General features: G+C 70.2%; 51 protein-coding genes and 1 pseudogene (2 of these 52 running past the window's edge). 24 read left to right on the top strand and 28 right to left on the bottom strand.

Annotation, left to right across the window (positions count from 1 at the left end):
- Positions 1-520 carry the 3' portion of a S8 family serine peptidase gene (locus tag WH85_RS15490; protein WP_157411013.1) on the top strand. It extends 1,445 nt beyond the left edge of the window, so the window shows 520 of its 1,965 coding nt (coding positions 1,446-1,965); its start codon lies beyond the left edge, outside the window; it ends in the stop codon at positions 518-520.
- 6 nt (positions 521-526) lie between these two features.
- Here WH85_RS15490 and WH85_RS15495 read toward each other — a convergent pair whose 3' ends face one another.
- A complete protein-coding gene (locus WH85_RS15495) occupies positions 527-1,045 on the bottom strand; it encodes a SixA phosphatase family protein (protein WP_045742561.1) in 519 nt (172 codons plus the stop codon).
- Positions 1,046-1,170: 125 nt separating this feature from the next.
- Here WH85_RS15495 and WH85_RS15500 point away from each other — a divergent pair, with 125 nt between their 5' ends.
- Positions 1,171-1,452, top strand: a complete 282-nt coding sequence (locus WH85_RS15500) for a DUF6458 family protein (RefSeq protein WP_045742562.1) — start codon at positions 1,171-1,173, stop codon at positions 1,450-1,452.
- Positions 1,453-1,520: 68 nt separating this feature from the next.
- Here WH85_RS15500 and trhA read toward each other — a convergent pair whose 3' ends face one another.
- Positions 1,521-2,198 (bottom strand): PAQR family membrane homeostasis protein TrhA, encoded by a 678-nt coding sequence (gene trhA / locus WH85_RS15505; RefSeq protein ID WP_045742563.1) that lies wholly within the window; start codon positions 2,196-2,198, stop codon positions 1,521-1,523.
- Between the two features lie 451 nt (positions 2,199-2,649).
- Here trhA and WH85_RS15510 point away from each other — a divergent pair, with 451 nt between their 5' ends.
- A complete protein-coding gene (locus tag WH85_RS15510; protein WP_045742630.1) occupies positions 2,650-3,411 on the top strand; it encodes a LamB/YcsF family protein in 762 nt (253 codons plus the stop codon).
- Between the two features lie 237 nt (positions 3,412-3,648).
- Here the strand turns inward: WH85_RS15510 and WH85_RS15515 are convergent, their stop codons facing one another.
- The 6 genes from WH85_RS15515 to pdhA form a co-directional block, all read right to left on the bottom strand.
- Entirely contained in the window at positions 3,649-5,439 is a 1,791-nt protein-coding gene (locus tag WH85_RS15515) for an NHL domain-containing thioredoxin family protein (protein WP_045742564.1), read from the bottom strand.
- Between the two features lie 383 nt (positions 5,440-5,822).
- Complete coding sequence (locus WH85_RS15520; RefSeq protein WP_045742565.1) at positions 5,823-8,894, bottom strand: LppU/SCO3897 family protein; 3,072 nt, start codon at positions 8,892-8,894, stop codon at positions 5,823-5,825.
- 557 nt (positions 8,895-9,451) lie between these two features.
- On the bottom strand, positions 9,452-9,592 hold the full coding sequence (locus WH85_RS51595) for a hypothetical protein (protein WP_169792446.1): 141 nt from the start codon (positions 9,590-9,592) through the stop codon (positions 9,452-9,454).
- Between the two features lie 205 nt (positions 9,593-9,797).
- Positions 9,798-11,246, bottom strand: a complete 1,449-nt coding sequence (locus tag WH85_RS15525) for a dihydrolipoamide acetyltransferase family protein (RefSeq protein WP_045742631.1) — start codon at positions 11,244-11,246, stop codon at positions 9,798-9,800.
- A gap of 5 nt (positions 11,247-11,251) precedes the next feature.
- Positions 11,252-12,241, bottom strand: a complete 990-nt coding sequence (locus WH85_RS15530) for an alpha-ketoacid dehydrogenase subunit beta (protein WP_045742632.1) — start codon at positions 12,239-12,241, stop codon at positions 11,252-11,254.
- On the bottom strand, positions 12,238-13,377 hold the full coding sequence (gene pdhA, locus WH85_RS15535) for a pyruvate dehydrogenase (acetyl-transferring) E1 component subunit alpha (RefSeq protein WP_045742566.1): 1,140 nt from the start codon (positions 13,375-13,377) through the stop codon (positions 12,238-12,240). Before pdhA ends, WH85_RS15530 begins: the two co-directional genes overlap by 4 nt.
- 1,146 nt (positions 13,378-14,523) lie before the next feature.
- Between pdhA and WH85_RS15545 the strand changes: the two genes are divergently transcribed.
- On the top strand, positions 14,524-14,778 hold the full coding sequence (locus tag WH85_RS15545; RefSeq protein ID WP_045742568.1) for a hypothetical protein: 255 nt from the start codon (positions 14,524-14,526) through the stop codon (positions 14,776-14,778).
- Between the two features lie 4 nt (positions 14,779-14,782).
- Here WH85_RS15545 and WH85_RS15550 read toward each other — a convergent pair whose 3' ends face one another.
- Genes WH85_RS15550 through WH85_RS15560 form a run of 3 tightly spaced genes read right to left on the bottom strand, consistent with a single transcriptional unit; the run spans position 14,783 to position 19,557 of the window.
- Positions 14,783-15,979 (bottom strand): hypothetical protein, encoded by a 1,197-nt coding sequence (locus WH85_RS15550; protein WP_045742569.1) that lies wholly within the window; start codon positions 15,977-15,979, stop codon positions 14,783-14,785.
- 33 nt (positions 15,980-16,012) lie between these two features.
- Positions 16,013-17,677, bottom strand: coding sequence for a GTPase (locus WH85_RS15555; RefSeq protein WP_045742570.1), 1,665 nt, complete (start codon positions 17,675-17,677; stop codon positions 16,013-16,015).
- Positions 17,674-19,557, bottom strand: coding sequence for an ABC transporter (locus WH85_RS15560; protein ID WP_425394647.1), 1,884 nt, complete (start codon positions 19,555-19,557; stop codon positions 17,674-17,676). The genes WH85_RS15555 and WH85_RS15560 overlap by 4 nt, the downstream gene beginning before the upstream one ends.
- Positions 19,558-19,790: 233 nt before the next feature.
- On the opposite strand from WH85_RS15560, the gene dnaK reads away from it, so the two are divergent.
- The 4 genes from dnaK to WH85_RS15580 all read left to right on the top strand — a co-directional run bounded on the left by dnaK (position 19,791) and on the right by WH85_RS15580 (position 24,008).
- The gene (dnaK, locus tag WH85_RS15565) at positions 19,791-21,653 is read left to right on the top strand and encodes a molecular chaperone DnaK (RefSeq protein WP_045742571.1); all 1,863 of its coding nucleotides are present in this window, start codon (positions 19,791-19,793) and stop codon (positions 21,651-21,653) included.
- Positions 21,650-22,273, top strand: a complete 624-nt coding sequence (gene grpE / locus WH85_RS15570) for a nucleotide exchange factor GrpE (protein ID WP_045742572.1) — start codon at positions 21,650-21,652, stop codon at positions 22,271-22,273. Before dnaK ends, grpE begins: the two co-directional genes overlap by 4 nt.
- A 70-nt stretch (positions 22,274-22,343) precedes the next feature.
- Positions 22,344-23,543, top strand: a complete 1,200-nt coding sequence (dnaJ, locus tag WH85_RS15575) for a molecular chaperone DnaJ (RefSeq protein ID WP_045742573.1) — start codon at positions 22,344-22,346, stop codon at positions 23,541-23,543.
- Between the two features lie 21 nt (positions 23,544-23,564).
- Positions 23,565-24,008 carry a heat shock protein transcriptional repressor HspR gene (locus WH85_RS15580; protein WP_045742574.1) on the top strand — a complete coding sequence of 148 codons (444 nt, stop codon included), beginning with the start codon at positions 23,565-23,567 and terminating at the stop codon, positions 24,006-24,008.
- Between the two features lie 81 nt (positions 24,009-24,089).
- Here WH85_RS15580 and WH85_RS15585 read toward each other — a convergent pair whose 3' ends face one another.
- The 4 genes from WH85_RS15585 to WH85_RS15600 form a co-directional block, all read right to left on the bottom strand.
- The gene (locus WH85_RS15585) at positions 24,090-24,536 is read right to left on the bottom strand and encodes a hypothetical protein (protein WP_045742575.1); all 447 of its coding nucleotides are present in this window, start codon (positions 24,534-24,536) and stop codon (positions 24,090-24,092) included.
- A gap of 180 nt (positions 24,537-24,716) precedes the next feature.
- Positions 24,717-25,868, bottom strand: a complete 1,152-nt coding sequence (locus WH85_RS15590) for a cation:proton antiporter (protein ID WP_045742634.1) — start codon at positions 25,866-25,868, stop codon at positions 24,717-24,719.
- Between the two features lie 65 nt (positions 25,869-25,933).
- Entirely contained in the window at positions 25,934-26,431 is a 498-nt protein-coding gene (locus WH85_RS15595; protein WP_045742635.1) for a cation:proton antiporter regulatory subunit, read from the bottom strand.
- A gap of 10 nt (positions 26,432-26,441) precedes the next feature.
- Positions 26,442-27,653, bottom strand: a complete 1,212-nt coding sequence (locus tag WH85_RS15600) for a sugar efflux transporter (RefSeq protein ID WP_245673949.1) — start codon at positions 27,651-27,653, stop codon at positions 26,442-26,444.
- 144 nt (positions 27,654-27,797) lie between these two features.
- Here WH85_RS15600 and clpB point away from each other — a divergent pair, with 144 nt between their 5' ends.
- The gene (clpB, locus tag WH85_RS15605; protein ID WP_045742576.1) at positions 27,798-30,383 is read left to right on the top strand and encodes an ATP-dependent chaperone ClpB; all 2,586 of its coding nucleotides are present in this window, start codon (positions 27,798-27,800) and stop codon (positions 30,381-30,383) included.
- Between the two features lie 55 nt (positions 30,384-30,438).
- Here clpB and WH85_RS15610 read toward each other — a convergent pair whose 3' ends face one another.
- Complete coding sequence (locus tag WH85_RS15610) at positions 30,439-30,621, bottom strand: hypothetical protein (RefSeq protein ID WP_045742577.1); 183 nt, start codon at positions 30,619-30,621, stop codon at positions 30,439-30,441.
- A gap of 359 nt (positions 30,622-30,980) precedes the next feature.
- Between WH85_RS15610 and WH85_RS52260 the strand changes: the two genes are divergently transcribed.
- The 5 genes from WH85_RS52260 (at position 30,981) to WH85_RS15635 (ending at position 34,930) form a co-directional block, all read left to right on the top strand.
- Positions 30,981-32,087 (top strand): hypothetical protein, encoded by a 1,107-nt coding sequence (locus tag WH85_RS52260; protein ID WP_211275367.1) that lies wholly within the window; start codon positions 30,981-30,983, stop codon positions 32,085-32,087.
- Positions 32,088-32,200: 113 nt separating this feature from the next.
- Positions 32,201-32,929, top strand: coding sequence for a hypothetical protein (locus WH85_RS15620; protein WP_045742578.1), 729 nt, complete (start codon positions 32,201-32,203; stop codon positions 32,927-32,929).
- 395 nt (positions 32,930-33,324) lie between these two features.
- Positions 33,325-33,729: a hypothetical protein gene (locus tag WH85_RS50390; RefSeq protein WP_157411014.1), complete on the top strand. Its 405-nt coding sequence runs from the start codon at positions 33,325-33,327 to the stop codon at positions 33,727-33,729.
- Between the two features lie 55 nt (positions 33,730-33,784).
- The gene (locus WH85_RS15630; RefSeq protein ID WP_014440216.1) at positions 33,785-34,162 is read left to right on the top strand and encodes an ArsR/SmtB family transcription factor; all 378 of its coding nucleotides are present in this window, start codon (positions 33,785-33,787) and stop codon (positions 34,160-34,162) included.
- A gap of 93 nt (positions 34,163-34,255) precedes the next feature.
- On the top strand, positions 34,256-34,930 hold the full coding sequence (locus tag WH85_RS15635; RefSeq protein WP_045742580.1) for a class II aldolase/adducin family protein: 675 nt from the start codon (positions 34,256-34,258) through the stop codon (positions 34,928-34,930).
- A gap of 73 nt (positions 34,931-35,003) precedes the next feature.
- Here the strand turns inward: WH85_RS15635 and WH85_RS15640 are convergent, their stop codons facing one another.
- The 5 genes from WH85_RS15640 to WH85_RS15660 form a co-directional block, all read right to left on the bottom strand.
- Positions 35,004-36,059: a DedA family protein gene (locus WH85_RS15640; protein ID WP_342669794.1), complete on the bottom strand. Its 1,056-nt coding sequence runs from the start codon at positions 36,057-36,059 to the stop codon at positions 35,004-35,006.
- Positions 36,060-36,169: 110 nt separating this feature from the next.
- Positions 36,170-38,665, bottom strand: a complete 2,496-nt coding sequence (locus WH85_RS15645; RefSeq protein WP_045742581.1) for a polynucleotide kinase-phosphatase — start codon at positions 38,663-38,665, stop codon at positions 36,170-36,172.
- The gene (locus WH85_RS15650; RefSeq protein WP_045742582.1) at positions 38,662-40,065 is read right to left on the bottom strand and encodes a 3' terminal RNA ribose 2'-O-methyltransferase Hen1; all 1,404 of its coding nucleotides are present in this window, start codon (positions 40,063-40,065) and stop codon (positions 38,662-38,664) included. The genes WH85_RS15645 and WH85_RS15650 overlap by 4 nt, the downstream gene beginning before the upstream one ends.
- 49 nt (positions 40,066-40,114) lie before the next feature.
- Positions 40,115-40,318 carry a hypothetical protein gene (locus tag WH85_RS15655; protein ID WP_045742583.1) on the bottom strand — a complete coding sequence of 68 codons (204 nt, stop codon included), beginning with the start codon at positions 40,316-40,318 and terminating at the stop codon, positions 40,115-40,117.
- A 76-nt stretch (positions 40,319-40,394) separates the two neighbouring features.
- On the bottom strand, positions 40,395-41,444 hold the full coding sequence (locus WH85_RS15660; protein WP_157411015.1) for a hypothetical protein: 1,050 nt from the start codon (positions 41,442-41,444) through the stop codon (positions 40,395-40,397).
- A 157-nt stretch (positions 41,445-41,601) separates the two neighbouring features.
- Here WH85_RS15660 and fbaA point away from each other — a divergent pair, with 157 nt between their 5' ends.
- Both fbaA and WH85_RS15670 read left to right on the top strand, forming a co-directional pair.
- Entirely contained in the window at positions 41,602-42,627 is a 1,026-nt protein-coding gene (gene fbaA / locus WH85_RS15665; RefSeq protein ID WP_045742585.1) for a class II fructose-bisphosphate aldolase, read from the top strand.
- A gap of 105 nt (positions 42,628-42,732) precedes the next feature.
- The gene (locus WH85_RS15670; RefSeq protein WP_045742639.1) at positions 42,733-43,254 is read left to right on the top strand and encodes a hypothetical protein; all 522 of its coding nucleotides are present in this window, start codon (positions 42,733-42,735) and stop codon (positions 43,252-43,254) included.
- Positions 43,255-43,352: 98 nt separating this feature from the next.
- On the opposite strand, the gene WH85_RS15675 is transcribed toward WH85_RS15670, so the two are convergent.
- The 3 genes from WH85_RS15675 to WH85_RS15685 all read right to left on the bottom strand — a co-directional run bounded on the left by WH85_RS15675 (position 43,353) and on the right by WH85_RS15685 (position 45,234).
- On the bottom strand, positions 43,353-43,613 hold the full coding sequence (locus WH85_RS15675) for a hypothetical protein (protein ID WP_045742586.1): 261 nt from the start codon (positions 43,611-43,613) through the stop codon (positions 43,353-43,355).
- An 80-nt stretch (positions 43,614-43,693) separates the two neighbouring features.
- On the bottom strand, positions 43,694-43,993 hold the full coding sequence (locus tag WH85_RS51600; RefSeq protein WP_045742587.1) for a hypothetical protein: 300 nt from the start codon (positions 43,991-43,993) through the stop codon (positions 43,694-43,696).
- Positions 43,994-44,046: 53 nt separating this feature from the next.
- Positions 44,047-45,234 (bottom strand): LOG family protein, encoded by a 1,188-nt coding sequence (locus WH85_RS15685; RefSeq protein WP_045742588.1) that lies wholly within the window; start codon positions 45,232-45,234, stop codon positions 44,047-44,049.
- Positions 45,235-45,310: 76 nt separating this feature from the next.
- Here WH85_RS15685 and WH85_RS15690 point away from each other — a divergent pair, with 76 nt between their 5' ends.
- Together WH85_RS15690 and WH85_RS15695 are read left to right on the top strand one after the other, a co-directional pair.
- Positions 45,311-46,300 (top strand): ADP-ribosylglycohydrolase family protein, encoded by a 990-nt coding sequence (locus WH85_RS15690; protein WP_045742589.1) that lies wholly within the window; start codon positions 45,311-45,313, stop codon positions 46,298-46,300.
- A 223-nt stretch (positions 46,301-46,523) separates the two neighbouring features.
- Positions 46,524-46,946: a DUF3151 domain-containing protein gene (locus WH85_RS15695; RefSeq protein ID WP_045742590.1), complete on the top strand. Its 423-nt coding sequence runs from the start codon at positions 46,524-46,526 to the stop codon at positions 46,944-46,946.
- Between the two features lie 390 nt (positions 46,947-47,336).
- Here the strand turns inward: WH85_RS15695 and WH85_RS15700 are convergent.
- The 3 genes and pseudogenes from WH85_RS15700 to WH85_RS15710 all read right to left on the bottom strand — a co-directional run.
- Positions 47,337-48,611: pseudogene (locus WH85_RS15700) on the bottom strand (MinD/ParA family ATP-binding protein); the annotation flags it as partial.
- Between the two features lie 457 nt (positions 48,612-49,068).
- Complete coding sequence (locus tag WH85_RS15705) at positions 49,069-50,025, bottom strand: diacylglycerol kinase family protein (protein WP_045742591.1); 957 nt, start codon at positions 50,023-50,025, stop codon at positions 49,069-49,071.
- Between the two features lie 2 nt (positions 50,026-50,027).
- Positions 50,028-51,320 (bottom strand): adenylosuccinate synthase, encoded by a 1,293-nt coding sequence (locus WH85_RS15710; protein WP_045742592.1) that lies wholly within the window; start codon positions 51,318-51,320, stop codon positions 50,028-50,030.
- Positions 51,321-51,442: 122 nt separating this feature from the next.
- On the opposite strand from WH85_RS15710, the gene purD reads away from it, so the two are divergent.
- The 3 genes from purD to WH85_RS15725 all read left to right on the top strand — a co-directional run bounded on the left by purD (position 51,443) and on the right by WH85_RS15725 (position 53,739).
- Positions 51,443-52,684 (top strand): phosphoribosylamine--glycine ligase, encoded by a 1,242-nt coding sequence (gene purD / locus WH85_RS15715; RefSeq protein WP_045742593.1) that lies wholly within the window; start codon positions 51,443-51,445, stop codon positions 52,682-52,684.
- 148 nt (positions 52,685-52,832) lie between these two features.
- Positions 52,833-53,039 (top strand): hypothetical protein, encoded by a 207-nt coding sequence (locus WH85_RS15720; protein ID WP_157411016.1) that lies wholly within the window; start codon positions 52,833-52,835, stop codon positions 53,037-53,039.
- Between the two features lie 199 nt (positions 53,040-53,238).
- Positions 53,239-53,739: a hypothetical protein gene (locus tag WH85_RS15725; RefSeq protein ID WP_052720477.1), complete on the top strand. Its 501-nt coding sequence runs from the start codon at positions 53,239-53,241 to the stop codon at positions 53,737-53,739.
- 70 nt (positions 53,740-53,809) lie between these two features.
- Here the strand turns inward: WH85_RS15725 and WH85_RS15730 are convergent, their stop codons facing one another.
- Positions 53,810-54,262, bottom strand: a complete 453-nt coding sequence (locus WH85_RS15730) for an SCP2 sterol-binding domain-containing protein (protein ID WP_045742595.1) — start codon at positions 54,260-54,262, stop codon at positions 53,810-53,812.
- Between the two features lie 131 nt (positions 54,263-54,393).
- Here WH85_RS15730 and WH85_RS15735 point away from each other — a divergent pair, with 131 nt between their 5' ends.
- The 3 genes in view from WH85_RS15735 to purB are tightly spaced (each overlapping or abutting the next) and all read left to right on the top strand, a layout consistent with a single transcriptional unit that may run on beyond the window.
- Positions 54,394-54,912 (top strand): ArsR/SmtB family transcription factor, encoded by a 519-nt coding sequence (locus tag WH85_RS15735; RefSeq protein ID WP_045742596.1) that lies wholly within the window; start codon positions 54,394-54,396, stop codon positions 54,910-54,912.
- Complete coding sequence (locus WH85_RS15740; RefSeq protein ID WP_045742597.1) at positions 54,909-56,165, top strand: MFS transporter; 1,257 nt, start codon at positions 54,909-54,911, stop codon at positions 56,163-56,165. Before WH85_RS15735 ends, WH85_RS15740 begins: the two co-directional genes overlap by 4 nt.
- A protein-coding gene (purB, locus tag WH85_RS15745; RefSeq protein WP_045742598.1) for an adenylosuccinate lyase crosses the window boundary here: on the top strand, positions 56,162-57,265 show its 5' portion. The gene runs 318 nt beyond the window's last position; 1,104 of the gene's 1,422 nt are visible here — the first part of the coding sequence; its start codon is at positions 56,162-56,164; its stop codon lies beyond the right edge, outside the window. The genes WH85_RS15740 and purB overlap by 4 nt, the downstream gene beginning before the upstream one ends.

Genomic DNA, 57,265 nt, shown 5'->3' on the forward strand with positions numbered 1-57,265 from the left:
CACGCCGGCGCAGAACACCCGGGTCCGCGGCACCTTCACCAGCGCCTTGTCCGGGGTCACCGACAAGGCCGGCGTGGCGAAGGCCGAACTGACGGCGAACGGCAAGGTCGTCGGCACCGACACCACGGCGCCGTACTCGCTCGCCGTGAAGACCGGAACCACCAGCGGAAACGTCAAGCTGGTCTGGAAGCTGACCGACCGGCTGGGCAACACCCGCAGCTACACCCGGACCGTGATCGCCGACAACACGGCACCGACCGTGTCGATCACCAAGGCCCCGAAGAACAAGGCCAAGGTCAAAGGCACCGTCAAGGTGTACGCGAAAGCCACCGACGCCAGCGGCATCGCGCGGGTCGAACTGCTCGTCGACGGCAAGGTCGTCGCCACGGACAGGACGACGGCGTACGTCCTGAGCGTCAATGTCGCCAAGCAGAAGAAGACGATGAAGGTGCAGGTCCGGGCGTACGACAAACTCGGCAACGTGAAGTCCACGTCCACCCGGACCTGGTACCGGAAGTAGGCCGGATCAGCCGCGGGCGGTGTGCTGCCGTGTCAGGCGCATCGCCCCCGGCTGGGTCTCCGACCAGGGGTTCTCGCCGGTGTGCACGGCGATGCCGGAGGTCTTCATCTCGGTCACCACGCCGGTGAACTGGTCGTCCGGCATCAGCAGTGCGGACACTTCGGACACGGTCGGGTTGTGGGCGACGACCAGGACCGTGCGTACCTCGTCGGATACCGTGCGCAGCGCGTCGAGGACCTCGGTCCGTCCGCACAGGTAGAGCTCGTCCAGGTAACGGACCTCCGGCGCGACCCCGCCCGGCGCGCCCTGGGACAGGGCGATGGCCGCTGCCTGCCAGGTCTGCCGGGTCCGCCGGGCCGAGGAGCAGAGCACCAGGTCGGGCCGCAGACGTTCGTTCGCCAGCCAGGCGCCGGCCGCGTCCGCATCGGATTCGCCGCGTTCGGTGAGTGAGCGGTCGTAGTCGTCGAGAGTGCCGGGTGTCTCCGCTTTGGCGTGCCGCAGCAGGATGAGCGTCCGCGAGATCATGGACAACAGCTTGCCTGATTGGAACTCGGCCCGTACGGGTATCGCTCGTTCGACGCATTCACCGCGATGAAGACGTATTCACCGCGATGAGACCGAAGAGCGGGCACCCACCGAAGGAGGGTCCGATGGGCATCGGCGCGAGCATCTTCCTACTGGCTCTGGGCGCGATCCTGGCGTTCGCCGTGGAGGCGGACATCAGTGGCCTGGACATCAACGTGATCGGCTGGATCCTGATGATCGCCGGACTGGCCGGCCTGGTCATCACACTCTGGTTCTGGAACAGCCGGCGCCGCACCGTGGTGACCCGGTCGACGCAGGCCCCGGTTGCCGGAGCCGGTTACACGTCGGAGTACCGCGAAGTGCGGCGCGACGACGTGCCGCCGCCCCCGCCCTCGGCGTACTCCTGAGTGGTCGGTGGCCCGGGCTTCGGCCCGGGCCACCGCTGTCAGGCGTTCAGGGTTCAGGCGTAGAGGGTTCAGGCGTAGAGGGCGAAGTACACCGCGATGTGGTGGCAGATCGCGGCGACCAGCGTGCAGGCGTGGAAGAACTCGTGGTGCCCGAAGACGGTCGGCCAGGGGTTCGGCCGCCGCATCGCGTAGAAGACCGCGCCGATCGTGTAGATGGCGCCACCCACGAGCAGCAGCACCAGGCAGGTCACGCCGCCGACCTGCAGGACGTCCGGGATGATCGCGACGGCCACCCAGCCGAGCGCGACGTAGAGCGGGGCGCCCACCCATCGCGGCAGGTGCGGCCAGATCATCTTGAGGGCGACACCGCCGAGCGCACCGCCCCAGACCAGGCTGAGCAGCACGACCTGCATGGTGTCCTGCAGCAGCAGCATGCAGAACGGGGTGTAGCTGCCGGCGATGAAGATGAAGATCATCGAATGGTCGGCCCGGCGCATGATCTGGTAGCCGCGTTCGCTCCAGACACGCCGGTGGTACAGCGCGCTGGTGCCGAAGAGGCCGCACACCGTGATGCTGTAGATCAGGCAGCTGACGAAGGGTGCGATCCCGGGCCGGGTGAGGGCGATCGAGCTGAGCACGATGCCGCAGACCAGGGCCACGAAGAACGCGTACTGATGCAACCGGCCGCGTAGTCGCGGCTTGCCGAGATCGGTCGGCTTCATCCGGAACGGGGCTGAGGTCGTCACGCGATCTAGGTTACGGCACCGTAGGTTACTGGGGGGTAGTGATGCCGGATACGGTTCCCTCCGGTGGATGATTTCCACGTGAAGGTTCGGCGAGGTCACGCTGGAAACAGCCGGTTCGGGGCCTGGCGCCGGGTGGGATTCGGGACGAAGGTCCCCTCTTGCGGATCCCGCAGGACTTCGGTCTGGCGAGTCCGGCGGCGATGGCCCAAAATCCACAAGATCACGCCCATTTCGGGTACGCCGTAAGCACTCGTCCCATTCGTTCCCGGGAACGCGTCGTGGTTACAGTGGACAAGATCACATCTGTGGCCGATTCTCAAGGTCAAACGAGTCATCGCCGCCTGACACGGAGTTGATCAAACAGCGGATATCCTCCAGAACGGTGTGTTGGACGACATCACGTCGCTCCAACCGGCCCGACCAGCGACTACGGTACGTTTCCGTGGACTCGATTGACCTGAACGCGGACCTCGGCGAGGGCTTCGGCATCTGGCAGCTCGGCGACGACGACGCGCTGCTCGGCGCCGTGACGTCAGCGAACGTGGCATGCGGCTTTCACGCCGGGGACCCCTCCACGATGCGACGGGTCTGCAAACAGGCCGCGGAGCGCAACGTCGCGGTCGGCGCCCAGGTCGGATACCGCGACCTGGCCGGCTTCGGCCGCCGCCGGATCGACTACGACCCCGACGACCTGCGCGACGACATCCTGTACCAGATCGGCGCCCTGGAAGCGTTCTGCAAAGCGGCCGGCACCCGCGTGCGATACGTGAAGCCGCACGGCGCCCTCTACAACACCGCCGCGATCGACGCCGTGCAGGCCTCCGCCGTGGTGGCCGCGGTGCTCTCCTACGACGCGTGGCTGCCGATCCTCTGCCAGCCGGGATCGGTGCTCGCCGAGATGGCCCAGCAGTCCGGCCTGACCGTGATCGCCGAGGGCTTCGCCGACCGCGGCTACCTGCCGAACGGCCGCCTGGTGCCGCGCAACGCCACCGGCGCCCTGGTGACGGACCGGGAACAGGTCGTCGAGCGGGCGGTCCGGATGGCCGCCGGCGGCGAGGTGATCGCCACCGACGGCTCCGTCGTGCCGATGCGGGTCCAGTCGATCTGCGTACACGGGGACACACCCGGCGCGGTCGAGCTGATCCGGGAGATCCGGAACGCGCTCGAATTCGCGTTGCAGGTGGTGCAGCCCTTCAACCTGAGCCGCGGCTAGACACCTGCCGCGGTCGGCATCCGCGTGGTGACTTGCGGCCCGCAGCACGGCCTCACGACGGGTGGTGATCTGGGGCGCTCAGCGCGCCCGAATTCACCACACCCACAACAGCGTGGTGATTTCGGGCGTCCAGCGCGCCCGAAGTCACCACACCGCCAGGGGTGTGGTGAATTGGGGCGTCCAGCGCGCCCGAAGTCACCACGCGGATGGGCTTCGCGCCCTGACCACGAAACGTGTCTAGCCGTCCAGGCCGCGCAGGACCAGGGGCAGCCGGTCCGGCCCGTTCGCGTCCACCACGATCGGCACACCCCAGTCCTGGCGGGTCAGGTGACAGGCACCGTACTCGGTGTCCGCGTCACAGGTCGCGGCCTGAGCCACCACCTGCAACACCCCCTCGGGTACGCCCGGATTGAGCACCAGGCGGCGGGACAGCTCGGTGCTCACCCCGTCGCCCTCCAGTAGCAGTTCGGCGGGCGACGCCGACACGGTCAGCCGCAGCGGCGAACCGAACTGGCTGTCCAGTTTCTGCCCCGGCGCCGGCGTGAAGATCACGTCGAGGGTGACCTCGCCCGGCGCCAGATGCGACGGCGGCCGCTCGGTCCTGTGCCGCTCCCCGGAGACGGTCCGCACCGCGCCCGGCGCCAACCGGACCAGCCGGTGCGCGGCCGACTCCACGACGAACACCTCACCGGCCGCGGTCACCAGCACGTCACTCGGCTCGGCGAGACCGGAATCCACCGTGGACACCTGGCCGGCCGCCGGGTCGAAACGGCGAACCGCACCGTTGTACGTGTCCGCGACCAGCACCGACCCGTCCGGCAGAGCGGCGACACCGAGCGGATGCTGGAACAGTGCCTCGGCGGCCGGACCATCCACGTGTCCGAAATCGAACAGGCCCTGACCGACCGCGGTGTGCAGCACGCCGTCCTCGACGTACCGCAGCGCGGACGTCTCGCTGTCGGCGATCCAGAGACGCCGGCCGTCGGCGCTCACCGACAGGCCGGACGGCTGAGCCATCCAGACGTCCGGCAGCGGCCCGTCCCGCAGCGCCTCGACGGTGGTGCCCGCGTACACGCCGACGGTCCGCTTGATCGGATCGAACCACCAGAGCTGGTGGATGCCGGCCATCGCGACGATGACCCGGCCGTCGAACCACGCCACGTCCCACGGCGAGGACAGGTCGGCGGCGAGCGCGTCGTGGGCGTGGTCGTCCACGGTGGAACGCCACGGCTTGCCCGAACCCGCGACCAGGGACAGTTCGCCGGTCGTCGTGTTCAACGCCCGCAGCTGGTGGTTGACCGTGTCGGCGATGACCACGTCGTACCCGGCCGTCTCGGCGACGTCGGCGGGAAGCAGGACCAGGCCCTGCGGCTCGTTGAACGGCTCCCGCCGGTCACCGCCGAATCGCCGGACCAGGGACTCGCCGTCCGCGGACAGTTCGGCCACCGAGTGCCGGGCGGAGTCGGTGACGAGCAGATTCCCGTTCGGCAGCTCGATCGCCTTGCCGGGATAGTTGAGCAGGCCCGCCGGTGCGGGCGGCGGAACGTACGGGCCGTCGCCGCGGTGCAGGGTGCCGTCCGCCTCGTGCTTGACGATCAGCTCGTCGATCAGCCGGGACAGGCCCTCGGCGTGCCCCTCGCCGGCCATCGAGGCGACCAGGTAACCGGTCGGGTCGACCACGGCCAGGGTCGGCCAGGCCTTCGCGGCGTACTGCTGCCACAGGTGCATGTCGCCGTCGTCGATGACCGGGTGGTGCACGCCGTACCGCTCGACGGCGGCGGCCAGCGCCTTGGGGTCGCGCTCGTGCTCGAACTTCGGAGAGTGCACGCCGATCACGACGAGCGCGTCACCGTACTTCTCCTCCAGCGGCCGCAGCTCGTCCAGGACGTGCAGACAGTTGATGCAGCAGAAGGTCCAGAAGTCCAAAACAAGGATCTTGCCGCGCAGATCGGCGAGCGTCAGATCCTTGCCGCCGGTGTTGAGCCACCCGCGGCCCCGCAACTCAGGGGCACGCACACGTCCAGTCATGCCGCCATGGTGCCTCACCGGCGGCGATCCGCCACCGCCACGCGGGCCGATCGTGCCAGGCGCCACCTCACCGGCCCGGCCCCAGCCCCGCCGGGTCGTTTCGGCCCCCTATGCGCCGTTGGGCTTTGTCGCGCCGTTACCGGGTATCTCGCGCCGAGTTCGGGTTGTTGTGCCGTGGAAACCCCTCGTCCCGGCGCAGAACCCTGTCCCGCGATCACGGGGTCCCTCATGCCCCGTCCGGGTTCCGTGGTGCCGCTCAGAGGGAGCGCGCCCGGGACCGATGCCCGGGACAGGTCGGAGAGCGCGAGAAACGACGAGGCCGCCCGGGGTGAGCCGGGCGGCCTTCATATCAGTGGAACCGTGGAACAGTGGCGGTCGGGTGATCAGGCGTTCGGCTGGAGGCAGAGCACCTGGGAACCCAGCTCGATGTACGGCTGAGTCGCGTCCGCGCACTTCTCCTTGCTGTCGGTCACCGAGACGACCTTGTAGACGTCGGCACCCTTCGTGCCGCAGTCGATCTGCACCGGGGAGTTGCCGGACCGCTTCACGCAGTCGCCCTGGGCCACGCTGAAGTCGTCGTCGCCGGAGATCAGGTAGACCAGGCCGAACACCAGGCCGAGCAGCAGCGTCGCGCCCAGGACCACCGCGAGGGTGACCGGGACGGTCCGCACGTTCGGCTTGGCGGGTGCCGGGGCGGGTGCCGGCTCCTCGGCCTTGAACTGGTCGAACTTGTCCTGCTCGTCCGGGCTGGGCCAGCTGGTGGTGTCCTCCGGGGTCGGCGGGGTCACCGTGGCACCCGACGTCAGCGGGTTGTTGTTGTAGAGGCCGGAGAACCGCGGGTCCGGGGCGTCCGGCATCGGCGGGGCACCGGGCGACGGCGCGAACGAGGTGTTGCCGCGACCGGAGACGTCGGTCGTGAACTCGTTGTACTGGTCGGAGCCGGGAGCCGCCGCACCGCGACCGGAGACGTCGGTGGTGAACTCCGAGAACGGCGCCTGTGACGGGTCACCGGGCGTGCTGGGCGAACCGTAGGCGGTGCCGCCGTTCGGGTACTGCGTGCCGCCTCCGGGCGGGGAGAACGGCGACGTCCCCGGTCCCGGGAACGGCGCCGTGCCGGGCGTCTGGAACGTCGAGGTGCCCGGAGCCGGGAAGGTCGACGTGCCGGGTGCCGGGAACGTGGAGGTGCCCGGAGCCTGGAACGTCGAGGTGCCCGGAGCCGGGAAGGTCGACGTGCCGGGTGCCGGGAACGTGGAGGTGCTGGGCGCCGGGAAGGGCGGCGTGCCCGGGGCGTCGGGCGTCGAGCCCGGCGACGGCGAGACCGGGGTCACCCGGGCGCTGGCCGAGGCGCGGGCGCTGGCCCGGGCCGGCGACTGCGGCGCGACGCCGGTGTCGCCACCGGGCTGCGGGAAACCGCCGAAGCCGCCACTGGGCTCCTCGTCCCGGCCGAACTGGTTGGCCGGGCCGAAGCTGCCACTGGGCTCCTCGTTGCGCTGCCCGAACGAGTTCGCCGGGGAGAAACCGCCACTGGGCTCCTCGCTGCGCTGCCCGAACTGGTTGGCCGGGCCGAAGCCGCCGCTGGGCTCCTCGTCACGCTGGCCGAACGGGTTCGGCGCGGAGGCCGGGAAACCACTGCCGGCGTCGTTGCCCGACTGGCCGAACGGGGTCCCCGCGGACTGGCCGAACGGGTTCGGGGCGAAACCGCCGCTGGGCTCCTCGGAACGGCCGAACGGGTCCGGCGCGGGGGAGAAGCCGCCGGACGGGGACTCGGCGGACTGGCCGGCCTCCGGCTCGTCGGGGGTCGACGCGGCGGGACGGCCGTAGACGCGGGCCTGCGGTGCGGCCGACGGCGGCGGGATCTCCTCGCCACCCGCCGGGGTGGCACGGATGCCGGTCACCGAGGCGCTGCCGGTCACCGGACGGGCCGAACCGGTCGGGCGGGGCTGCTCGTGGGGGTCGCGCTGCGGCGGGACGTTGCTCGCGGCGAGGTCCGGCGGCTGGATGCTGCCACCGGAGTTGAGTGCGGCGCCGGGCACCCGCTGCGGGTATCCCGGACCGCCCGAGGACGGCTGCTCCGGCTCGGAGGCGTAGGACGACTCGGAACCGTAGGAAGGCGACTCGGAGCCCGACGATCCGTAAGACGAATCGGAGCCCGCGGAGCCGTAGGGCGCGGAATCGGATCCCGGCGACCCGAAGGGCGCGGGCTCGGAGGCCGACGAACCGTAGGGCGACGACTCCGAGGTGGCCGAGCCGTAGGTGCCGGGCTCGGAAGCCGGGGAGCCGTAGGACGACGGCCCGGAGGCGGCCGCACCGAACGGCGACGAGTCGGACGACGGCGCGACCGATCCGTAGGTGCCCGAGGACGACGCGGATCCGTAGGACGAACCCGAGGCGGCGGGGGCGGCCGGGGCGGAACCGAACGGCGACCCGGGCGTCTGGGTGGCGCCGAAGGCCTCCGGACCGCCCTGCGTCGCACCGAAGGCACCCGAGTGGGGCTCGCCCTGGGACGGGAACGCCCCGGACGGCTGCTGGCTGCGGATCGGCAGGTCGAGGCCGGGGGTGGCACCGGACGGCTCGGCGTCGGCGGCTGGGCCGGCCGGGGCGCGCAGCGGGAAGCCGCTGCCGCCGCCGTCACCGCGCCGGGTCGGGAACCCGGGGGTCTCCGGGCGGGCCGACGCGTCGGCGGCGCTCTCCGTGGACCGGGCGGCGTTCTGCTGCTGGAGCCAGCTGTTCTGCGCCGGGCCGGCGGTGAAGCCGCTGGACGGCTGCGCGCCACCGGACGAGTCGGGCAGGTCGGACAGCGAGGCGCCGGGCACCCGGACCGGCTGGTCGCCGAAGGCCGAGAAGCTGCGGTTGGACTCCTCCAGCACGGAGGCGGTGGCGCCCGGGGTGCGGGTCGGCAGGCCGCTCGGCGTGCTCCCACCGGCCGCGGCGGCCGGCTCGGAACGCTGCTCGGGCCGCGGCTCTGGGCGCGCGAACGGGTTGTCGGCCGGCTCGGAACGCTGTTCGGGGCGTGCGAACGGGTTGTCCAGCGACTCCGGGCGTGCGAACGGGTTGTCGCCGGGCGCCGGGGACGGCGGGGCCGGCGGCACCGCGGCGGACGCCTGCGGCCGGCCGCCCGGCGAGAAGCCCGCCGGGCCGAACGGCGACGCGGGTGCGCCGGAGTCGATCGGGCCCGGCTCGGCGACCGGGGGCGCCCAGGAGGGCGCGCCGGGGTCGGCGGGTGCCGAACCGTACGTGGAGGGCGAGCCGGGCGCGGCGGGGCCGCCGAACGACTGCGCGGGGGTGCCGTAGGGCGGCGGCTGTGGTGTCCCGTAGGCGCCGGCCTGTTCGGGTGCGACCGAGCCGTAGGGCGATGCGGCGCGCTGGGGGAGCTCGCCACCCGCCTCGGGCTGCGGGACCCGGGCCGAACCGTAGGACGTGCCGGAGGCGCTGGGGCCGGATCCGAAGGTGGACACGGCAGGGACGACGAAGGGTGATCCGCCGTCGGGTGCGGCCTGCGGGGGCGGGCCGTACGAGGTGGGGAAGCTTTCGGCGGGGGAGGGTGCCGACGCACGACCGGCAACTCGCTGACCATCGGCGTCGAGCGGGTAACCGCCCGACGTGGGTCCGCCCGACGTGGCTTCGGCCGGCTGACCGGCGTGGTGCCCCTCGGACGTCATACGCGCCTCCTCATCGATGCGGCCGTGCCGGGTTTGCACGGTCGCGATCCCGGCGGTGACCTTCCGCCAAGGGTGGTGCCAGCTATCCGGACTGGCTGTGCCGGGACCGGGGGAAAGGCGGTGTCGCCTGCGGTCCCGGTCACCCGCGCCGGCCGGTCTCGCCGGTTCGGGGACCGTGCCCACGGTACCGGGCGTACGCGGCAGTCGGAATCCCGGTGTACGCCGTGGAGGTACGGATGCCCGATCTTCACGAGTGGTGTTTCACACGAACACGGAGTGGTATCCGACACGAAAACGGCCCGCCCGGGTGAACCGGACGGGCCGTTACGCGATGTGTTCGTGGCGCGAACAGATCAGAAGATCTGACGCCGCTGCGCGAAGATCGCGATCTCGTCGCGCATCGACTGGCTGGGCGCCGTGGCCCAGGCGCGGTTGATGGCGCGGTTCTCGCGGCTGGCAATCCGACGCTGACGAATGCGGTCGATCATGCTCATGGCAGTGCTCGTTTCCCCGGCAACGTTGCCGGCCTCGCTTATGACGTACTCACCCGATCCGCCGGTGGCGGTTTCCCCTCGGTTGGCCCCTGCCGGGGTTGTTTCCATTATGTAACCGGTAGGGGTGGACTGCCAACTGAATAGAGGGTGACGTCGGTCATCTGCCTAACAATCGAAGGTCCGCACCTCGTTGGGCCGAAGGACCTCAGGACCAGGCGAGCATCGCCTCCTCCGGGTCCGTGAGGAAGTCGCCGACGTCGCGCAGGAACCTCGAGCCCAGCTCGCCGTCGATGATCCGGTGATCGAAGGAGAGCCCGAGGGTGGTCACCTGCCGGATCTTGATCTTGCCGTGGTGCACCCACGGAGTCGGCCGGATCACACCCAGCGCGAGGATCGCCGACTCGCCCGGCGGCAGGATCGGCGTGCCGGTGTCGATGCCGAACACCCCGACGTTGGTGATCGAGAAGGTGCCGCCGGACATGTCGGAGGGTGAGGTCTTCCCCGACTTCGCGGTGCGGACCAGCGCGTGCAGGGACGCGGCCAGTTCGCACAGGGTGAGACGGCCGGCGTCCTTGACATTCGGCACGATCAGGCCGCGATCGGTGGCCGCCGCGATGCCGAGATTCACGTACTCCTTGACGACTATCTCGTTCGTCGCACCGGACCACGCCGCGTTGACCATCGGATGGCGCCGGATCGCGAGCAGCACGGCCTTGGCGACCAGGAGCAGCGGCGAGACCCGCAGTTCGGCGAACTCCGGGCGGAGCCGCAGGCGTTCCACCGTCTTGACCGTGCGGGTCACGTCGACGGTGAGGAACTCGGTGACGTGCGGCGCGGTGAACGCCGACGCCACCATGTTCTCCGCGGTCAGTTTCCGCACGCCCTTGACCGGGATCCGCTGCTCACGATCACCGGCCGGGCCGGGGCGGACCGCGGTGGCCGGGGTGGGTGCGTTCGCCGCCGGCTCGGTCCGGCCTTCGGCGATCCGGTGTACGTCGTCGCGTGTCACCGACCCCAGCGGGCCGGTACCCGGGACCGTCCCGAGGTCGACACCCAGATCCCGGGCCAGTTTGCGGACCGGGGGCTTGGCGAGGACGTGAGCCGGCGCCGGCGCGCCTGCCGTGACCGGCGGCACCGTTGCCGGGGCGACCGGGCCGACCGGGGGCGCCACGACGGTCGAGGCGGTAGCCGCCGCAGGCGGGGGACCCGCCGGTGCGGTCGGGGAGGTGTGGCTCGTACCCCTTCGGGGTCTCCTGACGGCCGCGCCCTCACGCGGGCCGTAACCGACCAGCACGGCCGTGCGCCCACCAGGGGCCGGTCCTCCGATGAGCCCGGGTTCGACCATGCCCTCGGCGGGGGCGATCGTGACGGCGGCGAGGGACTCCGCGGAGGGCAACGGCCCGGCGCCCGGATCGGTGTCGATGGAGATGATCGGCTTGCCGACCTCGACGGTGGTGCCGGCGTCGTGGAAGATCCGGGTCACCACGCCGCCCCATTTCGCCGGGATCTCCACCGCGGCCTTCGCGGTCTCGACCTCGACGATCGGCTGATTCAGCTCGATGGTGTCGCCCACCTTGACCAGCCAGGTGAGGATCTCGCCCTCGGTCAGTCCCTCACCGAGGTCGGGCAGGTTGAACTCCTTGACCCGCGTCATGCCGGTCACCAGCCGAACGCGCGGTCGACGGCGTCCAGGACCCGGTCCAGGTCGGGGAGGTACTCCTCCTCCAGCCGGGCCGCCGGATAGGGGACGTCGTAGCCGGTGACCCGCAGCACCGGCGCCTCCAGGTGATAGAAGCACTGCTCGGTGATCCGGGCGGCGAGTTCCGCGCCCATGCCGAGGTTGCCGGGTGCCTCGTGGACCACGACCGCCCGGCCGGTGCGCCGGACCGACTCGACGATCACCGGGTAGTCGACCGGGGAGAGCGTGCGCAGGTCGATCACCTCGAGATCCCGGCCGTCCTCGGCAGCGGCGGTCGCGGCGTCCAGCGCGACCCGGACCATCGGCCCGTAGGCGAGGATCGTCGCGTCCGTGCCGGGGCGCGTCACCCGTGCCGCGTGCAGCGGGAACGCGTCGGCGAGGGGTGCGTCCAGGTCGACCGTGCCCTTCTCCCAGTACCGCCGTTTCGGCTCCAGGAAGATGATCGGATCGTCCGAGGTGATCGACTGCTGGATCATCGAGTACGCGTCGACCGGATCGGCACAGGTGACGACCTTGAGCCCGGGGGTGTGCGCGAAGTACGCCTCCGGCGACTCGGAGTGGTGCTCGACCGCTCCGATGCCGCCGCCGTACGGAATGCGGATCACCAGGGGCAGGCGCACCGCGCCGTTGGACCGGTAGTGCATCTTCGCCACCTGGGCGACGATCTGGTTGTACGCCGGGAACACGAACCCGTCGAACTGGATCTCGCAGACCGGCCGGTATCCGCGGATCGCCAGCCCGACCGCGGTCCCGACGATGCCGGCCTCGGCCAGTGGCGTGTCGATGACCCGGTCCTCGCCGAAGTCCTTCTGCAGACCGTCGGTGATCCGGAAGACGCCGCCGAGCTTGCCGACGTCCTCGCCCATGATCACGACTTTGGGGTCGTTCTCCAGCGCACGCCGCAGTCCGTGGTTGACGGCCTTGCCCAGGGTGATCGTCTCGGTCATCAGTGCCCACTCCCTTCGAAGGAGGCCTGGTAGGCGAGGAACTCCCGGCGCTGCTCGTCGACCTCGGGCGAGCCGTTCGGGTACGCGTTGTCGAAGAGCCGCACGGGTTCGGGATCGGGCATGGCGAGCACCCGTTCGCGCAGGCCGAGTGCGAGGGCGGTGGCGGCCTCGTCGGTCTCGGTGAAGAAGTCCTCGCCGGCCACCTGCTGCCTGGTGAGGAACGCACGGAGCCGGCTGATCGGGTCCTTGGCCTTCCACGACTCGACCTCGCTGGCGATCCGGTATCGCGTCGGGTCGTCGGAGCTGGTGTGCGCACCCATCCGGTACGTGTAGGCCTCGATCAGCGTCGGGCCCTGCCCGTTGCGGGCGTTGTCCAGCGCGGTCCGGGTCACCGCGTAACTGGCCAGCACGTCGTTGCCGTCGACCCGGACGCCGGGGAAGCCGTATCCGCCGGCTCGCAGGTAGAGCGGGACACGGGTCTGCCGTTCCAGCGGTTCGGAGATCGCGTACTGGTTGTTCTGGCAGAAGAAGACGATGGGGGCGTTGAAGACACCGGACCAGACGAACGCCTCGTTGACCTCACCCTGGCTGGTCGCGCCGTCCCCGAAGTACGCGATCACGGCCTCGCCGTCGGCACTTCCGGTCCTGCCGTCCATGGTGATGCCCATGGCGTAACCGGTGGCGTGCAGCGTCTGGGAGCCGATGACGATCGTGTAGCTGTTGAACTTGAACTCGTTGGGATCCCAGCCGCCCTGGTCGACGCCGCGGAACAGGCCGAACGGCATGATCGGGTCGATTCCGCGGGTGTAGAGGACACCGTGCTCGCGGTAGGTCGGGAACCCCATGTCCTGCGGCCGCATCGCTCGCCCGGATCCGACCTGAGCGGCCTCCTGGCCCAGCAGGCTGGCCCAGATGCCGAGCTCGCCCTGCCGTTGCAGGGAGGTCGCCTCGGCGTCGAGGCGGCGGACGGTCACCAGGTCGCGATAGAGATCCCGGTATTCCTCGTCGGTGAAGTCGACCGTGTATGTGGTCCCGTCGGCGGTGGTGACGCTGTCGATGCGATCCCCGTCGGGGGTCAGCAACTGGACGAAACCGCCGGCTGGAATGTCGGTCCCGGTTGTGCCTTCGCCTTTCGCCATCCGTGTCTCCTGCTTCCTCTCTGCGCCCGCGGCGGGTGTTGCCCGGCCACGCGGCTGACCACTGGGTCATCGCGCCCGGCCGGGTGAGGACGGCACGCGACGGTCCGGCCGGAGGCGTGCTCCAGTCGGGGCGGCCCGCCGTTGCCCCGCGGGTCTGCGGAGAGCGACGGCGGCGGTGCCGTCACTGCCATCCTGACAGAGCGGATGGGCTCCATTACAGGTTGCGTGGATCAGTTTCTCCTGAAGGGTCGTTAATGGTATTTGTCCGTTTTGTTCCTAAGGTTGATCTCACGGTTGGGCCAAAGGTCCCCGGGTGCCGCTGCCGAATTACCCATGCCTCGTTCACCCTTTTGACCGAGAGCGATCTGAGTGGATCTTTAGACTGGATTACCTGCCGAGGGAGTCTCACCGGTGCCGCACCATTCCGACGACGGCCGTACGCCGCCACCGAAGGTGCTTCGCAAGCGCCTCGACGGCGTGTACCGCGAGGACCTCGGGTTCTCCGGGCCGACCCGGCGGTATGTCCTGACGGTGGTGCTGCTGGTCGGTCTCGCGTCCCTGCCGACGCTGGCGGCACTGACCGTCGGATCACGGGAGATCGCAGGTCGGGACCGTGGTCGGGCGATGGATGTGCCGTTCTTGCCGCCGCCGTCGACCGGTCCGGTGCGGACCGCTCCGGACCCGGTGGGCCCGGTCCTGCCGTCCGATCTCCGGTCGGCCGGACCGGTCGGGCCGTCCGAGCCGGACGTCTCGGTGGAACCGTCGGCACCCGCCTCGGTGAAGCCCTCGGTCACGCCTTCGCCGACATCGAGCGAGGCCGAAAAGGATCACCCGCGGGATCGTGATCGGGAGTCGCCCCGAGGGCACTCGACGACGCGATCCGGCGACGACTCCCACGATTCCCGGCCGCCGAAAAGATCACAAAAACGGCCAAAAAATGAGCCTTCGCGTGTTATTCCGGTGGTTCCGGATTTACCGCGGGTTCCGGAGGAGCATGCCTTCGAATTCCCGTCGATTCCCGATCTCCCCAGAGTGCCCGACGATCATTTCAAGCCGGCTACATCGGACGAGCCCTGTCCCGACGCCGACCGCACCGTCCACAAGCGCCGGTCCACGGACCGCGCCCGAGCAAGCCGGAGGTCAGCAGTGAGCGAACGCCCGTACAACATCCGTGCCACCCGCATTCTCGAGCAGAGCTGGTCCGACAACACCGGCGCCAACTCCCACCGGATGCTCGACGAATCGCGAACCGGCGAGAACCGGGTGCTCAACCGGCCCTACCGGGGCCTGCACCGGGCCGAGCACACCAGCCACGAAGAACACGAAGCCGCACAGCGCGACTCCCGGGTGGGCCGCCACCACGCCGAACCGTCCGACGACCGGTACCGCAACCGGCGGTGAACCGTCACTCGTCGCGATGCGCGTCCAGCCAGGCGTCGATCGCTTCGGTGTCGCTGGGATCCACACCCTCGGAGAGCAACTGCGCCACCGCGGCCGTCGCCGGACTGCGGCGCTCCCCCGTGGTGAAGAGCCGGGCGAACTCCGGGACCAACTCCTCCTCGACCGTGGTCATCGTCTCGGTGACCGCCGCCGCGGGCAGCCGGAGCCGCCGGGTCGCATAGGCCGACCAGGCACGGACCACCCGGGGCAGCATCGCCGCGTCGTCCATGTCCAGCACCGCCCGCCGGTGCACCCAGTCCAGCAGGAACAGCCCGGCCACCGTCGGGCTCCAGCGCAACAGGTCCGCACCCGGCAGGGTCGCCGCGTGATCCAGGATCAGGCTGAGACAGAAGTCGAGCGACGCCTGATCGGTGTCCCGGCCGGTCAGACCGAACCGGGCCGCCTCCTCCGACGACCGGAAATCGCGCACCAGATCGGCGGCTTTCGGCCCGGCCGGCTCGGTCAGCGGCGGCATGGTGACCGCGGGCAGCAGCGCCAGCCGGGACACGGCGAGCGCCCGGTCGGTGGCGAGCGAACCATCGGTCGGCAGATCGGTCAGCTCGTCGGTGATCCGGATGTGCCGGCCGGCCTCGTCCCGCAACCGGCCCGGATCCTCGGTGCGGAACCAGGTCAGCTCGTCGAGCGCGCAGTGCGACCGGACCTGCTCCAGCAGCGACTCGCCGCGGGCCGCGACGAAGACGTCCTTGGCACAACCGACATTGTGGTCGACCAGGACGACCACCGCATGGTCCGGACCGCCGCCGGTGGTGTCCTCGTAGCCGAAGGTGACCAGATAGGACGTCTGATCGCCGTAGACGTCGCCGTATGCGTAACAGCCGATCGGGCGGACCCGGCCGAGCTGCGCCGCCCAGTGCGGCGTCGCGGTGTCGTGACCGACCGTGGTCGCGCCCTCGGCGTCCGGCACCAGGGCGGCGAACACCTCACGGATGGTCGCGGCGGCCGGTGTGGACGGTGGCACCGTGGCGGTCAGGAAACGGCCGACGAACTCGCGGACCGCGAGCTCGCGATCCTCGTCGGCGACCGCGTAGACGCTGCCGAGCAGCGCCGTCCCGAGCATCTCCGCGTCGAGGGCGGAGTCCAGCTTGATGACGTCGCGCGCTGCGTGGAGTACCGCCTCGTACGCGGTCCGGGAAGCCGGCATGCCGCGAGCCTACGCCCGCGGCACGCCTGTGACCTACTCCGGACGGACCGCCGCGAGCGCTTCCCTCGCCTGGGCGTACGCGTTGAGCACCTCGCGGACCGGCGCCACCACGTGGCTGCGGCCGACATCGGTGACCGCGGCCCGGAGTTTCTGCTCGGTGCGCCGCCGTGCTCGCCGGGCGCCCATCTCCACCAGCGGTTTCAGCAGCAGCCAGAGCAGCACCCCGCCGAGCAGGCCGCCGAGCAGCAGCATCGTCGGCATCGGCACCGAGGTGTCGGACGGATCGTCGATCTCCGGGAGTCCGAGAGCGATCAGTCCGTAGCCGAGCAGGAGCCAGGCCAGGCCGACCAGTCCGGTCGCCAGCAGCGCCCACTGCAGGCCGCCGGCCACCCGCCACCACAGCGGCTGGCGTTCGGTGCCCAGGTCGGTGGTGGCCACCGCCCGGTCGAGTGCGTCCGGCAGGTCGGCGGTCCGGGAGCGGGCCGCGGCCTTGAGCGCCGGCGCCCACGCCTCGGGCAACGGCGCGGCGGCCCGGGTGGCGACCGCGCGGACCGAGAGGGCCACTGCGGACTGCTGGGCCGCGTCGGCCCGGGGCACCGAGGTGCGCGGCACGATGTCCGTCGAGATCGCGTCGGTCTTCGGCGTCTCGCCCAGGTGCAGCCGGCGCAGCGGGTCCGGCCGCAGTCTGCGCAGGCCCCGGATCAGCGGCCAGCCGGTCGCCGCGGCGGCCCGCTGCCGGTACGACCCGGCGGCCGCGTCGGCGACCGCGGGCACACCGGCCGATGCCGACAGCGCCTCGGCCAGCTGACGGACCGTCGCCCGGTCCACCTCGTCCTCGGCGGCCGGCGGCCCGATCGTGGTGGCCAGCTCACCGGCGACCACGTCCAGGTCGGCGGCGAGCCGGCGCAGGGCGGCCTGCCGTGCCGCGACGGTCGTCTCCAGGGCGGCTCGCAGATCGCTGAGCATCCCCGGCTGCTTGGCCGAACTGGCCAGCACCGGGGTGCCGGTCAGGCCGTCCTCCTCGAGCAGCCGCTCCAGGTCGCCGAGCACCACCTCGGTGTCCGACGGGCTGAGCCGGTCGGCCTGGTTGAGCACCACGATGGTGATGCCGGCGTGCGAGCTGAACTGGGAGAGGTACGCCTGGTGCAGGATCCGGTCGCCGTACTTCTGCGGGTCGACCACCCAGACGATCTGGTCGACCAGACCGAGCAGGCGGTCCACCTCGAGCCGGTGGGTCTGCTCGACCGAGTCGAAGTCCGGCAGGTCGAGCAGGACCAGGCCGTGCAGGGCGGCCTCGTCGTCGCCGTCCAGTGCGCTCTCCCGGCGGAACCGCTGCCGCGGCAGCACCCCGATCCAGTCGAGCAGCAGGTTGGCCGGTTCCAGCGGGCCCCAGACGCAGGCGTGCGCGGTGCCGGTGGTCGGCCGGCGCACCCCGACGTGCGAGAGCTTGAACCGGGCCAGCGCGTTGAACAGGCTGGACTTGCCGCTGCCGGTGCTGCCGGCCAGCGCGACCACGGTGTGGTCCAGGGAGAGCGAGAGCCGGTTGCCGGCCCGCTCCAGCAGGGTGTGCGCGGCGACCAGGTCGCCGTCCGGAAGGTACGGATCGGCCACGCGCAGGAAGCGGCCGAGACCCTCGAGCCGCCGCGCCAGCCCGCCGACGTCCATCACGTCGGCCTTGTCCTTCTCGATCAGATTCATGACGCCGGCCCGGTCAACGCGAGTTCCTTTCGGGCGTTCTCCACCTCGGAGGCCACCTGGCGCAACAGTGTGCCCGGCTCGGCCTCGAGGCGTACCGCCGCGGTCCGCTCGGTGAACCGGGCGGCCTCGGCCTCCAGTAGTTCGTCGACCCGGGCCAGCAGTTCGGTCCGGGCCCGGGTGGCGAGAGTGCGGATGGCCTGGTCACCGAAGACGGCCTCGAGCACCTTCTGTGCGGCGACCGTGGTGCCGGTGCCCACCGCGACCTCCAGGCCGGTCGGGATGAACGCGGTCGAGGTGAACACCGCGATCATCACGGCCAGGCCGGCGCCGTTGACCGCGTAGGCCGCACCGCGCGCCACCGACCGTTTGTCGGCGGCCTCCCGGCGGACCAGGTCGAGCACCCACTGCTGCCAGTCGCGGACCAGGCGGTCGGCGCGCTGCGGCAGGTCGGCGGAGGCGGTCTGCAGGTCCTTGGTGAGCAGCGCGTCGCCGGCCGGGTGGGCGTGCCAGGCGGCCCAGGTCTGCTCGGCCGCGTCGGTGGCCAGCCCGCGTAGCAGCGTGACCAGCTGTGACTCCAGGGCGACCTGGAGGCTGCGGCTGGGCGCCGGGCGGCCGGTGAGGGTGGCGAGGAGACGGTCACGCAGATGGCCGACCCGGGATTCCAGACTGCGCAAGAACTCCCCGGTGCCGACGAACTCCTGCCAGCGGGCCAGCACCTCACCGCGCAGCAGACGGCCGTCCTGCAGGCCCTCCTCGGCGGTGGCCCGGGCCTGGCGGTAGGCCGCCGTGACCCGCTCGTCCAGGCCGCCGGCCACCCGGCTCTGCTCGTCGGAGGCCTCGGCCAGTCCGGTCAGCGCCGGGGCCAGGGCACGCAGGGCGCCGTCGAGGGTCTGCCGGACCACGGTGGCCCGCGCCCCGGCGTCCCCGGCGAGCTGGCCGAACCAGGCGCCGATCGGGCCGGCCGCGGTGTCCGGCAGCAGGCCCTTCTCGTCCAGGCCGGCCTCGGGCACCACGAACAGCGGCGCACCGCCCAGGTCGTGGGCGGTCAGCATCTCGCCCAGGTGGGCGGCCACCTCGGCGGCGGCGTCGATCGGCACCCGGTCGAGGACCAGGGCGACCACCGTGCCGCGCAGCCGGGCGGTCTTGAGCAGCTCCCAGGGGACGGCGTCGGCGTACCGCGCGGCGCTGGTCACGAAGAGCCAGAGGTCGGCGGCGGCGAGCAGTTGGGCGGCGAGCTCGCGGTTGTGCTCGACCACCGAGTCCACGTCCGGCGCGTCGAGCAGGGCCAGCCCGGGGCCGACCGAGGCCGCCGGGATCACCTGGAGCGCCTTCGGGTCGTTGCTGGGGTCGATGGTGCGGACCAGGCCGGGCAGCAGGCCGCCCCGGCCGAACCAGGCGAGATCGTCCGGGTGGGCCACCAGGACCGGGCAGCGGGTGGTCGGCCGGAGCACGCCCGCCCTGCTCACCGGGGCCTGGACCAGGCTGTTGACAAGCGTGGACTTGCCCGCGCCGGTGGAACCGCCGACGACCACGAGCAGCGGTGCGTCGAGCCGCGCCAGGCGCGGCAGCAGATAGTCGTCCAGCTGCGAACTCAGGGCGCTGCCGACCTTGCGGGCCTCCTCGGCGGAGGGCAGCACCAAGGGGTACGCCACCGCGCCGAGAGCGGCTCGTAATCGGCTGAGCGCCGCGGCGAGGCGGCTGACCGTTGCCGGGATTTCGCCCGGTTCGGTGCTGTTATCGTCGTTTGCCGGACGGGTCCAGCCCGTCCCCGTACGCTCTGATGGGCCACCTGCGGCCACGTTGACCTGCTGATTCTCATCCGATGCGGCGGGGACGGCGGACAGGGCCGACGGTCCGACCGCGTCTCCGTGCGTCGTCACGGGTAAAGCGTGCACGATCTATGCATCCAGGACAACGGGTCCCGGTATGCCGTGACCGGACAGGTATGTAGGTGATTTCCAAACCTCACCCGTCCCGGACCAGGACTTGCGCCCCTCCGGCTCAACTTCGATTTGACCACGTGCCGACCCGTGGCATCATTGAGTCGGTTCCACTCAACCCTGGTGCGAACCCAGCGGTTCAGAAGCCCAGCTGTTTAGAAGCGAGGAACACCATGGCACGTGCGGTCGGCATCGACCTCGGCACCACGAACTCCTGCGTCAGCGTTCTGGAAGGAGGCGAGCCCACCGTCATCGCCAATGCGGAGGGCTCCCGGACGACGCCGTCGATCGTCGCCTTCGCCCGCAACGGCGAGGTGCTCGTGGGCGAGGTCGCCAAGCGTCAGGCGGTGACGAACCCGGACCGGACCATCCGTTCGGTGAAGCGCGAGGTCGGCACCACCTGGTCGATCGACATCGACGGCAAGCAGTACACCCCGCAGGAGATCTCCGCGCGGGTGCTGATGAAGCTGAAGCGGGACGCCGAGGCCTACCTGGGCGAGAACATCACCGACGCGGTGATCACCGTTCCGGCGTACTTCAACGACGCGCAGCGGCAGGCCACCAAGGAGGCCGGTGAGATCGCGGGCCTCAACGTCCTGCGGATCGTCAACGAGCCCACCGCGGCCGCCCTGGCGTACGGGCTGGACAAGGGCTCCAAGGAGCAGACCGTCCTGGTCTTCGACCTCGGTGGCGGCACCTTCGACGTCTCGCTGCTCGAGCTGGGCGACGGCGTCATCGAGGTGAAGTCGACCTCCGGTGACAACCACCTCGGTGGTGACGACTGGGACCAGCGGATCATCGACCACCTGGTCAAGACCTTCCGCGGCGAGCACGGCATCGACCTCTCCCAGGACAAGATGGCCCTGCAGCGTCTGCGCGAGGCCGCGGAGAAGGCGAAGATCGAGCTCTCCGCCGCGTCGACCACCAGCATCAACCTGCCCTACATCACGGCCGGCGCCAACGGCCCGCTGCACCTGGACACCACCCTCAGCCGGGCCGAGTTCCAGCGCATGACGCAGGACCTGCTGGACCGCTGCAAGGGCCCGTTCGAGTCCGCGATCAAGGACGCCGACATCAAGCTGGCGGACATCGACCACGTCATCCTGGTCGGCGGCTCGACCCGGATGCCCGCCGTCACCGAGCTGGTCAACGGCCTGATCGGCCGCGAGCCGAACAAGGGCGTCAACCCCGACGAGGTCGTCGCGGTCGGCGCCGCCCTGCAGGCCGGTGTGCTCAAGGGTGAGGTCAAGGACGTCCTGCTGCTCGACGTGACCCCGCTCTCGCTGGGCATCGAGACCAAGGGCGGCATCATGCACAAGCTGGTGGAGCGCAACACCACCATCCCGGCGCACCGCTCCGAGGTCTACACCACGGCCGACGACAACCAGCCGTCCGTGCTGATCCAGGTCTACCAGGGCGAGCGCGAGATGGCCGCCTACAACAAGAAGCTCGGCACCTTCGAGCTCAGCGGCATCGCGCCGGCCCCGCGTGGCGTCCCGCAGATCGAGGTCTCCTTCGACATCGACGCGAACGGCATCGTGCACGTGTCCGCCAAGGACCTGGGCACGGGCAAGGAGCAGAAGATGACGATTACCGGTGGCTCCGCGCTGCCGAAGGAAGACATCGAGCGCATGATGCGCGACGCTCAGGACCACGCCGACGACGACAAGAAGCGTCGCGACGAGGCGGAGATCCGCAACCTGGCCGAGCAGCTGCAGTGGCAGACCGAGAAGTTCCTGGCGGAGAGCGGCGACAAGCTCCCCGAGGACAGCAAGAACAAGATCGGCGAGGCGCTCGGCGAGCTGCGCGGCGCGCTCGGCGGCACCGACATCGAGAAGATCAAGGCCGCCCACGAGCAGCTGTCGAAGGTTTCCCAGGAGGCCGGTTCGCTGCTGTACTCGCAGGGTGGTGAGACCCCGCAGGCCGGTCCCGGTGCGGCTCCGGGCGGCGCGGCCGGTGCCGGCACGACCGGCCCGGCGACCGGCGGCGGGGACGACGTCGTGGACGCCGAGATCGTGGAGGACGACAAGAAGTGACTGCTACGGACGACGAGAACGACGGTCCCGTGACCGAGCGCGAAGTCGCCCAGAGCGAGACCGAGACTCCGGCTGAGGAGACTCCCGCCGAGGCGACCACGCCGTCGGGGAAGTCGAAGAAGCCGGTCGGTGCGCACCGCGCGCCCGAGGGGGAGGACGAGACCTCCACCGAGGACGCCGTGGCCGACACCGATGTCGAGGCGCTGCGGAGCGAGCTCGAGGAGCGGACGCACGACCTGAAGCGGGTGACCGCGGAGTACGCCAACTACCGCAAGCGGGTCGACCGCGACCGGGGTGCGGCGGCCGAGCAGACCACCGGCGCGGTCCTCACCGCGCTGCTCCCGGTCCTGGACGACATCGACCGGGCCCGTGAGCACGGTGATCTGGTCGGTCCGTTCGCCTCGGTGGCGGAGCAGCTGACCGCGGTGACCGGCAAGTTGGGCCTGGTGGCGTTCGGCGAGAAGGGCGACCCCTTCGACCCGAACCGGCACGAGGCCGTCGCGCATCAGACGTCCGCGGACGTCTCGGAGCCGACCTGTGTCGAGGTGATGCGCCGCGGTTACACGCTGGGCGAGCGTTTGCTGCGCGCGGCGTTGGTCGCGGTCGCCGATCCGGAGTGAAGCCATTGATTCCCGCCCGCCGGTTCGCCGGCGGGCGGGGCGTTCCCGCCGCGTCGAGGAGGTGGACCGAGTGAGCTCGAAGGACTGGCTCGAGAAAGATTTCTACGCCGTGCTCGGCGTGACCAAGTCCGCCTCACCCGACGAGGTCAAGAAGGCGTACCGCAAGCTCGCCCGTGACCTCCACCCGGACCGCAACCCGGGCAACAAGGAGGCCGAGGAGAAGTTCAAGGCCGCCTCCGAGGCGTACGACGTCCTCTCCGACGACAAGAAGCGCAAAGAGTACGACGAGATGCGCTCCCTGTTCGGCTCCGGAGCGTTCCGGCGGGGAGCGCGCCCGGGCGCCGCGGGAGGCACCCAGTTCGATCCGTCCGACCTGTTCGGCGGGTTCAACGGCGGCGGCGCGGCGGGGGCCGACCGGCGGTTCGGCGGGACCGGCTTCTCGGACATCTTCAGCTCGATCTTCTCCGGCGGTGGCGGCCCGGCCGGACCGGCGGCGGCGCGGCGTGGCCCGCAACGCGGCCGGGACGTGGAGACCGAGGTGACACTCGACTTCGCGCAGGCAGTCCGCGGCACCACCCTGCCGCTGACGCTGCGCACCCCCGGCGCCTGTGACACCTGCCGGGGCAGCGGCGCGAAGCCCGGCACCACACCGCGGGCGTGCACGAAATGCCAGGGCACCGGCATGATCTCCAGCAATCAGGGCTCGTTCAGCTTCTCCGAGCCGTGCCGGGACTGCCAGGGCTCGGGCAGCATCGTGGACGAGAAGTGCGCCGAGTGCCGGGGCACCGGCGGGGTCACCAAGTCCCGCACGATCAACGTGCGGTTCCCGGCGGGCGTCTCCGACGGCCAGCGCATCCGGCTCAGCGGCCGGGGCGAGCCGGGTGACCGCGGTGGTCCGGCCGGCGATCTGTACGTGCAGGTCAAGGTGCGTCCGGACGACCTGTTCGGGCGCAGCGGCGACGACCTGACGCTGACCGTGCCGATCACGGTGGCCGAGGCCGTGCTGGGTCTCGACCTCAAGGTCCCGACCCTGGACGGGCCGGTCACGCTGCGGGTGCCGCCGGGCACGCCGAGCGGCCGCAAGCTCCGGGCCCGGGCCAAGGGGGTGTCCCGCAAGGAGGGTCCCTCCGGCGATCTGATCGTCACGGTGGAGGTACAGATTCCGACCGGGCTCTCCGACGAGGCCAAGGACGCGCTGGAGGCCTTCGCCAAGCTCACCCCGCCGCCGGCACGTGAACGGCTCGACGAGCGACTGCGCCGGGCCGGTTAGGACCTCTGGAGGAGGTGGCACATGTATGAAGAGATCCACATCTCGACCGAAATGTCCTCCGACGCTAAGGTTTTGATCATCTCGGTGGCCGCTCGCCTGGCGGGCATGCATCCGCAGACCCTGCGGCAGTACGACCGTCTCGGCCTGGTGCAGCCGGGCCGTGCCGGTGGTGGTGGCCGGCGGTACAGCGAGCGTGACGTGGAGTTGCTCCGCGAGGTGCAGCGGCTCAGCCAGGAGGACGGTGTCAACCTGGCCGGGATCAAGCGGATCATCGGGCTCGAGCAACTGGCCGGGGAGTTGCAGCACCGGGTCATGGAGCTGGAGCAGCAGCTGGAGGCCGCGTATGCGCGGATCGCTCAGCTGGAGTCGATGAACCCGTACGCCGGTCGGGGTGATCTGGTTCGCCAGGAGCCCCAGTCCACCGCGCTGGTGGTGTGGCGCCCGCGACGGCCGCAGGACAAGTAGGAAAAGCCGCAGCAGGCGGAAAACGCAGCGGCGGCCCTCTCTCGGGATGGGCCGCCGCTACACCTTGTCGTCGCCGTGTGATTACCGACGGTTGAAGAGCCCCAGCCGGCGCGGGTTGCGCACCAGGCCGCCCTCCATCCAGTCGTGGTGATCGAAGAGCTCCGGTCGTGTCATCAGGACACGGCAGTTGTGGGCCCACAACTGCATCGGCTCGTCACCGACCTCCTCCGCACGTTCCACGAACTTCTTGAGCCGGCGCTTGCGCTGACTGCTCGCGTTCTGCCGCACCCCGTCCGCGGCGTAGATGTACATGCAGTGCTGTGCGAACCGGCGGGACGGGCACTGCCTGTCCATGGCCAGTTCGAAGAGGGTCGGGCCGAGCACGTCTCCGGAGATCAGCAGGTCCCAGTCACGCGGCATGGTGCTCAGGGGAACGGAATCGGGTTGGTAGGCCCAGGCATGCAGCTCGTCCGGCCGAGGATCGACCGGGTTTCCGAATCCGGGGAAAGTTGCCTCACGCACGCTCACGCAGCCGCCTCACTCATGCGTTCGCAGCCGCGACCAGAGTCGGTGACGCTGGTCGCCGGTGCCGAACGCCCCAATACTCAGAGTCGTCGCTCCGGAACCGTAGCGCGCCGGATGTTTGAGCGGAAGTGTCAGGACTTCACATTCGGATACTGGACGGTAACTTTAGGCTTCGATAAGGATTCAATCCGTGGCGGCTAGCGGCTTTTTGACTGTTCGGCGGGCTGCCATCCGCTTTCGCACGATCTCCTTGAACCAGGGGTAGTCCGGCAGACGCGCCAGCATCGGGCCGGTGACGACCGTGATCAACACGTAGGCGGTGGCGAGCGGGGCCAGCCGGGGGTCCACCCCGTACGCCACGGCGAGCCCGGCGATGACGACGGAGAACTCGCCGCGCGGCATCAGCGCCAGGCCGGCCCGGACCTGGCCGGGCAGCCCGATCCCGGCCCGCCGGGCGGCCAGGTAACCGGTCAGCACCTTGGTCAGCATGGTCAGCACCGCCAGTGCGAGGGCCGGCAGGATCACGCCCGGCATGTCGTTCGGATCGGTGGAGAGACCGAAGAAGACGAAGAACACCGCGGCGAAAAGGTCACGCAGCGGCGAGAGCATCTGGACGGCGTGATGCGCGACCGGGCCGGACAGCGCGATGCCGACCAGGAACGCGCCGACCGCCTCGGAGACCTTCAGCTCGCCGGCCACCCCCGCGATGAACAGCGTCATGCCGAGCACACTCAGCAGCAGCGCCTCCGGATCCTTCACCGACATGAAGTCGCTGATCTCGCCGCCGTACCGGATCGCGATGACCAGCACCGCGATCACCGTGACCACCGCGACGGCGAGCGTGCCCAGGCCGTCGACCAGACCGACCCCGGCCAGCACGGCGGTGGCGATCGGCAGGTAGAACGCCATCGCCAGGTCCTCGATGACCAGCACCGACAGGATCACCGGGGTCTCCCGGTTGCCGACCCGGCCCAGATCGCCGAGCACCTTGGCGATCACGCCCGACGAGGAGACCCAGGTGATGCCGGCCAGCACCAGCGCGGCCTTCCAGTCCCAGCCGAGGACCAGCGCGAAGGCGGCCCCCGGCAACGCGTTGAGCAGCATGTCGATCAGGCCGGCCGGCGCCGCGGACCGCAGGTTGTCGACCAGCTCGTCGGCGCTGTACTCCAGCCCGAGCATGACGAGCAGCAGGATCACACCGATCTGGGCGCCGATGCCGATGAACTCCTCGCTCGCCGAGAGCGGGATCACCCCACCGTGGCCGAAGGCCAGGCCGGCGAGCAGATAAAGCGGAATCGGGGAGAGGCCGAAACGGCGACCCAGACGGCCGAGCATGCCGAGACCGAACAGGAGTGCGCCGATCTCGATGAGCAGGATCGTCGTGTCGTGGTTCACGACCGTCAGCCGTCGGTGTCGCCGGCCAGGATGGCGGTGACACCGTCCAGACCCTGCCGGGTGCCGACGGCGACCACCACGTCGTTCGCCTCGAACCGGAACGACGGCACCGGCGAGGCGATCACCTCCCGGTCGCGGAGCACCGCCACGATCGAGGCACTGGTCCGGCTCCGGGCCCGGGTGTCACCCAGCAGGCGGCCCACGAACGGCGAGCCGGCCGGCAGCGCGATCTGCTCGGTGAGCAGGCCGGCCGCCTGCTGCCGCAGACCGGCCAGCTGGCCCAGCATCAGCGAGGCGCCGAGCACGTCGGCCAGGGCCTCCGCCTCGTCGTCGGTGAGCGGGATCGAGGCCAGGCTCGAATCCGGATCGTCGACGTCGTAGAGCACGAGATCACGCCGGCCGTTGCGGTGTGAGACCACCCCGACCGTCCGACCGGACGATGTGACCAGGTCATGTCGGACGCCGATACCCGGCAGCGGAGTCTGTTCCACCCGTACGCGCACGATCCCCACGTTAACCCTCAGGCGGTGATCCCGATCCCAAACCCGACGAACGGACCGCCGGGCGGGCGATCAGCAGCAGCACCAGTCCGACCACGGCGAGCACCAGGTTGACGGCGAACGCCAGCCGGAACCCGTAGTTCTGGGCCAGACCGAAGAGCGGGGCGGACAGGATCTGCCCGATCGCGTTGGTGTTGGTGAACATCGTCGTGGCCCGGCCCGGGAAGTGCGGCATCCGGTCCTGCACGTACGTGATGCCGAGCCCGGAGATCGCCGCGATGAACAGCGCGTTGAACAGCTGACCCGCGCCCAGCTGCCACACCGAGGCCGCCGTGACGGCGGTGAGCTGGTAGACGACCGCGCACACCGCCCCGGCGACGATGATCCGCCGCAGCGGGAACCGGGTGCCGAGCCAGCCGAACCAGAGCAGCAGCGGGATCTCCAGCGCCGCGCACACGCCGAGGACGACACCGGCGTCACCGACCGAGCCGCCCAGGTCGGTGCTGACGAACAGAGCCATGGCCTGGACACCGAGTACGCCGGTGGTCTGCAGCAGGGTGAAGGCGACCAGGATCGGGTACATGCCGGGTGGCACCCTGGCCGAGATCTTCACGCCGTCGCGGGGTGCGGCGGGTGCCTCGACCTCGGGGAGCCAGCGGGCGACGGTGAAGGCGGCGAGGGCGTACATGACGGCGGCGGTGCCGTAGACGTACCGGAAGTCGCCGACCTCGAGCAGGAACGCGGCGAGGGCCGGTCCGCCGACCCAGGCTAGGGAGAAGACGGTACGGAGTGCGCTGGTCCCCATCGCCGCGCGGGCCGGGTCGTCACGTTGGAGGACCTGCCGGGCGTACGCGAAGGATTGCGGATAGAGCGAGGTGGCGACCGCCGTGACCGTCGCGGTGAGCGCGAGCAGCACCCAGTAGTCCCGGATCATGGCGGTGACGCCGGTGCCGGCGAAACCGGCGAGGGTGGCCGCGATGAGCAGCGTGCGCCGCATCGGCCGCCGGTCGGAGAGCCGGCCCAGCGCCCAGGACATCACCACGCTGGAGAGCGAGGCGGTGATCAGGAATGCGGTGACCTGGAACGGGTTGGCATGAACGGCGGTGCTGAGGAACATCCCGAGGAACGGGCCGACCACCGCGGTGGCGATGCCGGAGGTGAGGAAGACCAGGACCAGGGGGAGGAGTCGCTGCGTGGCGCTGCGCGTCCCGAGTGACACGGACACGACTTCGTACGTTACGGCTCACGACGGCGTGCAACCCCCGGCTGGTGGTGACCGTCACCTCGGATATCCGGTTCGACGTGGCGGGTTAAAGTTGAGTTGAGTACGCTCAAGTCTGTCCACGGTGGGATCCGATCAGGGGAGCTCATGAACACCGAACGTCTGACGACCAAGAGCCGCGAAGTGATCACCGCTGCCGTCGCCGACGCCGGCCGCCGCGGCCACGCCACGGTCGAGCCGTGGCACATGCTGCTGTCCTTGCTGGACACCGGGGGTTCCACGGCGACCGCGCTGCTGCGGGCGGTCGGCGCCAACCCGGCCGACGTCCGCCGGGCCGCGGCCCGCGCGGTCGAGCAGCTGCCCTCGGCGCGCGGTGCGAGCACGGTCGAGCCCAGCCTGTCCCGCGAGTTCGTGAACGCGATCGGCGAGGCCGACCTGATCGCCAAGCCGCTCGGCGACGAGTACATCTCGACCGAGCACCTGCTGGCCGGGCTGGCCCGCGTCGGTGGCGCGGTGAGCCAGGCGCTCAAGGCCGCCGGCATCACCGAGGACAGTCTGGTCGCCGCGTTCCCGCAGGTGCGCGGTGGTGACCGCCGGGTGACCACGGCCGATCCGGAGCAGACCTACAAGTCGTTGGAGAAATACAGCGTCGACCTGACCGCCCTGGCCCGGGACGGCAAGATCGACCCGGTGATCGGGCGGGACACCGAGATCCGCCGTGTGGTCCAGGTCCTCTCCCGGCGCACCAAGAACAACCCGGTCCTGATCGGTGAGCCGGGCGTCGGCAAGACCGCGATCGTCGAGGGCCTGGCCCAGCGGATCGTGGCCGGCGACGTGCCCGAGACGCTGCGGGACAAGAAGCTGGTCTCCCTCGACCTGGGCGCGATGGTCGCCGGCGCGCAGTACCGCGGTCAGTTCGAGGAACGCCTGAAGAGTGTGCTGGAGGAGATCCGCAGCTCGAACGGGCAGGTGGTGACGTTCCTCGACGAGCTGCACACGGTCGTCGGCGCCGGCAAGGGCGAGGGTTCGATGGACGCCGGCAACATGCTCAAGCCGATGCTGGCCCGCGGTGAGCTGCGGATGGTCGGCGCGACCACCCTCGACGAATACCGCGAACACATCGAGAAGGACCCGGCCCTGGAACGCCGGTTCCAGCCGGTGGTCGTCGGCGAGCCGACGGTCGAGGACACCATCGGCATCCTGCGCGGACTCAAGGGCCGCTACGAGGCGCACCACCGGGTGCAGATCACCGACGCCGCCCTGGTCGCCGCGGCCAGCCTCTCCGACCGCTACATCAGCGACCGGTTCCTGCCGGACAAGGCGATCGACCTGATCGACGAGGCGGCCTCCCGCCTCCGCATGGAGATCGACTCGCGTCCGGTCGAGCTGGACCAGCTCCAGCGCCAGGTGGACCGGATGCGGGTGGAACGCCTCGCATTGGAGAAGGAGACCGACCCGGCGTCGGTGGCCCGGCTGGAGCGACTGGTCCGCGACCTGGCCGACCGTGAGGAGCAGCTGACCGCGCTCAACGCCCGGTGGGAACGCGAGCGTGGCGGGCTGAACCGGGTCGGTGAGCTGAAGAAGCAGCTCGACGAGGCACGGGCCGCGCAGGAGCGGGCTCAGCGCGACAACGAACTGCTCGAGGCGTCCCGGCTGCTCTACGAGGTCATCCCGGCTCTGGAGAAGGAGATCCAGGCCGCGTCCGAGGCCGAGGAGGAGAAGACCGAGCCTCCGATGGTCAAGGAGGAGGTCGGCGCCGACGACATCGCCGAGGTCGTCTCGCTGTGGACCGGCATCCCGGCCGGCCGGATGATGGAGGGCGAGACCGCCAAGCTGCTGCGCATGGAGGAGTCGCTGGCGGCCAAGGTGATCGGCCAGCACGAGGCGGTGGCCGCGGTGGCCAGCGCGGTGCGCCGGGCCCGGGCCGGCATCGCCGACCCCGATCGCCCCACCGGCAGCTTCCTGTTCCTCGGACCGACCGGCGTCGGCAAGACCGAGCTGGTCAAGGCCCTGGCAGGGTTCCTCTTCGACGACGAGCGGGCGATGGTCCGCATCGACATGAGTGAGTATGGCGAGAAGCACTCGGTGTCCCGCCTGGTCGGTGCGCCGCCCGGATACGTCGGCTACGAGGAGGGCGGCCAGCTCACCGAGGCGGTCCGCCGCCGGCCGTACAGCGTGGTGCTGCTGGACGAGGTGGAGAAGGCCCACCCGGACGTGTTCGACCTGCTCCTGCAGGTGCTCGACGACGGCCGGCTCACCGACGGCCAGGGCCGCACGGTCGACTTCCGCAACACCATCCTGGTGCTGACGTCGAACCTGGGCTCGGCGAACACCGACTTCACCCTCACCGACGAGGAACGGCGCGACGAGGTGCTGGCCGTGGTCCGCGCCCACTTCAAGCCGGAGTTCCTCAACCGGCTCGACGACATCGTCGTCTTCCACGCCCTCACCAAGTTCGACCTGACCAGGATCGTCGACATCCAGCTCGGCCGTCTGCGCAGCCGGCTGGCCGAACGCCGGCTCGCCCTGGTCGTCGCGCCGGAGGCGGTCGAGTGGCTGGGCGAACACGGTTACGACCCGATCTACGGCGCCCGCCCGCTGCGCCGCCTGGTCCAGTCGACCATCGGTGACCTGCTGGCCAAGGCCCTGCTCTCCGGTTCGATCACCGACGGCGACACCGTCCTGGTCGAGCTGGGTGCGGCCCGGGACGGTCTCTCGGTGCGCAAGGGCTGATCCTCCACCGTACGCACGGAGAAGGGTCCCGGAATCATCCGGGACCCTTCGCGTGTCACTCCTGGTCGTCGGCCACCCGATGTCGGTAGGCCTGTGTCATCAGAACGTCCGTGATGGCGTGCTCGCCGTCGGCGGACCAGATGTGTATGCCGTCGCGGTGCAACTGGTAGCGGACGTCGGAGAAGCTCGTCCGGGTGTCGTCATGGTGAACGACGGTCAGGGTGTCGGCGTGGGGCATGGGACTCACCGGTCCTTAACAGGTCTGGGACGGCCGCGGGATGGTCACGCGGCCGCGGTAACGGGAAAGGTGCCGTCAGCCGGTCTGCCTCGGCCCCGGTCAGGTGTGCGCGGGGCGGGCGACTCGTGCTGCGGACAGGTGGGGTCGCTGGAGGGCTGGGTTGCCTCGATTGCCAGCTGGACGCCACGGCATCGAAGTCTAAATGCCCAGCTCCGCCGCCGTCGCCCCCCGAACGAGTTACCCGGGTCGGGTGTTCGGGTCATCGTTGCCCGATGCTGCCACAGAGGCACGGTGGGTGAGGTCCGGTCGCGGTACATGGCGTCAGGCCGATACCGTGAATGGATCTATAGGAGGGCACTGTGACCGTTCCCACATATCCGGGCGCACATCCCGCGCCGTCCCCGCCGGGACGGCCGGCGACCGTGACGATCTCGTCGATCCTGCTCTACGGGGTCGCGTTCCTGCAGGCGATGAGCGCTCTGCTGGTGCTGTCCTCGATCGGGACGCTGCGGGAGGTCTACACCGAGGCGATGGCCGACGCGGGCGCCGACGAGGTGGACCTCGCCGGCCTCTTCACCGGCATCATGGTGATCATCGTGGTGATCTACGCGGTCATCGCGGGCGGCATGGTGGTGCTCGCCATCTTCAACAACCGGGGCAAGAACCCGTCCCGGATCGTGACCTGGGTCTTCGCCGGCATCGGTCTGTGCTGCAACGCGCTGGGCCTGACCAGCTCGGCGAGCGACATGGCGGCCGGCACCGGGTCGGGCACCTCGGGCGACGTCTTCACGGAGGCCTCCGCCGACGCGCTGCCCGGCTGGTACGACGGGGTCGAGCTGCTGCTCACCCTGCTCACCGTCCTGGCGCTGCTCGCGGCGATCATCCTGCTGGCGCTGCCGCAGTCGAACGCGTTCTTCCGCCCGCCGACCACGTGGAACCCGGGTTACCCGGGCGGATATCCCGGTGGCGGTGCCTACCCGCCCGGTTACACGCCCTACCAGGCGCAGCCGGGTCAGCCGGGTTACGGGCAGCCTGGTTACGGGCAGCCGGGTTACGGGCAGCCGGCCCAGCCGGGCTACGGGCAGCCCTATCCGGGTCAGCCGGGGCAGCCGCCCTACTACGGTCAGCAGCCGCAGCAGCCCTACCCGGGGCAGCCGGGATCACCCAGTGGTGACGCCAGTCACTTCGGGACACCGGAGCAGTACGGCCAACCGGGGCAACCGGCGCCGGGACTCTCCCCGTACCCCGGACAGGCCGGGCCTGGAACGTCCACCCCGGGCCCGCTGACGCCGCCGCCGTTCTCGGCGCCGCCGGCGTCCACCCCACCCGCTGCCGGGCCGCCCGCGTTCCCGCCGGCCTTCCCGGAACCGCCGACCGCCCCGCCGCCCAGCGACCCGTGGGCCCGTCCCCCGGCCGAGGAGCAGCCTCCGGCCGACGGCGACCAGCCGCCGCGCCCGCCGGCCTGACCCGGCACATCGAGCCTTCTCCGGACCGGTTCGCCCTCGGGCGGACCGGTCCGGCCACGTTCCGGTCCGGTAGGCGATAGGTTCGTGCCAGTCGAACCTTGCAGGAGCCGTCGATGTCGTACGCCGTCCAGCCGCCCGTCGCCGTGCCCGCGCCCGGCGCCGCCCGGCCCACCGCCGTCACCGCGGCCGTTGCTCTGCTCTGGACCCTGGCCGTCGCCGGCCTGGTCTACGCGGTCGGCGGCGTGGCCGTCGCGGTCTCCGCGGACAGCCGGTTCCGCGAGCTCGCCGGCAGCAGCGAGCAGGTGGAGAACCTCGTCTCGGTGATCTGGCTGGGTGCCGCGCTCGCCGCGGTGGCCGCCGTCGTGCTGCTCGGGCTCTTCGTCGTGCTGGGGCTCGGCCTGCGCCGGGGCAACCGGATCGCCCGTGGGGTGACCCTGGGCGTCTGCGGGATCGGTGCGCTGGCGGGTCTGGGCACGCTCGCCACGATCGCCGTGCAGCGTTCCGGTGAGGCGCTGCCGGGCACGATGGGTGCCGCGCTGGGTGAGGCGTACCCCGGTGGGTGGATCGCGTTGAACGCTGTCGTGGCCGGCGTTCAGGTTCTGGGCTATCTCGTCGTGGGGGTTCTGGTCCTCACTGCCCCCGGGAGCCACTTCGGCACGGTGGCGGAGACGTCCTCTTTCGAGTCACACTCGGCGTGGACGGGCGCCTATTCCACCCCCTGGACGGGTGATCGAACGGGGACAGCGCCGGTGAATGATCCGGCCGCGTTCCCGACTTCCGGTGCCGAACAAATCTCGGCTCCCCGGTCCGATGACGACTTGTGGACCCGACCGGCCAACTGATTACCCCCCAGTAACGGGGTAACGCACTGCCGTATCGACGACTGTGGGTCACACGAACGGGTACGGTCAGTTTCTGTCACCCGTCACTCGATCGGCTGTCCGGATAGATCGAGATCGGCCGTACGGTGAGTGTTTCCGGCTCAACGTCCAAACGTGATTTCGTGAGTTCACAGCACTCTCACAGCCCAACCACCAGGTAGTCCTGAGGAGCGGGTGGGTACCGTGACGGCGTTACCTGCTTTGAGCTGCGTCTATGGTCGGGGGGAAGGTTGAGATCCGTTGTTCGATCCGTAAACCTTCTTTACAGAGCCGGGTTAAGCCGTGGGTCAATAGTTCGGTTCCGCCCCGGCGGGGCGAAAGATTCCGGTTTCCTTCCAGCCAGTACTCTCGATGTCATGGATGCACGGTACGACCTGCGTAAATTCATCACTGAATTGCCCGTCGCGCAGCGTGGCGCCGTGCTTTCATCGGGTCGTGGGTCGTTGGCTTCGGAGAGTGCCGACCAAATGATCGCGCAGTGTCGCGTGATGATGTCGACGCTTTCCGTGTCGGGGTCTCGTCGAGGTTCGTCAAGCGGAAGCAATCGACGAATTGACAATGTGGGCCGCCTCACTCCGGAGACGGGGATCGAGAGCTCGACACGGATGGGCAGCGACCAGATCGCGGCTGAGGCGTTGCAGGAGGCAGAGACCGAAGTCGGTGTCGAGGTGAGGTCCGGTTGGACGAGGGGTGCGGCACGCGTCGTCGCGTCGCCCCAGCGGCCGTCCGGGTCGCCAAACCGCGTCGCCCTTGCGGCCTGAAGTTAGCCGGTTCTCCCTGCACACATGCAGGAGAATCGATGCAGTTGGTGGAAGGATGGAGATCGTGGGAACTGCGTTGGCGGAAATGACGATGCCTCAGATCTCGCCGCTTGCCGGCGAGCCTATTGAACGCGCTGACGCCGAGCGCCTGGCGGGAGTGCTCAAGGCGCTCGCCGACCCGGCCCGGCTGCGGCTGCTGAGCCTGATCCAGTCCGCAACGGATGGCGAGGCTTGTGTCTGCGACCTGACGGCTCCTCTGGGCCTCTCGCAGCCGACTGTGAGCCACCACCTGCGGATTCTGACGGAGGCGGGTCTGCTGGAGCGCGAGAAGCGCGGTGTCTGGGCGTACTACCGCCTGGTCCCGACCGCTATCGCGACCATTGCGGACCTGCTGACGCCGCCCCGTAAGCGCGCCACCAAGAAGGCTCGCTGACCGTTGGACAAAGCCTGGCGTCACTCGCATGGGGTCGTGACGCCAGGCCGAGGACCTCGTCGACGTCCATTTTGCGGACCTGAGGAGGAACGGGTGAACTACGTCCCCGGTGACCTGCGTGATCAGCTCGCACACGTGGGTTACGACGTGGTCCAGGCCGGCCTCGTGTGTGGTTCGGGCGGCAACCTGTCCGCCCGGATCCCGGATGAGGACGCCGTTTGGGTGACCGCGAGCGGTTCCTGGCTCGACCGGCTGAGCCGCACCACCTTCGTCCCGGTGCGGACCACCGACGGGACGCCCGCGTCGATCGGTTCGCTGCCACCGCCGCGGATCGAGCCGTCGAGTGAACTTCCGTTGCACCTCGCGCTCTACCGGGCCCGCCCGGACGTCAACGCAGTGGTCCATCTGCATCCACAGACGGCTCTACTGCTGGACGCCCTGGGCGAACACATCCGGATCGTGACCACCGATCACGCGTTCTACCTCCGCCGGATATCGACGGTGCCGTTCCGCCTGCCGGGTGGCACCGAGCTGGCGGCGCTGACCGCGGCGATGGCGGCAGACGGGACCGACTGCCTGGTGCTCAGCCGGCACGGTTGCGTGGTCCTGGGCGACTCGGTGGAGATCGCGCACAAGCGGGCCCGCAACCTCGAGGAAGCGGCCCGGCTCACCTACCAGGCGCTGGCCGCCGGCCGGCTGGAGAACCTCCGGGACTGCCCGGAAGAGTTCCTGGACCGGTTGCAGGGTTCCACCGCTGTGACGGTGTGACGACGCGCTGACACGAAACGGCCGGCCCCGGAGAGATCCGGGGCCGGCCGTTTCCGTGGGTCCATGCGAATGTCTAGCGGGGCGGCCAGTCACCCTGGTTCTGCGACTGACCGTAGGTCGGGCCGCCACCGTAGGGCTGCTGACCGTTGTGCGGCTGCTGACCGCCGTAGACCTGACCGCCGCCCTGCGGCTGCCCGTAGACGTGGCCGCCCTGCGGGGGCTGCTGCGGTTGCTGCGGCTGCTGACCGCCGTACGTCTGGCCGCCACCGTAGGTCTGGCCGCCCTGGTACGGCTGCTGGCCGCCGTACGGCTGCCGGCCGAACTGCTCGGTGGGCTGCTGCTCGTCGTGGTGGTCGTGGAACTCCTGGTGGGCGGCGTCCGCCACACCGGCGACGGTGGCCGCGGCCACCACACCCAGGGACTCGGCGGCCTGCGGGCCGGCCTCGCCACCCTTCTTCTTGGCGCGGCGCTCCCGGACCAGCTCGATCAGGATCGGCAGCACCGAGATCAACACGATCAGCACGACCACCGGCAGGATGTAGCGGTCGATGTGGTCGCCGACGAGGTCGTAGATCTGCTGGGCCAGCAGGTAACCGATCAGGATGATGCCGTCGGTCCAGAGGACCGCGCCGACGATGTTCCAGATCAGGAACTGCTTGGCGGGCATGCCCAGCGTGCCGGCGACCGGGTTGAGGAAGGTCCGGACGATCGGGATGAAGCGGGCCAGCACCACGGCCTTGGCCGGACCGAACTTCTCGAAGTAATACTCCGCCTTCTCGACGTACTCCTTCTTGAAGAGCTTCGAGTCCGGCTTCTCGAACATCTGACGGCCGTACTTCGCGCCCAGCCAGTGGCCGAACTGCGCGCCGATGACGGCGCAGATCGGCGCGCCGATCAGCAGGCCGGTGATGGACAGCTTGGCACCCGCGCCGAAGATCGAGTCGGCCACCGAGGAGGCCGCCACCCCCGCCAGGAACAGCAGGGAGTCACCGGGGAAGAAGAATCCGACCAGGAGTCCGGTTTCGGCGAAGAGGATGGCCAGGACACCCGGCAACCCGAAGGCGGAGAGAAGATCCTTCGGATCCATCGGGTTCAGGGCTAGCGGCTCGGTGAGCGCATGGATGTCCACGAGGAGCCAGGGTACCGGCCCTGCAAGGGCCGGTACCTGTATGAATCCTGTGGATACCGCGTGGTCGCCCACCGGTGACGGTGCGGAGGCACCCAGGAGGGGACGGACCGCTACAGACGGGGATCCACCGGCTCCGACTCGGCGGCCAGAATGGCGAACACCAACTCGTGCACCCGCCAGGCCGGCGCGCCCTCGGCCAGCCGGTCCAGTGCCGCCAGACCGAGACCGTGCTCACGCAACGCCAGCGACCGCTTGCGCCCGAGGTTCCGCCCGCGCAGCCGCTCCAGCTGCTCCGGACGGGTGTACTCCGGCCCGTAGATGATCCGCAGGTACTCCCGGCCGCGGCACTTCACCCCGGGCTGCACCAGCCGGCCCTTGCCGTCGGTCACCCCGAGACCCGCCCACGGCTTGACCACCATGCCCTCACCGCCGGCCCCGGTCAGCGACAGCCACCAGTCGGTCGCCGCCTCCTCGGACGCCGGGTCGGCCAGATCCACGATCATCCGCCGGGTGGCGGTGAAGAGCTCCGGGTCTGCCGCGACCAGGCGGTCCGCGATCGCCAGGTGCCAGTCGTGATCCTTCTTCGCGTACGAGACGCCGGCGCCCGCCAGTACCGCGAACGGTGCGAGCGTGACCCCGGTCAGACCATCGGTCGGCCGGATGTAGGACCGGTAGGCGGCCGAGTACCCGTCGATCTCGGCGGACCGCAGCTCCAGCCGGTCCCGCAGCGTACCGACGTCGAGCCCACGCTCGGCGGCGTCCCGCAGGACGTCGAGCGCGGCCGGCAGCGCCGTCCGGCCGGCCGCCCCGACCGCGGCGTAGTGGTCACGGATCAGACCGCCGGCCTTCGCCGACCAGGGCAGCAGCTCGGCGTCGATCAGCAGCCAGCCGGTCTCCAGCTCGGCCATGATCTCGGTGGCGGCGGCGCGGACCCGGGCCAGCAGCGGCTCGTCAAGCTCCGGGCCGAAGAACGGCCGGCCAGTCCTGGTCCAGATCGCGTCCCCCTCGCCGGTGACGGAGACCCGCACGACGGCCCGGGAGCCCATGTGTTTCTCCTCACAGACGACCCGGTCCAGCCCTGCTGCCCGCAGATCGGCGAAGGCCGACGACGGGTATTCCAGGTAGCCGTCGACGGTCGAACTGGAGCACGGCGCCATCGTGGGCGGCAGCCACACCAGCGTCTCCGGGTCGACCGCGAACCGGCCCATCACCTCGAGCGCCGCCGCCGCGTTCTCGGCGGGGACGGTGGTCCGGCCGTACCCGAAATCGATGTGCCGGCGACCCGTCACGTCCGCGATGTCCAGGCCCTGGTCGAGCCGGTCGGGGACGGTGACCAGCGGCCGCACCGGCGCGTAGTACTCCTTCGCCGCGGGCGTGGCGACCAGCTCACGTTCCGGCCAGCGCAGCGCGGTGAGCCGGCCACCGAAGACACAACCGGTGTCCAGGCAGATGGTGTTGTTGATCCACTCCGGTGTCGGGGTGGGCACGTGGCCGTAGACGACCGCGGCGGAACCCCGGTAGTCCCGCGCCCACGGGTAGCGGACCGGCAGGCCGTACTCGTCGGTCTCGCCGGTGGTCTCGCCGTAGAGCGCGAAACTGCGCACCCGGCCGGACGCCCGCCCCTGGTACGCCTCCTTCAGCCCGGCGTGCGCGACCACCAGCTTGCCGTCGTCGAGCACGTAGTGGCTGACCAGGCCGTCGATGAAGGACCGCACCTCGGTCACGAACTCGTCCGGCTCGGCGGCCAGCTGCTCCAAGGTCTCCGGCAGGCCGTGGGTGAGCTGCACCTTGCGGCCGTTCAGCTTGCGGGCCAGTTTCTGCTCGTGGTTTCCGGGCACACAGATGGCGTGCCCGGCCGCGACCATGCCCATCACCAGGCGCAGCACGCCCGGCGAGTCCGGTCCGCGGTCGACCAGGTCACCGACGAACACCGCGGTGCGGCCGTCCGGGTGGGTGGCGTCCACCGGGCGTCCCCGGTCGTCGCGGGCCAGCTCCCAGCCCAGGTCGCCGAGCAGCGTCTCCAGCTCGGCCCGGCAGCCGTGCACGTCACCGACGATGTCGAACGGCCCGTGCTCGGAACGCCGGTCGTTGAACAGCTTCTCGTAGCGGATCTCGGCGGCCGCGATCTCGTCGAGCCCTCGCAGCACGTGGATCTTGCGGAAGCCCTCGCGGGCCAGCTGGTTGAGCGAGCGCCGCAGGTCACGGCTCATCCGGCCGAGCACCTGACGGCCGAACGTACGGTCCGGGCGGCTCTGCGTACGCTCCCAGGCCACCGCCTCCGGCACGTCCAGCACGATCGCCACCGGCAGCACGTCGTGCTCCCGGGCGACCTTGACCAGCCCGGCACGGGCGTGCGCCTGCAGGTTGGTGGCGTCGACCACGGTGAGCCGGCCGGCGGCCAGCCGCTTGCCGGCCACGTAGTGCAGCACCTCGAACGCGTCACCGGACGCCGACTGGTCGTTCTCGTCGTCGGCGACCAGCCCGCGGAAGTAATCCGAGGAGAGCACCTGGGTGGGCTTGAAGTGGGCGCGGGCGAACGTCGACTTGCCGGATCCGGAGATGCCGACCAGGGCGACGAGGGAGAGCTCGGGAACGTCGAGGATCATGCGGTCACCTCCGTGACGGTGTCGGTGCTTGCTTCGCCGGTTGCCTCGGTCGTCGTGAACAGGGCCAGTTGGGTGGGTGCGCCGGTCGTCTCGTCCGGGTCGCCGACCCCACGGAACGTCACCGTGTAGCCGTGCTCCGCGGCCACCCGGTCCGCCCACGCGGCGAACTCCGCCCGGGTCCACTCGAAACGGTGGTCCGAGTGACGCATTCCGGTCAGGCCCTCGTAGTGGACGTTGTACTCGACGTTCGGCGTGGTGACCACGACCACGCGGGGCCGCGCATGCCCGAACACGGCACGCTCCAGCGCGGGCAGCCGGGACAGGTCGACGTGTTCGATCACCTCCATCAGCACCGCCGCGTCGAAGCCGCGCAGCCGGTCGTCGCGGTACGTCAACGCGGTCTGGATCAGCCGGATCCGGCCCCGCTGACGATCCGGCAGACGGTCCAGCCGCAGCCGCCGGGACGCCTGCTCCAGCACCCGGCTGGAGACGTCAGCGCCGACGATCTCGGTGAACGACCGTTCCTTCATCAGGGCGGTGAGTAGCGCGCCGCCACCACAGCCCAGATCGAGCACCCGGGCCGCACCCGACTCGACCAGCGCGGCGAGCACCGCGTCACGCCGCTGCCCGGCGAGCGGCGCCCGGCGCTGCACCGGCAGCTCGGCCTCCTCCTCGGTGGGCGCGGCCACCTCCGGCTCCAGCAACTGCAGCGCGGTGGCCGCCAGCGACTTGCGATGAGCCAGGTAACGCCGGGCGATCAGCACCTTCTCCGGATGGCCGGCCAGCCAGCCCTCGCCGGAACGCAGCAGCTTCTCGATCTCGTCCGGGGCGACCCAGTAGTGCTTGCCGTCGTCCAGGACCGGGAGCAGCACGTACAGGTGGTTCAGCGCGTCGGCGACCCGCAGCACGCCGGTCAGCCGGACGTCGGAGTATCGGCTGTCTCCACCGCCCAGCTCGGCGTCGAGCGGGATCGGAGTGGCCTCGACCGTCCAGCCGAGCGGCGCGAACAGGCGGGTGATCAGATCGGGGGTGCCGCGCAGCACCGGCACCCGGATCTCCAGCGGGATCGGGGTGGCGGCCAGCTCCGGACGGTCCTTGGAATTGCCGCGCAGGGCACTCCGGAAGACCTTGGACAGCGCACTGGCGAGCAGGCTGGACGCGGCGTACGGCCGGTCGTTGACGTACTGACTCAGCTCGAACGCGTCCTTCTGCGCCCGGAGCAGTTGCGGATCGACGTCCAGCATCAGCGCCGCCGTGCACTTCTCCTCGGTCGCCTCCGGGTACAGCACATAGGCCGTACCGGTGGGGACGTCGAAGGAATGCACCTTCTCCGGGTGTTTGACCAGTAGGTAACCCAGATCGGTGGCAGGTCGGTGAGTGGTCGTCAACGTGAGTAGCACGCGTCGATGGTGTCAGCGTGCCGCCATCGACGCGATCGAAAAACCGAGGTCAGCGGTAGTCGTCGTCGAACTCGACGACCCGAGCCTGCTCCTGGACGTCCCATTCGTTGGCCTCGACCGGCGCCGGCGTCCGGCTGCGCCCCGGCTCCTCCGGCTCGTCATCGTGCCAGCTCGGGCCCGCGACCACCGCCTGCTCAGCCGCGTCGACCTCGGGCGTCTCCACGTCGATCTCGTCCAGCACCCGCTCGGCCATCGTGGGCTCCCTACGCTCGCGGCCGGTTCCCTGCCCCCATGGTGGGCCTTCCCCGCTCCGGATGCCGGACAAACCGTCAGGCACCCCTCGGCGTGACCACGATCTCCGCACTGTCGTTGGCCCGATCGGGGTCGACCGGGCGGGCGTACCCGCTCATCTGCGCACCGAACCGCACCCGCCCCGGCGTCGGCGATCCCTTGGTGACCTTCAGCCGAACAGCGAACGTCTGACTCGCCCCGGCGGCGAGCGGCTTGGACGGGTAGCACCAGAGCATCCGCTCCCGGATCGGGAGACAGTCGCTCCCGACGATCTCGGTGTTCCCCGGCGGCCGGACCTCCAACGTCACCATGTTGTTGAGGTAGAGATCGGGCCGGATCCGGCGGGGGCCGTGATTGACGAGCGTCACCCGCAGGGTCAGTCGGCCACCGACCGGGGCGGATCCGCGAGCACCCAGAACGGCCAGGTCGGTCGCCGGTCCGCCGCCGATCGCCATGTCGAGCAACGCGTGGTTGTTCTCCTGATCGAGGTCGGCCTGCGGTTCGGCCGCGGCGCCGGTCAACTCGGTCAGGGTGAGTTCCGGGCCGGTCCCGGGCGCGGCCGGGGTGCCACCGTCGAAGACACTGGTCATGTCCGACCATTCGGCCGCGGTCGTCCATACCGTCGTCGCGGTGAGGATGCTGCCGGTCACCTTCACGATGCCGGAGTCCCGTGTCGTGGCGTTGGGGCGTGCCTCAACCCAGAGCATCCCCAGGGGATTCGGGTACACCGTTTCGGTCACGGTGATGGTGCAGGTCGTGCGCAGTCCCACGGTGGTGCAGGGCGACGCCGCTCGGTAAGAGCTGTCGCCGCCGCCGACCGACAGGGTGAAGAAGCTCGTCGGGTCGACGGTGACGGCGGCGAAGGCGTCGACACCGGCCCGATCCACAGTGAGGCGGAGGTGATGTGTACCCCTTCCGGGGACTGTGCCCCAGATAATCACGTCTTTCCCATCACTCCCGGGTGCCAATGTCGCGGTCTCCACATGCAGTTGGAAGCCGGATGCGGCCTGGGCGGGGGCCGCAACACCACAGAGAGCGAGCATCATCGCGACGGTCACCGTCGCGATCCGCCCCAGAAGTACGGACATGAGTCGAGCTTATTTACAGTGATAAGACCCATGTGCCGGATTCGACGTCGGGATTTCGGGGTGATTTCCGCTACGCAACGCGACTGCGGAATACTGCCTGTGGAGGACAGCGCGGTCCTGCCCTCTGCTTCCCGTTCCACGAGCAAGGAGCGCACTGATGCCTATCGCTTCCCCCGAGGTCTACGCCGAGATGATCGATCGCGCCAAGAGCGGCGCGTTCGCGTACCCGGCGATCAACGTGACGTCCTCGCAGACCCTCAACGCCGCCCTGCAGGGCTTCGCGGAGGCGGGCAGCGACGGCATCGTCCAGATCTCCACCGGTGGCGCCGAGTACGCGTCCGGCCCGACGATCAAGAACATGATCACCGGTGCCGTCGCGCTCGCCGAGTACGCCACCGAGGTCGCCAAGAACTACCCGGTCAACATCGCGCTGCACACCGACCACTGCCCGAAGAACAAGCTCGACGGGTACGTCCGGCCGCTGCTCGCGATCTCCAAGGAGCGCGTCTCCAAGGGCCTCGCCCCGCTGTTCCAGTCGCACATGTGGGACGGCTCGGCCGTGCCGCTGGAGGAGAACCTCCAGATCGCCGAGGAGCTGCTGGCCCTCTCCGCCGCCGCGAAGATCATCCTCGAGATCGAGGTCGGCGTGGTCGGTGGCGAGGAGGACGGCGTCTCCGCCGCGATCGACGACAAGCTGTACTCGACCGTCGAGGACGGCCTGGCCACCGCTGCCGCGCTCGGCCTGGGTGAGAAGGGCCGCTACCTGACCGCCCTCACCTTCGGCAACGTGCACGGCGTCTACAAGCCGGGCAACGTCAAGCTCCGTCCGGAGATCCTCAAGGAGATCCAGGACGCGATCGGCGCGAAGTACGGCAAGGAGAAGCCGCTCGACCTGGTCTTCCACGGCGGCTCCGGCTCGCTGCTCTCGGAGATCCACGGCGCGCTGGACTACGGCGTGGTCAAGATGAACATCGACACCGACACGCAGTACGCGTTCACCCGCCCGGTCGTCGACCACGTCATGAAGAACTACGACGGCGTGCTGAAGATCGACGGCGAGGTCGGCAACAAGAAGGCGTACGACCCGCGCGCCTGGGGCAAGCTGGCCGAGAACGGTCTGGCCAAGCGCGTCGTGGAGGCCTGCGAGCACCTCCGCTCGACCGGCACCACGTTCGCCAAGTAGTCATCCGGCAGCGGTCGGTCCCGATGCCGGGGCCGGCCGCTGCTGTCGTTGTGGGATCACCCAGGTACATGGGTACGATCGAGCCCGTTCTTGATCAAGGGACCGGTGATCGTGTTCGCTATCGACGGGTGGAAACCCGAGTGGCATCACGACGCCGAGGCACTCGCGGCCATCCACCGGCACGCGTTCGTGCGACTCATCGGCCGTAAGCTGCGGTCCGGCTGGCTGATGTGGGACGTCGGGCAGCGCGGCTGGTTCGCCGACGGCCCGGTGATCCTGGATTTCGGCCAGAGCCGCGTCGAGGTCACCCACCGCAAGTTCGACGAGTGTGCGATCACCTGGGACCAGATCGACATGGCCGTGCCGATCGACTGGTACGAGCACTTCGACTGGCGGGCCGACCCGCACGCCGCGTTGCGGAAGGCGCGGGGCCGACCGCTCCGGGCGGTCAACATCATCGAACGGACCACGTCCGCCGACTGGCGTCCGCGGGTGCTGCACGCGGTCGAGTTCCTCTTCGACGGCGCCCGGCTCGCGGTGTACAACGCGATGGACGAGAACGGGCTGACCGACGTGCCGGAGGCCGAGTTGCCCGCCGCGCACTGGCGCCGTATCCACGTCGCCTGAGAGCCGACCCGGTCCGCCGGTTCACGTGGGCTTGAGAGCCGGGCGGGTCCGCCGGTTCGCGTGGCCCGCGGAGTAGCCGGGTTCACGTGGTCTGAGGGTCAGCAGCCGCTGCTGCCGCCCCCGTCACCGCCACCTCCGCCACCTCCGCCACCGTCGCTTCCACCGCCGCCCCAGCCGCCGCTGTCACCCCAGCTTGCGCCGGTGTCGGTCGGCGCACCGGTGTACGGGTACACGCTGGAGGCGGCGCCGGCCCCGGCCCCGGTGTGGCGGTGGTGTCCACGACGATGCCGGCCCGAGGTGGCGAAACCCAGTCCGACCAGGATCAACACTCCGATGAGGAGAAGCAGCGCGGTCATCATGGCTGCAGTGTGAGTGACGTCCGCCACCGTTCCGCCTGGGTGCCGCCACCGTTCCGCCCGGGTGCCGTGACCTCGGGAGATCAGTCGCCGCCACCGCCACCACCGCCGCTGTCCCCACCACCGCCGCTGTCGCCGCCGCCCCACCCACCCCCGGAGTCCGACGAATCGCTGCTCCACGAGTTGTCCCAGGACGACCCCGAGTCGTGCGACGAACTGGTGCTGCCGACATAGCCGCCCCCGGCGTAACCACCGTGGCGGCTCCTCCGGCTGCCGTCCCGTCCCCGCCGTGCCCGGCCGAAAATGATCACCGCAGCGAACACCGCGACGGTGAAGAGGAACAGCGCGCCCCCGAGCGCGAGGATCAAGACGAATCCCACCATGCCCGCAGTGTGCGGCACGCCCGCCAGCACCCGGGATCAGTCGACCGGCCAGGTCACGGCTGCAACGCGGCGACCGCCTCGTCCAGCGAGTCGGTGACCACGACCAGGTGCGACTGATCGCCGTGCGGGGACCGGGCCAGCAACGGCCGCAGCAGGTCCACCACCGGCAGAGCGGACCAGTGCTCGACGCCGAGGAACACGTACGCCCCCGACGGCCCGTCCGTCGCGTAGAACGTCTTCGTCGCCGCCTGGAAGATCTCCTGGACCGTTCCGGCCCAGCCCGGTGCGAACACGATGCCGCCCCGGGACAGTCGCAGGATCGAGTCCTCGCGGACCGCGTTGGAGAAGTATTTGCCGATCTGCCCGGCGAACAGGTTGGCCGGCTCGTGCCCGTACAGCCAGGTGGGCAGGGCCAGACCGCCGTGCCGGAGCAGGCCGGCGACATCGGTGGCGGCGACCGGGAACGCCCGCCGGACCGCCAGCGCCGCCGCCGTGTACGGCTCGTGGTCCGGGAAATCCGGCGCACCGGACAGCATGTCGATCGCGGCGGCCAGCTCTTCCGTACCGCGGGACGCGAAGAACGCCCCCAGGTTCGCCGCCTCCATCACCCCCGGGCCGCCGCCGGTCACGATCAGGCGGCCGGCCCCGGCCAGGCGCTGGGCCAGCGAGGCGGCCATCCGGTACGCCGCCGAGCCCCGCGGCGCCGCATGCCCGCCCATGATCCCGACCGGCCCCTCGTGCCCGTGCACCGCGGCCCACGCCGCCAGGGCCTTGCCGAGCGCGTTGTCGATGCCGGCGTCGTGCAGCCGCTGCGACAGGGCCTCCCGGATGTCCGGGACCGGCCCGCCGTGCGCCACGAAATGCTGGTAGACGAGCGTGTCGAACATTCCGGCGAAACCGGCCTCGGCGAATCCCCGGGACAGGTCCTCCGGCGTGTAGAGCAGGGCCGGATGGGTGGGATACGGGCGCTCCCGGAACGGCGGGATCAGATGCGCGCCCCGCCGGATCAGATCGATCTCCACCTCCGGGCCGGCCAGCCGGCAGCCGACGAACAACGCGCCGCCGACGTCCACACCGGTCAGATCCGGCGGGTCCACGTCCAGGTGCAGACCGAGCACCACCAGCCCGGACAGGCTGCGCTTGGCGAGATGGACGTCCAACTCGGCACGGGATTCGATCTCGAGGGCGGTCGCGTCGAACGGCATGTCGCCGCCGAGCACGGGTTGCAGAGGATCCGGCATCGTTCCATCTTGCGCGTGGCGCGCGAACGACAGCCGGGTGGCCCTTGTCGTTGACGGCGAACCTAGAGTTGACCGCATGCGTGCTGCATCGGGATCACTGTTCGGGCTCGCCTACGGCGACTCCCTGGGAAAACCCACCGAGTTCCGGGACTACCAGGAGATCGTCGCCCGATACGGTCCGGGCGGACCGCGCAGACTCGAGGGCGAGCCGGCGCTGGTCACCGACGACACCCAGATGACCCTGGCGGTCGGTGAGGCGTTCCTGGAGGTGCGCACGCTGACCCCGGGCCTGCTGGAGCCGGTGCTGCGCCGCCGTTTCCTGGAGTGGGCGAACAGCCCGGAGAACGACCGGGCACCCGGGATGACCTGCCTGCGGGCGATCGGCGCGCTCGCCGACGGCCGGCCGTGGACCCGGGCCACCCAGGCAGACTCGAAAGGCTGCGGGGCCAACATGCGGGTCGCACCGGCCGGGCTCGTCCCCGGGCTGAGCGACGAGGTGCGGTCCGGAGTGGCGCAGTTCCAGGCCGCACTGACACACGGGCACCCCACCGCGTTGGCGGCGAGTGAGCTCACCGCGTACGCCATCTTCTGGTTGGGCAACGGCCTGGCGCCGGCCGATCTGCTCGCGGCGCTCCGGCAGCGCTGCGCCGAGCAGCGCAAGGTCTACCACGGTGACTGGCTGGGCGAGCTCTGGCAGCGGCCCGCGGTGAGCTCACCGGAGGAATTCATCGCCCGGGGCTGGGACGAGTGCGCGACGGCGCTCGACCGGGTGGAGGCGGCGCTCGCCGCAGGCGACTACACCGGCGACCCGTGCCTGGCCACCGGCGCCGGATGGATCGCGGAGGAGGCGCTGGCCACGGCGCTCTACTGCTATCTGATCTCCCCGGACGAGCCGGTCGCGGTCCTGGGGCGCGGCGCGGCGTCGTCCGGCGACTCCGACTCCATCGCCTGCCTGGCGGGGTCCTTCGCGGGGGCTTCGCTCGGCCTCGCCGCGTGGCCGGCCGAGTGGCAGACCCAGATCGAGTACGCGGACCGCCTGTTCCGTCTGGGCAGGGCCTGGGATTGACCGTCCCGCCGGGCGGCGCGGTTCGAAGGCTCCGTCCGACGTCAGGTGCCGTGCTGTTCAAGCAGTTCTAGTGCTTTCAAGTGTTCCTGGTGTTTTTAAGTGTTCCTGGTGTTTTCAAGCGTTTCCAGTGGTTTCAAGCGTTTCCGGTAGGTTCAAGCGGTTCCGGTCGGGGGAAAAGCGGGCAGGGCGGAATGAACACCGGCCGGCCGGGTTGAATGAGGGCATGCAGAACCTCCTTCCCGAGCCTCCGGCCACTCGCCTGCCCGCCGACGCCGTGGCGGACAAGGCCCTCGCCGAGGCCGCTTCCGCGGGCACCGCGGAGGCCTACAAGGCGGTCGCCGCCGCCCACCCCGCCTACAGCGCCGCGTGGGCGCCCCTCGCCGCCGGTGCTCTGGCCGACGGCGAGCACGTGACGGCCTACGCGTATGCCCGGACCGGATACCACCGCGGACTGGACGCGCTGCGCCGCAACGGCTGGAAGGGCCACGGGCCGGTGCCCTGGTCGCACGAGGCCAACCAGGGCTTCCTGCGCTGCCTGCACGTCCTCTCGCAGGCCGCCGCGGCGATCGGTGAGGCGGACGAGGCGGCCCGCTGCGCCCAGTTCCTGCGCGACAGCGACCCGGCCGCCGCCGACGCTCTCAGCTGACCGCTCACGCCCGAACTCCCCACGCCACTCGGGCTGTGTCGAGTTCGGGCGTCCTACGCGCCTCAATTCACCACGCTGCTTGGGGTGTGCTGAGTTTGGGCGTCCTACGCGCCCTAAGTCACCACGCTGCTCGGGCTGTGTCGAGTTTGGGCGTTCTACGCGCCTCAATTCACCACGCTGCTTGGGGTGTGTTGAGTTTGGGCGTCCTACGCGCCTCAATTCACCACGCTGCTTGGGGTGTGTTGAGTTCGGGTGTACTACGCGCCTCAATTCACCACGCTGCTTGGGGTGTGTTGAGTTCGGGTGTCCTACGCGCCTCAATTCACCACGCTGCTTGGGGTGTGGTGAGTTGGGGCGTTGTGCGCGCCTGACGTCGACACACGGGGTGGGTCAGAGGCCCTCGGCCACGGCGGCGGCTATCTTGAGCCAGGCGTCGCGGGTGTCGGCGGAGAGTTCGCCGTAACGGATCGGCTCACCGGAGTCGACCAGCTTCTCGTACGGGGCGAGCAGCACCGCCCGGGTCCGCGCCGCGAAGTGTTTCTCGATCGCGGGCAGGTCGATGTCCTTGCGGGTCGGCGGCATCGTCACCACGGTCACCGCCTGCCGCACCAGCCGTCGCCGGCCGCTCTGCTCCAAGTGGTCGAGCATCCGCGCGGCGGTCTCGGCCGAGTCGTTACGGGCCGACATGGTGATCACCAACTGGTCGGTGGCGTCCATCGCGGCCTGCCAGTTCTCCGCCCGCACGTTGTTGCCGGTGTCCACGAAGATCAGCTTGTAGAAGCGGCTGACCACGTCGCGGATCTCGGCGAACGCGCCCGCGGTCAGCATCTCGCCGGCGGTTGCGGACTCGTCCGAGGCGAGTACGTCGAACATGCCCTCGCCCTGCGCCCGCACATACTGTGACAGGTCTCCGACCCGGCCCTGGGAACCCTGGAACAGGTGCAGGTCACGGAGCATGTCTCGGACCGTGCGGGCGTGGAAGTCCTGCTGGGCGCGCATCCCCAGGGTGCCCTGGGTCTCGTTGTTGTCCCAGGCCAGCACGTACCCGCCGCGCTTCTGCCCGAACGTCATCGCGAGCAGCACCACGGCTACCGTCTTGCCGGCGCCGCCCTTCGGGTTGACCACGGTGACCTGGCGTAGTCCGCCGAAGTTGCGGCGCACCATCTCGACGTCCTGGCGGAACTCGCGTTCCCGGCGGCCCGGCGCCATCTTGACCAGGCCGAGTGTGCTCTTGCGCAGCAGCGCCCGGGGTCCCATGGTGGCGTCCTGCTGGGGCGGGCGGGCCATCCGGCGCCGGGCGAACTCCTCGGCGGTCGGCGTGCCGTCGGCCAGCCAGGCGAGTTCCTGGAACGGGTTGCCGGCCGGCGGCTCGTCGAACGGGTTCGGCCCGTCCGGCATGGCCGGCACCCCATGCTTCTCCAGGGCACCCGGCTTCTCCAGGGCACCCGGCTTCTCCGGAGTGCCCGGTTTCTCCGTGAAGCCCGGCGGTCTTTCGGTCGATGCCGGCGGCACGGTCCGGGTCCGGGGCGCCAGGGCAGTCGGCGGAGGCGGCAGAGCCGGAACAGGCTCCGGCGCAGGCAGCGGCACGGACTCCGGTGTAGGTGGGGGCACGGGCGCGGCGAGCGGATCCGCCGGCCGGTGCAGAGGTTGTGCCCACGGCGAATCCGGGTTCGCGTAATCGGAAACCGCGTGATCAGAGGCCGCGTGATCAGAGGCCGCGTGACCGGAAGCCGAGCGATCAGGAATCGCGCGCCCGGGAGCCGCGCGATCGGGACCCGGATCCCGCGCGGGAGGGCGGGACCCGCCGGCCCGCTGAGCCGGGACGTGCACGCCCGGTGGCAACTCCGGCGCCGCCCGCCCGGCCGGCCGGTAGACACCCGGCTCGACCTCCACAGCGGGCGGCCGACGGCCGTCGAGCGGCACCACACGGCCGTGCACCGGGGCCTCCGAGACCCCCGGCGAAGAAGGCGCCGGAGGTACAGAAGATTGCGAAGGCTCCCCGGTGCCGTCCCAGAACGGTTCCACGTCGCGGGGCGGAGGGACGGACTCGTCCTGCACGGATCGACCTCCCGGATGACAGGCAATCGGACCGGATGTCCGGTTCAGCCTGTCACAGAGAGCGTCAGCCCGCGTACACCGCCCAGGCGCCCGGCTCGGTCCACCAGGATCGTTTGCGGCTTGTGGATCCCGCCACCCCGTCGTCCAGGAACTGCAGATCGCCTTCGCGGGGCAGCACCGACACCGCCCGGCCGCGGGCCCGGCGTACCTCGATACGGATCTTGGTGTCTTTCCGGAACCGCTGCTTGACCACGATCGGGACGGCCACCGCCACCTCGACCCGGCCGTCGGTCGGGTCGCCGTCGGCGAGCAGCCGCAGGCCGTCGAACTCGGCGTATCCCGCAGCGTTGCCCACCGCACAGGCCAGGACCGGCTCCTCGCCGTCGGTGAGCAGCGCGTCGTCCACCTCGACCCGGCCGCGCCACGGCACCGCACGCCCGTCGTCGTCGGATCCGCCGAGCAGGGCGCCGTCGAGCGTGACCGAGCCGCCGTCGTTGCGCAGCAGGTCGAGCCGGCGGACCGAGCCCTCCAGCACCGCCGCCGCCACGGCCGCGGGGGTGCGGGGCAGGCCGAGCTGGGCGGCGAGGTCCCCGGTGTGCGTCGGGTCGAGCGGCAGGATGGCCAGCGGAGGCAGGTCCGGCACGGTCCGGACGGCCGGCAGATCGTCCGGGCGTTTGCTGGGCGGCGGAGCGTACCGCCGGACCAGCCTGCGCACGACGGCGCGCAACTGGCCGTCGGTGGCGCTCGCCACCACCAACCTCAGCTTGGATTCCGGATCCGGCCAGGTCAGGCCGTCCGGCCGGGCCGGACCGTCGAACCGCGCGAGAACCGCGTCGATCTCCTGGTCCGATCCGGCCATCACCGTCTCCACTCGGGCGCCGGCCTCGCGCAGCGCGTCGGCGCAGGCGAGGACCGGGGTACGCGGGGTGGCGCACACGGCGTTGCACCCACCGCACCCCGACCCGCACGAGTCGGAGCCGCCCTGGCCCTCGGCCAGGCTGAGCAGCACGACGTCGAACATCCCTAGGCTCCGCTGAGCACCGAGTGGCGCTCGATGACCGCCTCGCGGCCCGGTCCGACGCCGACGATCGAGATGCGTGCGCCGACCCGCTGCTCGACGAACTCGACGAACTCCTGTGCCTGCTTCGGGAGTTCGGAGAATTTGCGGCAGCCGGAGATGTCCTGTTTCCAGCCGGGCAGCGTCTCGTAGACCGGGGTGGCGTGGTGGAAGTCGGTCTGGTTGATCGGCATCTCGTCGTGCCGGACGCCGTTCACCTCGTATGCCACACAGACCGGGATCTCGTCGAGCCCGTCGTAGTTGTCCAGCTTGGTCATCGCGAAGTCGGTGACGCCGTTGATCCGCTGGGCATACCGGCCGATCACCAGGTCGAGCCAGCCGATCCGCCGGGGACGGCCGGTGGTGGTGCCGTACTCGTGGCCGACCTCGCGCAGGTAGTCGCCGAACTTGTCGTGCAGCTCGGTGGGGAACGGGCCCTCGCCGACACGCGTGGTGAACGCCTTGAGTACCGCCACCACCCGGTCGATGCGGGTCGGCGGGATGCCGGAGCCGGTGCAGGCGCCGCCGGCCGTCGCGTTCGAGCTGGTCACGAACGGGTAGGTGCCGTGGTCGACGTCGAGCAGGGTGGCCTGGCCGGCCTCGCAGAGCACGACCTTGTCCTGGTCGATGGCCTGGGCCAGCTCCAGTGCCGTGTCGGCGACGTAGGGCCGGAGCCGTTCGACGTAGGAGAGCAGTTCCTGGACGACCTCCTCGCCCTTGACCGCGCTGCGGTTGTAGATCTTCGACAGCACCTGGTTCTTGAACGCCAGCGCGGCGGTCACCTTCTGCCGCAGGATCGACTCGTCGAAGAGGTCCTGCACCCGGATGCCGATGCGGTTCATCTTGTCGGCGTACGTCGGGCCGATGCCGCGCCCGGTGGTGCCGATCCGCCGCGCGCCGAGGAACCGCTCGCTGACCTTGTCGAGCGACCGGTTGTATGCCGCGATCACGTGCGCGTTGGCGCTGATCCGCAGCCGGGACGTGTCGATGCCCCGGGCCTCGAGGCCGTCGATCTCCTGGAACAGCACGTTGAGGTCCACGACGACACCGTTGCCGATGACCGGTACGACGTTCGGGGAGAGGATGCCGCTCGGAAGAAGGTGTAGTGCGTATTTCTCGCCGTCGATCACGACGGTGTGGCCCGCGTTGTTACCACCATTGAACTTCACCACGTAGTCCAGCCGGTCTCCCAGCAGGTCCGTGGCTTTGCCCTTGCCCTCGTCGCCCCACTGGGCGCCGACCAAAACGATCACCGGCACTTTGTGTGATGCCCTTCCCGAAGGAGCATTGCCCGATAGGGAGCATTGCCCCACGTCGTACCTGGAGGAGCCCGGGTACTGCCGAAGTTTACGCGACCGTGTCGCAGGTAGGATGGGCCGTCGTGCGCGTACTTCTGATCGGCTCCGGTGGGCGCGAACACGCGCTAGCCGTCGGCCTTGCCGCTGACCCGTCCGTCGACTTCCTGGCCGCCGCGCCGGGCAACCCCGGCATCGCCCAGGTTGCCGAGCTGCATGAGGTCAAGGTCACTGATGCCGCCGCGGTCGCGGCGCTCGCCGTCACCCTGCGCGCCGACCTCGTGGTGGTCGGCCCGGAGGCCCCGCTCGTCGCCGGCGTCGCCGACGCGGTCCGGGCCGAGGGCATCGCCTGTTTCGGCCCCAGTGCCGCCGCCGCGGCCCTGGAGGGTTCCAAGACTTTCGCCAACGAGGTGATGGCCGCCGCCGGTGTGCCGACCGCCCGGTCGTTCGCCTGCACCGAGATGGACGCGGTCCGTGCCGCGCTCACCGAGCTGGGTGCGCCGTACGTGGTGAAGAACGACGGTCTCGCGGCCGGCAAGGGTGTGGTGGTCACCGACGACCTCGACGAGGCCCTGATCCACGCCGAGGCGTGCGGCAAGGTCGTCATCGAGGAGTTCCTGCCCGGCCCCGAGGTGTCGCTCTTCGTGGTCACCGACGGGACCGCGGTGGCGCCGCTGATGCCGGCTCAGGACTTCAAGCGGCTGCAGGACGACGACGAGGGCCCGAACACCGGTGGCATGGGGGCGTACGCGCCGCTGGACTGGGCGCCGGACGACCTGGTGGAGCGGGTGCTCCGGGAGACCGTCGAGCCGACCCTGGCGGAGATGCGCAAGCGGGGCACGCCGTTCGCCGGTCTGCTCTACGTCGGACTCGCGCTCACCCCGGACGGCCCGAAGGTGATCGAGTTCAACGCCCGGTTCGGCGACCCGGAGACCCAGGTCGTGCTGGCGCTGCTCGAGTCGCCGCTGGCCGGGCTGCTCAACGCCGCGGCCACCGGCACGCTCGCCGAGCACGGCCCGCTGCGCTGGAAGGACGGCTCGGCGATCACCATCGTGATGGCGAGCCACAACTACCCGGGCGTTCCGCGGACCGGTGATGTGATCGAGGGCGCCGAGCGGCCGGGCGTCATCCACGCGGGCACCGCCCGGGACGCTGCCGGGGCTCTGGTCTCGGCCGGCGGGCGCGTCCTGAGTGTCACCGCCGTCGGTGACGACCTGGCGTCCGCACGGGACGCGGCTTACGCACTGGTCGACGGGGTGAAGCTGGACGGCGCCCAGTACCGCACCGACATCGCTCTCCGGGCGGTCCGGGGCGAGATCAAGCTCTGAGTCTATTGCCCGTTTAGAGGGAGAAACGCCGGTTGTTCGATGGGTTGACCGCAGGTAGGGTCCTAGTAGCTTGGTGTGGTTTTCCGGAGCCGCACTCACTCGGGCACCGCACTCTGTGGTCACCCGGCCGACGAGCGTGGGAGACGACATGACTCCGCAGGCGACCGCCATCGAATCGGACGAGGAAGTGCAGGTCCTCCGGCCCTCGCCGGCTGATTGGACGACCTTTGTACAACAGGAGCTCGCCGCGCTCGGGATCGATATGGCCGAGCTGCGCAGGCAAGCGCAGGAGCGCGATTTCGCCTCTGCCGCCGCCCGCGAACTGTGGGTGATGGTGGGTGGCTCCACGAGTTGACCTGGCGAGTCTGACCAGATCATTCGCCAACCAGTTGAAAGACCTCCTGAACGCGACCGTCTGCGACGGGGCGTATATCGGAGTTCTGGAACGTCCGGATGGTGTCGTATTCCTCGGGACCGAGCTACGAAAGGTCGGTAGGGCGCAACCGGTGCGACTCCGGACCAGCGGGGATGTTCCGCTGTGGCTGGCGGTGCACATGCGGACCGCGTTGGATCCCGAGGGGTACCTCGTCACCCAGGAATCCACCTACACCCTGAGTAAGGGTTTCGACCAGGTGGAACTTCTCCACTACGACTACGAGCGGGACAAGGCCGGATATCCGGACGCGCACGTCCAGGTCATCGGCGGGAGCAAGGACTGGGACGACGTGCTTGTCGCTTCCGGCCGGAGTCGTGGCGGGCTGGGAAAGCTGCACTTCACCGTGGGTGGGCGACGATACCGGCCTTCCGTCGAAGATGTTATCGACATGCTGATCGACGAACGTTTTCTCGACCCCAAGCCGCAGGCACGCGAGCGTCTCGCCGTGAGCCGTGAGGCGTTTCAACGTCGGCAGTTGCGGGCCGCGATTCGTCGTGATCCGGATGCGGCCGTCCTGGAGCTGCGTGCGGCGGGATACCACGTCGTCGAGCCTGATCAGGTGGAACGGCGGAGTCGTACCGGCCTCGCGCCCGGCCGAAAGCGTCGGGGTCGTGGGTGACGGGACTTTGAGGCGTACGAGAAAAGGGGTGTGCGCATCGATCGCACACCCCTTTTGCCGTGTTGTGTTCTCAGTTCTTGGGGATGTCGAACAGCTTGGCGATGCTGGCCGCCAGGCTGAGGTCACCCTTCGCCTTGATCTTGCCGGTCATGAACAGCATCATCGGGTTGCCCTCGCCGGTGATGGTCTTGAGGAACGTGAGCGAGTCCATCGTCATGTGCAGCTTGGGCTCGCGGACCGGCTGGTTGGTGACGGTGCAGGCGCCGTTCTCGATCACGGTCTCGTAGGTGTCGCTCGAGCCGGCCGGGCCGCCCGTGATGGTCCAGTGGATGACGGCCTGGGTGTTGCCGGCCTTCTCCGCGCGGAACAGCGACGGCATCCGGTTGAACACCTCGTCGAGGATCTTGGGGCGCAGGTCCGACGCCATCACCTCGGAGATCTTGGAGTCCGGGGTGGACTTGACGAGCTGGGCGAACTCCTTCGGGCCGATCGACGCGAGCGACTCGGGGCTGAAATCAGTCATCTGCGGACCTTTCGGGATGATCAATTGCCTACTCGCCAGTAACCTTAGCGAGAATGCCGTGTCCTCGTGCAGTGTGCCACTCCCCAACATCCGTTGGACAGTCGGCCTACCGTGCTCATAGACTCCCCAACATGTCTTTGGGAGAAGGTGACACGGCCGCCCTCCGGGCACTCGCCCATCCGGTCCGCCTGCAGATCATGTCGCTGCTCACCGGTGCCTCGCTGACCGCCGCCGAGGTGGCCCGCGAGCTCGGCATCACCCACGCCAACGCCAGCTACCACCTGCGCAATCTCCTCGCCGCCGACCGGATCGTGGTGGCCGGCGAGGAGAAGATCCGCGGCGGTGTCGCCAAGCGCTACCGCTACGTCGGACAGCACCCCCGAGGGACGGTCGCCGCGGAGGAGAAGCGGGAACTCTTCCCGGTCGTCGCCACCGATCTGCAACGGCGGGCGGCCGCCGCCCGATGGCCCGGTGTCGACCTCATGGGTGACGCCGAGGTCTGGGTCGACCCCGGAAAGTGGCGGGAGATCCGGGACCGGATCGCCGCCGCACTCCACGATCTGCACCAGGCCGCCCAGCCGTCCCGCACCCCGGGCACCGTCCGCACCAGCACCACCATCGCCCTCTTCGAGATGGACGACCCGTCGTGAGCGCCGCGCTGGCACCGTTGCGCCTGCGCGACTTCCGGTGGCTGCTGGCCGCCCGCACGACCGGCGCGTTCGGCAACGCGTTCGCCCCGATCGCACTTGCCTTCGCGGTCCTCGACCTCACCGGCTCGGCCCGCGACCTGGGCCTGGTGGTCGGCGCCCGGACGCTGGCCAACGTCCTGCTCCTGCTCTTCGGCGGGGTGCTGGCCGACCGCCTGCCGCGCGGCCTGCTGCTGGTCGGCGCCTCGGTGGCCGCGGCCGGCACCCAGGCCGCCGTCGCGGCACTGGTGCTGACCGGCGCGGCCACCGTGCCGGTGCTGATCGTGCTCGCCGTGCTCAACGGCATGGTCGCCGCGGTCTCGCAGCCCGCCTCCGCGGCGCTCATGCCGCTGATCGTCGGGGCGGAGATCCGCCAGCAGGCCAACGGCCTCACCCGGATGGCACACAACGGCGCGATGATCATCGGGGCGTCGGCGGGTGGCGCACTGGTCGCGTTGATCGGCCCGGGCTGGGGCATCGCGGTCGATGCCGGCACGTTCGCGCTGTCCGCACTCTTCTTCGCGGTGCTCCGGCTGCCCACCCGGCCGCCGGCCGGTCCCGGGACGGCCCGCCCGGGTGTCCTGTCCGACCTGCGGACCGGCTGGACCGAGTTCCGTTCCCGCACCTGGTTGTGGGTGGTGGTCGCCGGGTTCTGCCTGGCCAACATGGCCTGGGCCGGTGCGATGAACGTGCTGGGCCCGGTCGTCGCCGACGACACCGTCGGCCGGCAGGCCTGGGGTCTGGTGCTCGCCGCGCAGACCGCCGGCATGGTGGCCGGCGCGGTGGTGGTGTTGCGCCTGCGCGTGCGGCGGCTGCTCGGGTACGGCGTCGTCTGCTGCCTGTTCTGGGGCCTGCCGGTGCTGGCCCTGGGCGTCCTCCCGCAGCTGCCGGTTCTGATCGCCGCGGCGTTCCTGTCCGGCCTGGCGATCGAGCAGTTCGGCATCGCCTGGGAGACCTCGATGCAGGAGCACGTCCCGGCCGACCGGCTGGCCCGGGTCTACTCCTACGACATGCTCGGTTCGTACCTGGGCATGCCGATCGGGCAGATCGCGATCGGCCCGATCGGTGAGGCGGCCGGCGCCGGGCCGGCCCTGATCGGCGCGAGCGCGGTGATGTTCGTGGCGGCCGTGGGCATGCTGAGCAGTTCCTCCGTCCGCACCCTGCGTCACCAGCTGCCGGAGGACTCGGCGGGGCCCATGAAAGAATCGGTGTCGTGACCATCCCGAACGTGCTCGCCGCCCGCTATGCCTCCGCCGACCTCGTCGCCCTCTGGTCCCCGGAGGAGAAGATCCGGATGGAACGGCAGCTCTGGCTCGCCGTCCTGAAGGCCCAGCGCGACCTCGGAGTGGACGTGCCGGACGGTGCCGTCGAGGCGTATGAGGCGGTGCTCGACCGGGTCGACCTGGAGTCGATCGCCGCCCGCGAGCGGATCACCCGCCACGACGTGAAGGCGCGGATCGAGGAGTTCAGCGAACTCGCCGGCTTCGAGCAGATCCACAAGGGGATGACCTCCCGCGACCTGACCGAGAACGTGGAGCAGCTGCAGATCCGGGCGTCCCTGGAGCTGATCCGCGGACGCGTCGTGGCCACGCTGGCGCGGCTCACCGCGCTGGCCGTCGAGCACTCCGACCTGGTGATGACCGGCCGGTCGCACAACGTCGCGGCGCAGGCCACCACGCTCGGCAAGCGGTTCGCCTCGGCGGCGGAGGAGCTGCTCATCGCGTACGAGCGGCTGGACGACCTGATCGCGCGGTATCCCCTGCGGGGCATCAAGGGACCGGTCGGCACCGCCGCCGACCAGCTCGACCTGCTTGACGGCTCGGCGGACAAGCTCGCCGGTCTGGAGGCCAAGGTCGCCGAGCACCTCGGGTTCGCCCGGGTGCTGTCCAGCGTCGGCCAGGTCTACCCGCGGTCGCTCGACTTCGACGTGGTCTCCGCACTGGCGCAGGTCGTCGCGGGCCCGTCGTCGCTGGCCACCACGATCCGGCTGATGGTCGGCCAGGAGCTGGTGACCGAGGGCTTCAAGCCGGGCCAGGTCGGCTCGTCGGCGATGCCGCACAAGATGAACACCCGGTCGTCGGAGCGGGTCAACGGCCTCGCGGTGATCGTCCGCGGCTACCTGTCGATGATCGGCGAGCTGGCCGGCGACCAGTGGAACGAGGGTGACGTCTCCTGTTCGGTGGTGCGCCGGGTGGCCCTGCCGGACGCGTTCTTCGCCGCCGACGGGCTGTTCCAGACCTTCCTCACCGTGCTCGACGAGTTCGGGGCGTACCCGGCCGTCATCGCCCGCGAGCTGGACCGTTTCCTGCCGTTCCTG

The organism is Actinoplanes rectilineatus (assembly GCF_000962825.1).
GTDB classification, from domain to species: domain Bacteria; phylum Actinomycetota; class Actinomycetes; order Mycobacteriales; family Micromonosporaceae; genus Actinoplanes; species Actinoplanes rectilineatus.

What these genes read in the sequence shown, in the direction of transcription:
- WH85_RS15550 (WP_045742569.1), bottom strand. Translation starts at nt 15,979, where the DNA reads ATGCCGGCTTCCCGGACCGCGTACGAGGCGGTACTCCACGCAGCGCGC.
- WH85_RS50390 (WP_157411014.1), top strand. Translation starts at nt 33,325, where the DNA reads ATGGATGCACGGTACGACCTGCGTAAATTCATCACTGAATTGCCCGTC.
- WH85_RS15590 (WP_045742634.1), bottom strand. Translation starts at nt 25,868, where the DNA reads ATGCTCGGCCGTCTGGGTCGCCGTTTCGGCCTCTCCCCGATTCCGCTT.
- pdhA (WP_045742566.1), bottom strand. Translation starts at nt 13,377, where the DNA reads ATGGCGAAAGGCGAAGGCACAACCGGGACCGACATTCCAGCCGGCGGT.
- WH85_RS51600 (WP_045742587.1), bottom strand. Translation starts at nt 43,993, where the DNA reads ATGGTGGGATTCGTCTTGATCCTCGCGCTCGGGGGCGCGCTGTTCCTC.
- clpB (WP_045742576.1), top strand. Translation starts at nt 27,798, where the DNA reads ATGAACACCGAACGTCTGACGACCAAGAGCCGCGAAGTGATCACCGCT.
- WH85_RS15515 (WP_045742564.1), bottom strand. Translation starts at nt 5,439, where the DNA reads ATGACTGGACGTGTGCGTGCCCCTGAGTTGCGGGGCCGCGGGTGGCTC.
- WH85_RS15735 (WP_045742596.1), top strand. Translation starts at nt 54,394, where the DNA reads ATGTCTTTGGGAGAAGGTGACACGGCCGCCCTCCGGGCACTCGCCCAT.
- WH85_RS15720 (WP_157411016.1), top strand. Translation starts at nt 52,833, where the DNA reads ATGACTCCGCAGGCGACCGCCATCGAATCGGACGAGGAAGTGCAGGTC.
- WH85_RS15695 (WP_045742590.1), top strand. Translation starts at nt 46,524, where the DNA reads ATGCAGAACCTCCTTCCCGAGCCTCCGGCCACTCGCCTGCCCGCCGAC.
- WH85_RS15630 (WP_014440216.1), top strand. Translation starts at nt 33,785, where the DNA reads ATGGAGATCGTGGGAACTGCGTTGGCGGAAATGACGATGCCTCAGATC.
- WH85_RS15685 (WP_045742588.1), bottom strand. Translation starts at nt 45,234, where the DNA reads ATGCCGGATCCTCTGCAACCCGTGCTCGGCGGCGACATGCCGTTCGAC.
- WH85_RS15495 (WP_045742561.1), bottom strand. Translation starts at nt 1,045, where the DNA reads ATGATCTCGCGGACGCTCATCCTGCTGCGGCACGCCAAAGCGGAGACA.
- WH85_RS15555 (WP_045742570.1), bottom strand. Translation starts at nt 17,677, where the DNA reads ATGAATCTGATCGAGAAGGACAAGGCCGACGTGATGGACGTCGGCGGG.
- WH85_RS15500 (WP_045742562.1), top strand. Translation starts at nt 1,171, where the DNA reads ATGGGCATCGGCGCGAGCATCTTCCTACTGGCTCTGGGCGCGATCCTG.
- WH85_RS51595 (WP_169792446.1), bottom strand. Translation starts at nt 9,592, where the DNA reads ATGAGCATGATCGACCGCATTCGTCAGCGTCGGATTGCCAGCCGCGAG.
- fbaA (WP_045742585.1), top strand. Translation starts at nt 41,602, where the DNA reads ATGCCTATCGCTTCCCCCGAGGTCTACGCCGAGATGATCGATCGCGCC.
- WH85_RS15730 (WP_045742595.1), bottom strand. Translation starts at nt 54,262, where the DNA reads ATGACTGATTTCAGCCCCGAGTCGCTCGCGTCGATCGGCCCGAAGGAG.
- WH85_RS15655 (WP_045742583.1), bottom strand. Translation starts at nt 40,318, where the DNA reads ATGGCCGAGCGGGTGCTGGACGAGATCGACGTGGAGACGCCCGAGGTC.
- WH85_RS15620 (WP_045742578.1), top strand. Translation starts at nt 32,201, where the DNA reads ATGTCGTACGCCGTCCAGCCGCCCGTCGCCGTGCCCGCGCCCGGCGCC.
- WH85_RS15725 (WP_052720477.1), top strand. Translation starts at nt 53,239, where the DNA reads ATGCGGACCGCGTTGGATCCCGAGGGGTACCTCGTCACCCAGGAATCC.
- WH85_RS15690 (WP_045742589.1), top strand. Translation starts at nt 45,311, where the DNA reads ATGCGTGCTGCATCGGGATCACTGTTCGGGCTCGCCTACGGCGACTCC.
- WH85_RS15675 (WP_045742586.1), bottom strand. Translation starts at nt 43,613, where the DNA reads ATGATGACCGCGCTGCTTCTCCTCATCGGAGTGTTGATCCTGGTCGGA.
- WH85_RS15660 (WP_157411015.1), bottom strand. Translation starts at nt 41,444, where the DNA reads ATGTCCGTACTTCTGGGGCGGATCGCGACGGTGACCGTCGCGATGATG.
- dnaK (WP_045742571.1), top strand. Translation starts at nt 19,791, where the DNA reads ATGGCACGTGCGGTCGGCATCGACCTCGGCACCACGAACTCCTGCGTC.
- WH85_RS15705 (WP_045742591.1), bottom strand. Translation starts at nt 50,025, where the DNA reads ATGTTCGACGTCGTGCTGCTCAGCCTGGCCGAGGGCCAGGGCGGCTCC.
- WH85_RS15525 (WP_045742631.1), bottom strand. Translation starts at nt 11,246, where the DNA reads ATGACGCGGGTCAAGGAGTTCAACCTGCCCGACCTCGGTGAGGGACTG.
- WH85_RS15610 (WP_045742577.1), bottom strand. Translation starts at nt 30,621, where the DNA reads ATGCCCCACGCCGACACCCTGACCGTCGTTCACCATGACGACACCCGG.
- WH85_RS15580 (WP_045742574.1), top strand. Translation starts at nt 23,565, where the DNA reads ATGTATGAAGAGATCCACATCTCGACCGAAATGTCCTCCGACGCTAAG.
- WH85_RS15645 (WP_045742581.1), bottom strand. Translation starts at nt 38,665, where the DNA reads ATGATCCTCGACGTTCCCGAGCTCTCCCTCGTCGCCCTGGTCGGCATC.